This window comes from Pseudomonas sp. NMI760_13, assembly GCF_021283245.1.
GTDB lineage: Bacteria > Pseudomonadota > Gammaproteobacteria > Pseudomonadales > Pseudomonadaceae > Aquipseudomonas > Aquipseudomonas peradeniyensis.
Genome location: NZ_JAJSRC010000006.1, coordinates 224585 through 275542 on the forward strand (window position 1 = coordinate 224585; position 50958 = coordinate 275542).

Annotated in this window: 43 protein-coding genes and 2 pseudogenes (1 of these 45 running past the window's edge); 23 read left to right on the forward strand and 22 right to left on the reverse strand. The window is 65.3% G+C overall.

Annotated elements, in window-relative coordinates; genetic code table 11:
• A protein-coding gene (polA, locus tag LU671_RS09185; protein ID WP_232855472.1) for a DNA polymerase I crosses the window boundary here: on the forward strand, positions 1-1351 show its final stretch. Its footprint begins 1400 nt before the window's first position; only the last 1351 of its 2751 coding nucleotides appear in the window; its start codon lies off the left edge, out of view; the stop codon is at positions 1349-1351.
• Positions 1352-1752: 401 nt separating this feature from the next.
• Here the strand turns inward: polA and yihA are convergent, their stop codons facing one another.
• On the reverse strand, positions 1753-2385 hold the full coding sequence (gene yihA, locus LU671_RS09190; RefSeq protein ID WP_203649117.1) for a ribosome biogenesis GTP-binding protein YihA/YsxC: 633 nt from the start codon (positions 2383-2385) through the stop codon (positions 1753-1755).
• Positions 2386-2593: 208 nt separating this feature from the next.
• Between yihA and LU671_RS09195 the strand changes: the two genes are divergently transcribed.
• The 8 genes from LU671_RS09195 (at position 2594) to LU671_RS09230 (ending at position 10726) form a co-directional block, all read left to right on the forward strand.
• On the forward strand, positions 2594-2896 hold the full coding sequence (locus LU671_RS09195) for a c-type cytochrome (protein ID WP_050703202.1): 303 nt from the start codon (positions 2594-2596) through the stop codon (positions 2894-2896).
• Positions 2897-2927: 31 nt separating this feature from the next.
• Positions 2928-3545 carry a c-type cytochrome gene (locus tag LU671_RS09200; RefSeq protein WP_186712198.1) on the forward strand — a complete coding sequence of 206 codons (618 nt, stop codon included), beginning with the start codon at positions 2928-2930 and terminating at the stop codon, positions 3543-3545.
• A 382-nt stretch (positions 3546-3927) separates the two neighbouring features.
• On the forward strand, positions 3928-4563 hold the full coding sequence (dsbA, locus tag LU671_RS09205; protein WP_023629400.1) for a thiol:disulfide interchange protein DsbA: 636 nt from the start codon (positions 3928-3930) through the stop codon (positions 4561-4563).
• A 12-nt stretch (positions 4564-4575) separates the two neighbouring features.
• Positions 4576-5427, forward strand: a complete 852-nt coding sequence (locus tag LU671_RS09210) for an endonuclease/exonuclease/phosphatase family protein (RefSeq protein WP_232855473.1) — start codon at positions 4576-4578, stop codon at positions 5425-5427.
• Positions 5428-5523: 96 nt separating this feature from the next.
• Positions 5524-7521 carry a GGDEF domain-containing protein gene (locus LU671_RS09215; protein WP_232855474.1) on the forward strand — a complete coding sequence of 666 codons (1998 nt, stop codon included), beginning with the start codon at positions 5524-5526 and terminating at the stop codon, positions 7519-7521.
• 118 nt (positions 7522-7639) lie between these two features.
• Positions 7640-8014: a hypothetical protein gene (locus tag LU671_RS09220; protein ID WP_232855475.1), complete on the forward strand. Its 375-nt coding sequence runs from the start codon at positions 7640-7642 to the stop codon at positions 8012-8014.
• A gap of 84 nt (positions 8015-8098) precedes the next feature.
• Positions 8099-8875 carry an N-acetylmuramoyl-L-alanine amidase gene (locus LU671_RS09225; protein ID WP_232855476.1) on the forward strand — a complete coding sequence of 259 codons (777 nt, stop codon included), beginning with the start codon at positions 8099-8101 and terminating at the stop codon, positions 8873-8875.
• 231 nt (positions 8876-9106) lie between these two features.
• Positions 9107-10726, forward strand: a complete 1620-nt coding sequence (locus tag LU671_RS09230; RefSeq protein WP_232855477.1) for an EAL domain-containing protein — start codon at positions 9107-9109, stop codon at positions 10724-10726.
• Positions 10727-10954: 228 nt separating this feature from the next.
• Here LU671_RS09230 and LU671_RS09235 read toward each other — a convergent pair whose 3' ends face one another.
• The gene (locus tag LU671_RS09235; protein ID WP_232855478.1) at positions 10955-12733 is read right to left on the reverse strand and encodes a KinB sensor domain-containing domain; all 1779 of its coding nucleotides are present in this window, start codon (positions 12731-12733) and stop codon (positions 10955-10957) included.
• Complete coding sequence (algB, locus tag LU671_RS09240) at positions 12730-14076, reverse strand: sigma-54-dependent transcriptional regulator (protein WP_203649096.1); 1347 nt, start codon at positions 14074-14076, stop codon at positions 12730-12732. Before algB ends, LU671_RS09235 begins: the two co-directional genes overlap by 4 nt.
• Positions 14077-14468: 392 nt before the next feature.
• Here algB and LU671_RS09245 point away from each other — a divergent pair, with 392 nt between their 5' ends.
• The 5 genes from LU671_RS09245 to LU671_RS09265 all read left to right on the forward strand — a co-directional run bounded on the left by LU671_RS09245 (position 14469) and on the right by LU671_RS09265 (position 18941).
• Entirely contained in the window at positions 14469-14753 is a 285-nt protein-coding gene (locus LU671_RS09245; protein ID WP_186712192.1) for a hypothetical protein, read from the forward strand.
• 39 nt (positions 14754-14792) lie between these two features.
• Positions 14793-14954, forward strand: a complete 162-nt coding sequence (locus tag LU671_RS09250; RefSeq protein WP_008092060.1) for a DUF1328 domain-containing protein — start codon at positions 14793-14795, stop codon at positions 14952-14954.
• Positions 14955-14959: 5 nt separating this feature from the next.
• Positions 14960-15430, forward strand: coding sequence for an inhibitor of vertebrate lysozyme family protein (locus tag LU671_RS09255; RefSeq protein WP_232855479.1), 471 nt, complete (start codon positions 14960-14962; stop codon positions 15428-15430).
• 738 nt (positions 15431-16168) lie between these two features.
• The gene (gltP, locus tag LU671_RS09260) at positions 16169-17503 is read left to right on the forward strand and encodes a glutamate/aspartate:proton symporter GltP (RefSeq protein WP_050703212.1); all 1335 of its coding nucleotides are present in this window, start codon (positions 16169-16171) and stop codon (positions 17501-17503) included.
• Between the two features lie 208 nt (positions 17504-17711).
• Entirely contained in the window at positions 17712-18941 is a 1230-nt protein-coding gene (locus LU671_RS09265; protein WP_203649090.1) for a nucleoside recognition domain-containing protein, read from the forward strand.
• On the opposite strand, the gene LU671_RS09270 is transcribed toward LU671_RS09265, so the two are convergent.
• From LU671_RS09270 to LU671_RS09310, 9 genes are all read right to left on the reverse strand, one after another.
• A complete protein-coding gene (locus LU671_RS09270; protein WP_203649088.1) occupies positions 18923-19537 on the reverse strand; it encodes an ABC-type transport auxiliary lipoprotein family protein in 615 nt (204 codons plus the stop codon). The genes LU671_RS09265 and LU671_RS09270 overlap by 19 nt on opposite strands.
• Positions 19534-20472, reverse strand: a complete 939-nt coding sequence (locus LU671_RS09275; RefSeq protein WP_232855480.1) for an MlaD family protein — start codon at positions 20470-20472, stop codon at positions 19534-19536. The genes LU671_RS09270 and LU671_RS09275 overlap by 4 nt, the downstream gene beginning before the upstream one ends.
• Positions 20473-20475: 3 nt before the next feature.
• On the reverse strand, positions 20476-21261 hold the full coding sequence (locus LU671_RS09280; protein ID WP_232855481.1) for an ABC transporter ATP-binding protein: 786 nt from the start codon (positions 21259-21261) through the stop codon (positions 20476-20478).
• Entirely contained in the window at positions 21258-22391 is a 1134-nt protein-coding gene (locus tag LU671_RS09285) for an ABC transporter permease (protein WP_232855500.1), read from the reverse strand. The genes LU671_RS09280 and LU671_RS09285 overlap by 4 nt, the downstream gene beginning before the upstream one ends.
• Before the next feature lie 61 nt (positions 22392-22452).
• Entirely contained in the window at positions 22453-23472 is a 1020-nt protein-coding gene (locus LU671_RS09290; RefSeq protein WP_110735988.1) for a DUF5924 family protein, read from the reverse strand.
• A 122-nt stretch (positions 23473-23594) separates the two neighbouring features.
• The gene (locus LU671_RS09295; protein WP_232855482.1) at positions 23595-25001 is read right to left on the reverse strand and encodes a M16 family metallopeptidase; all 1407 of its coding nucleotides are present in this window, start codon (positions 24999-25001) and stop codon (positions 23595-23597) included.
• A gap of 31 nt (positions 25002-25032) precedes the next feature.
• On the reverse strand, positions 25033-26691 hold the full coding sequence (locus tag LU671_RS09300) for a Na/Pi cotransporter family protein (protein ID WP_232855483.1): 1659 nt from the start codon (positions 26689-26691) through the stop codon (positions 25033-25035).
• A 341-nt stretch (positions 26692-27032) separates the two neighbouring features.
• Positions 27033-27803 carry a TerC family protein gene (locus LU671_RS09305; protein WP_186712185.1) on the reverse strand — a complete coding sequence of 257 codons (771 nt, stop codon included), beginning with the start codon at positions 27801-27803 and terminating at the stop codon, positions 27033-27035.
• Between the two features lie 72 nt (positions 27804-27875).
• Positions 27876-29183, reverse strand: a complete 1308-nt coding sequence (locus tag LU671_RS09310) for a CitMHS family transporter (protein WP_203649083.1) — start codon at positions 29181-29183, stop codon at positions 27876-27878.
• A 267-nt stretch (positions 29184-29450) separates the two neighbouring features.
• Here LU671_RS09310 and LU671_RS09315 point away from each other — a divergent pair.
• Positions 29451-29851: pseudogene (locus LU671_RS09315) on the forward strand (GFA family protein).
• A gap of 134 nt (positions 29852-29985) precedes the next feature.
• On the opposite strand, the gene LU671_RS09320 reads toward LU671_RS09315, so the two are convergent.
• The 6 genes from LU671_RS09320 to LU671_RS09345 form a co-directional block, all read right to left on the reverse strand.
• A complete protein-coding gene (locus LU671_RS09320; RefSeq protein ID WP_232855484.1) occupies positions 29986-31944 on the reverse strand; it encodes a DUF7844 domain-containing protein in 1959 nt (652 codons plus the stop codon).
• On the reverse strand, positions 31941-32261 hold the full coding sequence (locus tag LU671_RS09325) for a DUF2388 domain-containing protein (protein WP_011531558.1): 321 nt from the start codon (positions 32259-32261) through the stop codon (positions 31941-31943). Before LU671_RS09325 ends, LU671_RS09320 begins: the two co-directional genes overlap by 4 nt.
• Before the next feature lie 36 nt (positions 32262-32297).
• Positions 32298-32591 (reverse strand): DUF2388 domain-containing protein, encoded by a 294-nt coding sequence (locus LU671_RS09330; protein WP_203649077.1) that lies wholly within the window; start codon positions 32589-32591, stop codon positions 32298-32300.
• An 84-nt stretch (positions 32592-32675) separates the two neighbouring features.
• Entirely contained in the window at positions 32676-32993 is a 318-nt protein-coding gene (locus tag LU671_RS09335; RefSeq protein ID WP_203649074.1) for a DUF2388 domain-containing protein, read from the reverse strand.
• Positions 32994-33289: 296 nt separating this feature from the next.
• Positions 33290-33502, reverse strand: coding sequence for a DUF1127 domain-containing protein (locus LU671_RS09340; protein WP_110735977.1), 213 nt, complete (start codon positions 33500-33502; stop codon positions 33290-33292).
• Between the two features lie 615 nt (positions 33503-34117).
• A complete protein-coding gene (locus tag LU671_RS09345; protein ID WP_232855485.1) occupies positions 34118-35506 on the reverse strand; it encodes a NorM family multidrug efflux MATE transporter in 1389 nt (462 codons plus the stop codon).
• 157 nt (positions 35507-35663) lie between these two features.
• On the opposite strand from LU671_RS09345, the gene LU671_RS09350 reads away from it, so the two are divergent.
• From LU671_RS09350 to LU671_RS29685, 3 genes and pseudogenes are all read left to right on the forward strand, one after another.
• Positions 35664-36593: a LysR substrate-binding domain-containing protein gene (locus LU671_RS09350; RefSeq protein ID WP_232855486.1), complete on the forward strand. Its 930-nt coding sequence runs from the start codon at positions 35664-35666 to the stop codon at positions 36591-36593.
• Positions 36594-36873: 280 nt separating this feature from the next.
• A pseudogene (locus LU671_RS29680) lies at positions 36874-37995 on the forward strand (Cache 3/Cache 2 fusion domain-containing protein); the annotation flags it as partial.
• A gap of 135 nt (positions 37996-38130) precedes the next feature.
• Positions 38131-38862 (forward strand): methyl-accepting chemotaxis protein, encoded by a 732-nt coding sequence (locus LU671_RS29685; protein WP_371918076.1) that lies wholly within the window; start codon positions 38131-38133, stop codon positions 38860-38862.
• 124 nt (positions 38863-38986) lie between these two features.
• On the opposite strand, the gene hglS is transcribed toward LU671_RS29685, so the two are convergent.
• Both hglS and LU671_RS09365 read right to left on the reverse strand, forming a co-directional pair.
• Positions 38987-40372, reverse strand: coding sequence for a 2-oxoadipate dioxygenase/decarboxylase HglS (gene hglS / locus LU671_RS09360; protein WP_232855488.1), 1386 nt, complete (start codon positions 40370-40372; stop codon positions 38987-38989).
• Between the two features lie 225 nt (positions 40373-40597).
• Positions 40598-41488, reverse strand: a complete 891-nt coding sequence (locus tag LU671_RS09365) for a LysR family transcriptional regulator (protein ID WP_050703230.1) — start codon at positions 41486-41488, stop codon at positions 40598-40600.
• A gap of 136 nt (positions 41489-41624) precedes the next feature.
• Between LU671_RS09365 and amaB the strand changes: the two genes are divergently transcribed.
• Both amaB and amaA read left to right on the forward strand, forming a co-directional pair.
• Positions 41625-43115 (forward strand): L-piperidine-6-carboxylate dehydrogenase, encoded by a 1491-nt coding sequence (gene amaB, locus LU671_RS09370; RefSeq protein WP_332880046.1) that lies wholly within the window; start codon positions 41625-41627, stop codon positions 43113-43115.
• A 132-nt stretch (positions 43116-43247) separates the two neighbouring features.
• Complete coding sequence (gene amaA, locus LU671_RS09375; protein ID WP_232855489.1) at positions 43248-44534, forward strand: L-pipecolate oxidase; 1287 nt, start codon at positions 43248-43250, stop codon at positions 44532-44534.
• 95 nt (positions 44535-44629) lie between these two features.
• Here the strand turns inward: amaA and LU671_RS09380 are convergent, their stop codons facing one another.
• Positions 44630-46057 (reverse strand): mechanosensitive ion channel family protein, encoded by a 1428-nt coding sequence (locus tag LU671_RS09380; RefSeq protein WP_232855490.1) that lies wholly within the window; start codon positions 46055-46057, stop codon positions 44630-44632.
• Between the two features lie 315 nt (positions 46058-46372).
• On the opposite strand from LU671_RS09380, the gene ycaC reads away from it, so the two are divergent.
• From ycaC to LU671_RS09395, 3 genes are all read left to right on the forward strand, one after another.
• Positions 46373-47002: an isochorismate family cysteine hydrolase YcaC gene (gene ycaC, locus LU671_RS09385; RefSeq protein WP_110735958.1), complete on the forward strand. Its 630-nt coding sequence runs from the start codon at positions 46373-46375 to the stop codon at positions 47000-47002.
• A 117-nt stretch (positions 47003-47119) separates the two neighbouring features.
• Positions 47120-47686 (forward strand): antibiotic biosynthesis monooxygenase, encoded by a 567-nt coding sequence (locus LU671_RS09390; RefSeq protein ID WP_203649053.1) that lies wholly within the window; start codon positions 47120-47122, stop codon positions 47684-47686.
• 66 nt (positions 47687-47752) lie between these two features.
• Positions 47753-49723 (forward strand): amidohydrolase, encoded by a 1971-nt coding sequence (locus LU671_RS09395; protein ID WP_232855491.1) that lies wholly within the window; start codon positions 47753-47755, stop codon positions 49721-49723.
• A gap of 131 nt (positions 49724-49854) precedes the next feature.
• Here LU671_RS09395 and LU671_RS09400 read toward each other — a convergent pair whose 3' ends face one another.
• A complete protein-coding gene (locus LU671_RS09400; protein WP_232855492.1) occupies positions 49855-50766 on the reverse strand; it encodes a LysR substrate-binding domain-containing protein in 912 nt (303 codons plus the stop codon).
• Positions 50767-50958: the final 192 nt, after the last annotated feature.

Below are 50958 nucleotides of genomic sequence, written 5' to 3' on the forward strand. Positions count from 1 at the left end.
CGCCAAACAGCTGACCTTCAACCAGATTCATCTGGACAAGGCCGGCCCCTATGCCGCCGAGGACGCCGACATCACCCTGCGCCTGCACCACGCGCTGCAGGCGCGCCTGGCCGAGACACCCAGCGTGCAGCCGGTGTTGATGGACATCGAGATGCCGCTGGTACCGGTGCTGGCCCGCATCGAGCGCCAGGGCGCACTGGTGGATGCCGCGCTGCTCAAGGTGCAGAGCGGCGAGCTGGGAACAAAGATGGTCGAGCTGGAACGCGAGGCGTTCGAGCTGGCGGGCGAGACGTTCAACCTGGGTTCGCCCAAGCAGTTGGGGGGGATCCTCTACGACAAGCTGGGCATGCCGGTGCTGAGCAAGACCGCCAAGGGCCAGCCGTCCACCGCCGAGGCGGTGCTCGATGAGCTGGCCGAGCAAGGCTACCCGCTGCCCAAGGTGCTGATGCAGTATCGCAGCCTGAGCAAGCTCAAGAACACCTACACCGACAAGCTGCCCGAGCAGATCAACCCGCGCACCGGACGCATCCACACCTCCTACCAGCAGGCCGTGGCCGCCACCGGGCGCCTGTCGTCCAACGACCCGAACCTGCAGAATATCCCGATCCGTACCGCCGAAGGTCGGCGCATTCGCCAGGCTTTCGTCGCCAGCCCCGGCTACCGCCTGCTGGCGGCGGACTACTCGCAGATCGAGTTGCGCATCATGGCCCACCTGGCCAAGGACGAAGGCCTGCTGCATGCCTTCCGCAATGACCTGGATGTGCACCGCGCCACCGCCGCCGAAGTGTTCGGCGTCGCCCTCGAGTATGTCACCAACGACCAGCGCCGCAGCGCCAAGGCGATCAACTTCGGCCTGATCTACGGCATGAGCGCGTTCGGCCTGGCCAAGCAGATCGGCGTCGACCGCAAGCAGTCCCAGGACTACATCGACCGCTACTTCGCCCGTTACCCCGGCGTGCTGGCCTACATGGAGCGCACCCGCGCCCAGGCCGCCGAGCAGGGCTTCGTCGAAACCCTGTTCGGCCGTCGCCTGTACCTGCCGGACATCAACGCCAAGAACCCGGCCCTGCGCAAAGGCGCCGAGCGCACCGCGATCAACGCCCCGATGCAGGGGACCGCGGCGGACATCATCAAGCGCGCCATGGTGGCGGTGGACAACTGGCTGGCCGACAGCAAGCTGGATGCGCGCGTTATCCTGCAGGTGCACGACGAACTGGTGCTCGAGGTGCGCGAGGACCTGGTCGAGCAGGTGAAAGATGAAATTCGTGGCTACATGAGCGGTGCCGCGGAACTCGACGTGCCGCTGCTGGTGGAAGTAGGCGTTGGCGCGAATTGGGACGAAGCTCACTAAACGCTGCGTGAAAGCTGTGTAGGATCTGCGGCGTAGTGTCGCGGATCCGGTGCTGGCCTCGGGCCTTAGATCGGGAGTTTCATGAAACTATCGCAAATAGTTTCGAGGGGCTCGGAACTAAACCGGTGAACCGCCACTCAGAGGTACTGAATGGCTGGTGAAGCCTTTCGATGCTCCTATGTTGTGTTAAGTGTTGGCAGATATCTGGACCCCGCCCTAGCGGTCCGGACTTGGACCCCGAACTTCCCCCTCCCCATACGAAGTCCGGGGTTTTTTTTGCCCGGAATTCGGCGTTTGGGCTGGATGTAGACCCTGTGGGAGCGGGTTTACCCGCGAATGCGGCGGTGAATCCGGCATCGCATTCGCGGGTAAACCCGCTCCCACAGAAGTTGTACCAGCCTTCAAGCCACCGGCTTGTCTTCCAGCTCCATCCAGTCCGCCAGCACCCCGTAGGCCTCCTCCAGCCCCAGGCGCTTGGGCGCCGAGAACAGCTGGATGGTCGCCGCATCGCCCCAGCCCTTGCGGATTTCCGCCTGCACCTTGAGCAGGGTGTTCTTGCCGGCGCCGTGGGTGAGCTTGTCGGCCTTGGTCAGCAGGATGTGCATGGGCATGCCGCTGGCCTTGGCCCAGTCGAGCATCATCTTGTCGAAGTCGGTCATCGGGTGGCGGGTGTCCATCATCAGGATCACTCCGCGCAGGCACTCGCGGCTGCCCAGGTAGGCTTCCAGGTGTTTCTGCCAGTGCTGCTTGAGCGGGATCGGCACTTTTGCATAACCGTAGCCCGGCAGGTCGACCAAACGCCGTTCATCGTCCAGACTGAAGAAATTCAGCAGCTGGGTGCGCCCGGGGGTCTTCGAGGTGCGCGCCAGGCTGGCGTGGGTCAGGGTGTTGAGGGCGCTGGATTTACCGGCGTTGGAACGGCCGGCGAAAGCCACCTCGTAACCCTGGTCTTCGGGGCATTGTTCGACCTTGGCGGCGCTGAGGGCGAATTTGGCTTTCTGGCAGAGGCCGAGGATGGGGTTCTTGACTTGCATGGGATTTCCGATGTGGGTGTTGCCCAGCGCTGGAGGCGTAGGACCAGGCCTGGCAAGCGGTGTCGTTTCCGTTTGGCTGGCGGAAGTATATAATGCCCCAGTTTTTGTGTGCTCATTCGCCCAGCGAAGGCAATTGAGCATGGGGTGTCGAACAATAGCTCGCGCAACAGAACGCAGCGCGGCCCCCAACCCTGTCAGGTCGTTTCGCATGGCGAAATGGCTGCTTGCTGTCGGTATGTTCCTGCCGTTTTTCAGCGCACAGGCTACACAGGATCCCGAGGCGTTGTACAACCGCACGTGCGCGGCCTGTCACGCCGGACAACTGCCCCAGGCACCCAAAAGCGGTGACCGGGCGGCCTGGGAGCCAAGGCTGGCGCGAGGCATGGAGCAACTGGTGGTGCATGTTACACAGGGTTTCAAGGCTATGCCGCCGCGTGGATTGTGCATGGACTGCAGTGCCGAGGACTACCGTTTGGTCATCCTTTGGATGAGCGGCAGTCCCGATACATAACATTTCACCCTTAGCCGTGTTGGATTAGCTGATGAACAAACTATTCGTGAGTCTGCTGTTGACCATGGGGGTCGCAGGTGCGGCAACTGCTGCGGGGCCCATCAAAGGCGATGCTGCTGCCGGTCAGGCCAAAACAGCTGTCTGTGGGGCTTGCCACAACCCTGACGGCAACAGCCTGGCACCGAACTTCCCGAAACTCGCCGGCCAAGGTGAGCCCTACCTGAACAAGCAGCTGCATGACATCAAGGACGGCAAGCGTACCGTGCTGGAGATGACCGGCATGCTGGCCAACTTCAATGACCAGGACCTGGCCGACATCGCCGCCTACTTCGCCAGCCAGAAAGGCAGCGTTGGCGCCGCCGACCCGAAACTGGTCGAGCGCGGCCGTGCCCTGTTCAATGGCGGCAACCTCGAGAAAGGCATGCCTGCCTGCACCGGTTGCCACTCGCCCAACGGCGCGGGCATCGCCCTGGCGAAATTCCCGCACCTGAGCGGCCAGCACGCCCAGTACGTCGGCAAGCAGCTGACCGACTTCCGCGAAGGCAACCGCACCAACGACGGCGACGCCATGACCATGCGCACCATCGCCGGCAAGCTGAGCAACAAGGACATCGAAGCGCTGTCCAGCTACATCCAGGGCCTGCACTGATCCAGTTGCCTTAGTGAGGGCAACTGCCCTCCAGGGTGTTCGGGATTCACCCTTGCCCTGGTAGGAGCGGTCTTGTGCCGCGAAAGGGCCGCAAAGCGGCCCCGGCGATCGTTGCTCAATGCTGAATATTGGGCTGCTATGCAGCCCTTTCGCGGCACAAGGCCGCTCCTACAGGAATCGCTCAAGGCTTGAGTTTGGTCCGGTCGGGTGGGCGTGAGCCCCGCGTTAACACTCGGTTAATGCATCAGCGCTAAAGATGAAAAGGGCAGCCAAGGCTGCCCTTTTTTCTGTCCATAGCCGTTACACTACAGAACTCGAGCCCTTCCCGGCCTGTCCTACACGGGTCGCGTCGAGGCGACCAAAGACTGCTCAGGAGTAAAGCATGCGTAAACTGATTCTCAGCGCCGCGCTGGTCGCCGCCAGCGTATTCGGTATGGCCGCCGTGCAGGCCGCGGAGCCTGCAACCGCTGGCAAGGAATATATCGAGCTGAGCAACCCCGTTCAGGTGTCGGTGCCTGGCAAGATCGAAGTCGTCGAGCTGTTCTGGTACGGCTGCCCGCACTGTTACCACTTCGAACCGGTCATCAACCCCTGGGCTGAAAAACTGCCGAAGGACGTCAACTTCAAACGCATCCCGGCCATGTTCGGCGGCCCATGGGATGCCCATGGCCAGATGTTCCTGACCCTCGAAGCCATGGGCGTGGAGCACAAGGTTCACGCCGCGGTATTCGACGCCATCCAGAATCAGCGCAAGCGCCTGACCGACCCGAACGACATGGCCGACTTCCTGGCCACCCAGGGCGTGGACAAGGACAAGTTCCTGGCCACCTTCAACTCCTTTGCCATCAAGGGCCAGGTCAACCAGGCCAAGGAGCTGGCCAAGAAGTACGAAATCACCGGCGTGCCGAGCATGGTCGTCAACGGCAAGTACCGCTTCGACCTGGGCACTGCCGGTGGTCCGGAAGGCGTGCTGAACGTCGCCGACCAACTGATCGCCAAGGAGCGCGCCGCTAAGTAAGCGGCGACCGCCATGCGCTTGCGTGCCACGCGAGGCATTGGCCTGCCCCAGCCGCAGGTCAACGAGCATCACCTGCGGGCCACCGGCCTGCCGGAAGATGGTCGCCTGCGGCTGCTCAGTTTCAATATCCAGGTCGGCATCAGCACCGAGCGTTACCGGCACTATGTCACCCGCAGCTGGCAGCACCTGCTGCCGCACAACGGGCGCGCCGGCAACCTGCAGAAGATCGGCGAACTGCTTGGCGACTTCGACCTGGTGGCCCTGCAGGAAGCCGACGGCGGCAGCCTGCGTTCCGGCTTCGTCAATCAGGTCGAGCACCTGGCCCATCTGGGCGCCTTCCCCTACTGGTACCAGCAGCTCAACCGCAACCTCGGGCGTTTCGCCCAGCACAGCAACGGCGTGCTCAGTCGCCTCAAGCCCCAGCACCTGGAAGACCACCCCCTGCCCGGCCCGTCCGGCCGAGGGGCGATCCTGGTGCGCTTCGGCGAAGGCGCGGACGCGCTGATCGTGGTGATGATGCACCTGGCCCTTGGCGCCAAGACTCGCGCCCGCCAGCTGGCCTACATCCGCGAGCTGATCGGTGGCTATCGCCACCAGATCCTCATGGGTGACATGAACACCCACGCCAACGACCTGATCGAGCACTCGCCACTGCGTGACCTGGGCCTGATCGCGCCCCAGGTCGAGGCCACCTTCCCCAGTTGGCGCCCCCAGCGTTGCCTGGACCATATCCTGCTCAGCCCGAGCCTGACACTCGAGCGAGTCGAGGTGTTGGCGCAGCCCATTTCCGACCACCTCCCGGTTGCCGTCGAGATCCGATTGCCTGATGCCCTGACTGTGGATACGCTGCCGGTCCTGAGTTAGTCCTGCCTGGGCGAATCCAGCACTCAAGTGTTGGGCTTTTCCGCCGAAATCCAGTGATTGCAGGACTAGATGCCACTACCCGTTGCGGATCCAGGCATGACCGAAGAAGCCGAGCGCTGGAAAGAAAAATACCTCAAGAGCATCGAGCAGCAGGAAAAGCTCGAGCGGCGCTGGGAAGCCCGTCTCGACCTGCTGCGCCGTGGCCTGGTGCGCAGCACCCTGGCGGCTGAAGGTAGCGACAAGACCGTTGACCAGTGCATGAAGGAAATGCGCGAGGTCATCCGCAGCGACAACATGGATGCCGGCCTCGCCGGGCTGATTCCACGCCTGGAAAAAGCCGTGCTCGACTCCGAGCAGCGCCGTGAGACCCGCATGAACCAGGTCAGCGAGGCGCTGACCGCGCTGGTTACCCAGCTGCAGACCCTGCCGCTGCCGGGCGAGGTGTCGCGGCCGCTGAAAAAACTGGCGAAGAAGCTCGACGGTGGGGTCAGCCAGTCCCGCGAACTGCCGCCCTTGCTGGGTGAGCTCAGCGGCTTGCAGGGGCGCGCCCTGAGCGCGGTGCAAAAGCCCGAGGACGAAGCCCGCCCGGGTTTCCTGCAACGCCTGTTCGGTGGCCGTGACGAGGCCCCGGGCGAGCTGGTGCCTGCGCCTGTGGCCGTCGAAATACCTGTGCCTGCGGCGCAGGAGGCTCCCGTCATCGCGCCTGAGGCGCAGGCCAGGGATGCCGATGAACTGCATGCTCTGGCACCAGTGCCACCTGTCACGCCTGAGCCTGAGCAGGAGCACACCGCGCCTGCCGAATTGCCCGAACCGGAACCCGAGCCGGAAATTGAACTGCCCGGTCCAGCGTTGGTTGAAACCACGCCAGTGCCCGTTGTCGAATCGAAAGCCGAACCTCAAGCCGAGGTGGAGCCCGTTGACGTAGCGGTTGCTGAGCCCGTGGCGCTTGTCGAGGACGTGCAACCCGTATCGGATGAGCTGGAACCTGCGGCAGATGAGGTTATCGGCGAAGACGGCCCTTATGCTCTCCCCGACGCGGTCGAGCCACCGTACAGCCAGGTCGCCGCCCATATCGAGCAGACCCTGATCGGCCTGCTCGATGACCTCAGCCTGCCGGAGCGCCACAAGGCCCAGGCCCTGGAGATGCGCGAGCGGGTTTCACGGGGGCTGAACTGGTACGAGCTGATTCCGGTCCTGGATGACCTGGCCGTGCTCATGCTGGCGATCACCGACAGTGGCCAGCATGAGTTCGAAGCCTACCTGCAACAGCTCAACGAGCGCCTGGAGACCTTCCAGAGCCATCTGCACGAAGCCAGCGCTGGCCATGCCGACAACAGCTCCGCCGCCCGCGAGCTGGACAGCCAGTTGCGCGAGCAGGTCGATGGCCTGCAAAGCAGCGTGCAGGGCGCCGTCGATGTCGACAGCCTCAAGCACATCCTGGAGAACCGTCTCGAGGGCCTGCTGGTGACCATGGACGATCACCAGCATGAGCGCGACCGCCGCGAGCACGAGCTGGCCAGCCGCCTGCAAGGCCTGGCCGAACGCGTGGCGAGCATGGAGCAGGAGGCCCTCGGTTACCGCGAGCACCTGGAGGAGCAGCGCCAGAAAGCCATGATTGATCCGCTTACCGGCCTGCCCAACCGTGCAGCCTGGAGTGAACAGGTCGAACGCGAGGTACTCGACTGGCAGGAGAACGGCGGTCACCTGGCCATGGCCATCCTCGACCTCGACCATTTCAAGCGCATCAACGACGGCTATGGTCACCTGGCGGGCGACAAGGTGCTGAAGATCGTTGCCGAGCAGTTGCGCAAGCGCCTGCGCGGGCGCGACTTCATCGCCCGCTTCGGCGGCGAGGAGTTCGTCCTGCTGTTGCCGCAGACTTCACCGCCGGCAGCGGCGCAGGTGGCCGAAGCACTGCGTGCGGCCATCGAAGCCTGCCCGTTCCACTTCAAGGGCGAGCGGGTAGTCATCACCACTTCAATTGGCATCAGCGCCTTCCGCTCCGGCGAGCGCAGCGACCAGGTGCTCAAGCGCGCTGACGAGGCGTTGTATCGGGCCAAGGACAATGGCCGCAATCGGGTTGAGCAGGCATAAACAAGTACCGCTTCTCTGACTCCCGGACCGTTGAGACTACGGGTGAGCGCTGACTGTTCAGCGCCTCGCCAACAGACCGACGACTGGAGTTTGAAGAATGAAAATGACCCGATTGATCATGCCGCTGCTGCTGGGCCTGGTTTTCCAGACAAGTGCAATGGCCAAGGATCAGTTCTTTACCGCACGCGTGGGTGCCGATGGCACGGTGCTGCGTCAGTGGCCCCAATGGATCAGTGAGGTCGAGCGCCGGGCGCAGCCCAATTACTTCACCCAGTACACGCTCAAGTTCAATCCACGCATCATTCAGCAAGACCCAGGCTACTGCTCGGTGTCGCCAATCGATGCCGGCAGCCATGATCGGCAGATGCATGGTCAGGCCAAGGTTATTGGCAACCCGCAGGTCACGCATGCCACGGTGATGACGCAGTTGGTGGACATGAAAGGCGCCAGCGGCGACAACTCTCTGGAGTTTCTGGTCATGTGCATTCGCTGAGCGGATGCAACGCACTCTGACGCCAAGCGGTCAGCACGTTATACTATAGCGCTGTTGCCGCTTACCTGATGACGTATTCCCGCAATGAAAAGACTCTTCACTGCCCTGCTCCTGCTGGCCCTGACAGGTTGTTCCAGTGGCCTGCGCATCGACCGCAGCCATCCCTCGGCCAACCAGGACAGCCGTATTCAGTTCGTCGTGCTGCATTACACCAATGCCTCGCTGGAGCGTTCCCTTGCCCTGCTGACCCATGGCGAAGTCAGCAGCCACTACCTGATCGGTGACGGCCCGGCCACGGTGTATCAGCTGGTGGACGAGAACCGCCGCGCCTGGCACGCCGGGGACAGCCAGTGGCAGGGTCGCACCTGGCTCAATTCCAGCTCCATTGGCATCGAGATCGTCAACGAGGGGTATACCGACACGCCGACCGGGCGGGTCTGGCATCCGTACAGCGAAGCGCAGGTGCAGGCGCTGATCGCGCTGCTCAAGGATATCGTCAAGCGCAACAACATCGATCCGCGCCACATCATCGGCCACAGCGACATCGCGCCGTTGCGCAAGCTCGACCCGGGCCCGCTGTTCCCCTGGAAGCGCCTGGCCGACGCCGGACTGGGCATCTGGCCGGATGCCGCCTCGGTGGCACGGCAACAGGCCTATTTCGAGGTCAATCCGCCAAGTGTCACCTGGTACCAGCAGCAGCTGGCGCGCTTTGGCTACGCCATCGACCAGACTGGCGAGCTGGATGTTTCCACCCGGCATGTGATCGCCGCCTTCCAGATGCGTTTCCGCCCGCAGCGCTTTGACGGTGTGCCGGATGCGCAGACTGCGGCGATGTTGCAGGTGCTCAACCGCAAGCGGTGAGACTGAGTAGCTTGACCCTGTAGGAGCGGCCTTGTGCCGCGAAAAGGGCCGCAGCGCGGCCCCAGGATCTTGAACTTGACTCAAGATTGCCGGGGCTGCTGCGCAGCCCTTTCGCGGCGCAAGGCCGCTCCTACACAGGGGATGGATCAATCCTGATAATCCATATGCCCAGCGGCCGCGCCAAGCTCCGATTCAGTTGCTATACCTTTGGTATTCAACTGGATGCCACGCATGTTTGACCTCCTCGCTTCGGTGCGTCAATTTTTCCACCGACCCTGGCTGTTGGCCGCGCTCGCGGCGTTGGCCAGTGCCGTGCTGTTGCTGGCGATCAGCGTCAACGTCGCCTTGCAGCAGATGAAGCAGAGTGAAAGCGCGCAGATGAACGCCCAGGGTGAGCGTTTCCTGGAGCGCCTGGAGCAGGTGTTCGGTCAGTTGCGCGAGGGCGTGGACCAGCTTCAGGCGCAACCCCTGCGTGGCTGTGACCCGCAGATGCTGGCGCAACTGCAGCAGGTGGCGCTGAAGTCGCGGTTCATCTACGAGGCGTCCTATGTGGAAGGCTCGCTGGCCTGTTCGAACCGCGGCGGCCAGCGGACTATCGAACCTTTGCGCAGCCCTGATATCCAGGGCCCGACCTACAGCTACTGGCTCAACACCACCACCGAGCCCAACGAGAACCTCGCGGCGCTGATGCTGGGCCGGGGCCGCTTCGTGGTGTCGACCTCCCGTGGCCATCTCACCGACGTGGTCGACCTACCCCCGGGCGGCAGCCTGCTGGTGGTGCTGGACCGGGGCACGCGGGCCATTCCGGTGCTGGGGCCGGCGCAACCCTGGCCACCGATCGCCGATTGGCCGCCGCCGCAGGGCAAGTCGCTGATCGAACTGCCCGACCGCCTGGTCTATCGCATGTCCACCAAGTCGCCGGACTACCAGCTGGTGCTGATCGCCCCTCGTGCCAGCCTGCCCCTGAAGCTCAACGGCCTGCTCTGGTTGCTGTTCCCCGGCAGCCTGGTGCTGGCGGCGTGCATCGGCTGGCTGGTGCTGCAACTGATCCTGCAGCGCCGCTCGATGAGCTCGGAGCTGCAGCAGGCCTTGCGCCGGGGCGAACTGCAGGTGCTGTACCAGCCGATCTTCGAGCTGGACAGCCGCCGCTGCGTCGGGGCCGAGGCGCTGGTGCGCTGGCGCCGCCCGGACGGCAGCCTGACCAGCCCGGAGCTGTTCATTCCCCTGGCGGAGAACACCGGGCAGATTCGCCAGATAACCGATTTCGTCCTGCAGCGGGTGCTCGAGCAACTGGGGCAGTTGTTGCGGGCCAACCGCCAGCTGTACATCTCGGTTAACCTGGCGGCCTGCGATGTCATGGCGCCGCGTATCGGCCGGGTGGCGGCGCGGCTGTTGGCCCATCATCGGGTGGCGCCCCGGCAGATTGCCTTCGAGGTGACCGAACGCGGGCTGATCGACGTGGTGGTGGCGCGGGATAACCTGCAGGCCCTGCGCGACGTGGGGCACCAGGTGTTGATCGATGACTTCGGCACCGGTTATTGCAGCCTGGCGTACTTGCAGACATTGCCCGTGGACTGCCTGAAGATCGACAAGTCGTTCATCGACGCCCTCGGCCATGACGCCGCCAGCAGCGGCGTGGCGCCGCACATCATCCGCATGGCCCACGACCTGCACCTGCGGGTGATCGCCGAGGGCATCGAGTCCGAGGACCAGGCGGTGCTGCTCAACAGCGAGGGGGTCAACTATGGCCAGGGCTGGTTGTTCGCCCATCCGCTGAACGCGCGCCAGTTTGCCGAGCTGATTACCCGGGGGCGGCGGGTGGCGGGGCGGCGGATCGATGATGAGCCTTGAGGCTGGACTGCCTGCGCCAGCCTCATCGCTGCGCAAGCCCAACACACAGCTCAGTGATTTAGCTTGCCCCTGTGGGAGCAACTGTCTTGCTCAACTTTTAGAATCTGGCGCGATACCTGTGGGAGCGGGTTTACCCGCGAAGAATCCAGCGCGGTGCCTGGCACCGGCTTCGCCGGTGTTCGCGGCGGTGCGGCGGTCCGATAAACCCGCTCCCACCGAAAATGTCTGTCAGACCGGTAAGGCCATATAGAACTGCGTGCCCTGCCCTGGCCGTGAGAACACCCCCATCCGCCCGCCATGCAGCTGGACGATCTCCTTGCACAGCGCCAGGCCCAGGCCGGCCCCGCCCTTTTTGCGCCCGACCTGCACGAACGGCTCGAAGATCCGCCCTTGCTGGCCGTAGGCGATACCTTCGCCATTGTCCTCGACGCTGATGATCACCCGCTCTGCGTGGCGCCGCGCGTGCAGGCGGATGCGCCCGCCGCTGCCGGTGTGGCGGATGGCGTTGTGCAGCAGGTTGTCGAGCACCCGGTCGAGTTGCGCGACGTCGGCCTGGATACGCGGCAGCGGCGGTTCCAGCTCGCGTACCAGCTCGATCTGCTTGCCCGAGGCCTGTTCGGCAAAGCGTGCCTGGGCGCGCTCGAACAGTTCGTCGAGGGCACAGGGGGCCAGCTCCAGCTTCTGCAGGCCGCTTTGATAGCGGGAGAAGTTGAGCAGGTCGTTGATCAGTTGGGTGAGGCGCTGCATCTCCTCGGCGATGGTCTCGAGCAGGTCGTTTTCCCGCGCCTCGGGCGGGAAACTGACCCGCTCGCGCAGCAGGCCGAACGCCATGTGCATGCCGGTGACCGGCGTGCGCAGTTCGTGGGAGGCGCGCAGCACGAACTCGCTGCGTACCCGCTCGAAGGCACGCTGTTCGGTGACATCGTGCAGCACCATCACCGCGCCGAGGATCGGTCCCTCGGGGTGGCTGACCGGGGTCAGGCTGTAGGTCAGCAGGCGGGTTTCCTCATCCACCTCCAGGCTCAGGTCGTCCGGCGGGCGGTCCAGGCTGCCGCCGCGCAGCACCTGGCGTAGCTGCTTCTCCAGCTCCGGGCGCTGCAGGGCCTCGGCCAGGCTTGCGCCGAGCCGGCTCGGGTCCCAGCCGAGCTGGCGCTGGGCCACCGGGTTGAGGTGTTCCAGGCGGCCCTGGCGATCGATGATCAGCAGGCCGTCGTCGATGCTGTCGAGCACTGCCTGCAGGCGCTGCTGGCCGGCCTGCAGTTCGTCGATGTTGGTGGCCTGGTGCTTGCGCAGGGCATCGGCCATCAGGCCGAAGCGGCGGGTCAGCTGGTTGAGCTCGGTGGCCTGGGTCACCGGCAGGGTGACGTCGAAATTGCCCTGGCCGACCTGGTCGGCGGCCTTGGCCAGCGCCTCGATCGGCTGGCCGAAGCGGCGGGCGATGTTGTGCGCGGTAATGAAACCGAGCACCAGCACGGTGAGGCCCATCAGCCCCAGCAAGCCGCTGATCAGCAGGGCGCGGTCGCGTGATTTCTCCTCGCTGCGGGCGATGTGCTCCAGGGCCTGGCGGTGAGAGTCCAGCAGGTCGGTACGGACCTGGTTGAAGGCGGCGCCGAGGGGTTGGTCCACGCCCATGCTGCGGGCGGGTGCGGGGCTCTGCCGGTAGGCCTGGACGAACGCCTGGTAGTTGCTGGCGGCCTTGCTGAAGCCGGTGCGCTCGCCGCCTTGCTCCAGCCCTTGCTTGAGCAGCGTCTGGAACTGCTCCTGCAAGTTCACCAGGCTGGTCGGAACGGTGTCCTCGTCGAGGATCAGGTTCAGTTGCTCACCCAGGTTCTGGCGCAGCTTCAGGCCCAGCTCCAGGGTGTGGGTGGTGTCCTGCACCACGCGCTGCTGCAGGGCTGCCATCTGCAGCACGCTGAACAGCCCCAGCATCAGCCCCAGCAGGGCTACCGTGACCAGCGCCGAAATGCTGAGGAACAGCCGCGTGCGCAGCTTCATCGGCCATTTCATAGGTTGTACTGCTTGCGCTTGCGGTACAGGGTGGAGGCGTCGATGCCGAGGGTCTTGGCCGCCTGGTCGAGGGTGTCGCTGGTGGCCAGCACCGCGCCGATATGGGCGCGTTCCAGTTCATCCAGGCTCAGCGCCGCGCCGACCCTGGGTGCGTTGCTGACGGACTGCTCGGCCATGCCCAGGTGGCTGATCTCCACCCATTCCTGTGGGCAGATGATGCTGGCCCGTTCGATCACGTTGCGCAGTTCGCGAATATTGCCCGGCCAGCGGTAGTTGAGCAGCGCGGCCCGGGCTTCGTCGCTGAAGCCGCGGGCCGGGCGCGAGTATTCCTTGACGAAGCGGGCCAGGAAACGGTCGGCCAGGGTCAGGATGTCCTCGCTGCGCTCGCGCAGCGGCGGCAGGTGCAGGGTGATGACGTTCAACCGGTACAGCAGGTCTTCACGGAAGCGGTTCTCGCGGACCATCTCGTCGAGATTGAGGTTGGTGGCCGCCAGAATCCGCACGTCCGCCCGACGGGTGACCGGATCGCCGACCCGCTCGTATTCCTTGTCCTGGATGAAACGCAGCAGTTTCGGTTGCAGCGTGAGGGGAAAATCGCCGATTTCGTCGAGAAACAGCGTGCCACCATCGGCCTGGCTGACCCGCCCCAGGGTGCTCTCGCTGGCACCAGTGAAGGCACCACGGGTGTGGCCGAACAGCTCGCTCTCCATCAGCTCGGCATTCAGCGAGGGGCAGTTGATGGTCACGCAGGCCTTGCGCGCCCGCTTGCTCCAGCCATGGATGGCACGGGCCAGCTCGCCCTTGCCGGTGCCCGACTCGCCGAGGATGAGGATGTTGGCGTCGGTGGTCGCCACCTGGCGCGCGGTTTCCAGCACCGCCATCATCGCCGGGCTATGGGAGTCCAGGCCGTCCTTGGGTTTGCGTACCTCGCCTTCCAGGGCTTCCAGGCGCGCCGACAGCTGCCGCACCTCCAGCTGCTTGGCGGTGGCCAGGCGCAGCTGGTCGGGGCTGCAGGGCTTGACCAGGTAGTCGGCGGCGCCGGCCTGGATGGCATCCACCGCGGTGTCGATGGCCGAGTGGGCGGTGACGATCACCACCCGCATCCACGGTGCCTGGATGCGCATTTGCGCCAGCACGTCCAGGCCATTGTCCTCGCCCAGGCGCAGGTCAAGGAAGCACAGGTCGAACACCTGGCGCTGCAACAGGGTCTCGGCCTGGGAGGCGCTGTTGGCGGTCGCCACGCTGTAGCCCTCGTCCTCGAGGCAATAGCGGAAGGTACGCAGGATGGCGGACTCGTCGTCCACCAGCAGAATGCGGCCTTGGTTGTCCTGGGCTGATTCCATTTCCTGCGCTCCTTTGGGATTGATCTCAATTAGTGTCGGAAAAATCGGGCAAGTTGCATGGTCGATTCTGATTGATTCCCATCCATGCATGCTAGCTGCATGCCTTCATGATGGCTAAATGGCTGATAAATATGAAGTTAATCATGGGAAGTTGGCCTGGTACCCCGATCCGCGGGTCTTGAGTCGAGGCATCGCTATGAACTGGCCGAAGGCCGAGTCGTGCAAAACGCACGGCCCGATTGCGGTGCATCGTGCAGGATACGTCCCTCATCAACTTGGGTGAATTTCATATCTTCCTGATTTAAAAGGATTTTTTGTTGTGCGTTAAGGCTGGCATGCAGGCTGCAATGACCTTTGCAGAATGGATAACAAGCACAGCAGGAGGAGCCGGCATGAATCGCCCCCAAGACAATCGTACGCAGAGCGCTGTAGTCCCCCTGCACCAGCTGTTGTTCCTCGGCATGGCCCTGCTGCTCACCTTGGCGGCAGGCCTGTTCTACCACAGCTGGCAGACCGCCCGGCTGGCCGAGCAGGTGGCGGTGCAGACCGCGCTGTTGACGCAAATGCGGGCAACCCATGCCACCACCCTGGTCAAGGCCGCCGAGCCGCTGCCCAGTGCCGACACCGCGCCTGCCGTGCTCGAGCGCGTCCAGCCCGAGGAGCGTTGGGTGTTCTGACGCCATCGACCGATTTCGCACAAGAAAAGGAGAAACATCATGCTTAGTTGGGCAATCACCTTCCTGATCATCGCCATCATCGCCGCGGTCCTGGGCTTTGGTGGTATCGCTGGCGCCGCGACCGGTATCGCGAAGATCCTGTTCATTGTCTTCCTGGTGCTGTTCGTCGCCTCTTTCTTCTTCGGCCGCGGCAGAGGTTGATGACCATGAGCAGGATGCTCCCCAAGGCCATGGTTGTCGCGCTGCTGCTGGGCAGCGGCGCGACGGCGCTGGCGGCCAATGACGGCCAGGTCCGGGCCAACCAGTTGCTCGGCTCGGACCCCGAATACCAAAAAACCTGGCAGAAGACCCTCAAGAACGAGGAGCGCCTGCCCGAGTGGGTGATCAACCTGAGCGGCAGTTCGGCGCAGCAGATGTCGGCGGTGACCGAGGACGGCGACCAGTACCTGGTCGGGCCGTTGTGCGAGTCCGAAGGCAACTGCACCTACAAGCGCCTGATCGTGGCCTTCAGCTGGGACAAGGAAGAAGCCTACGGCATGCTCGTGGAAGTGCCCGAAGGCCTGCCCGCCGACAAGTCGCCCACCCGCCATGCCGACTACCGCTGGCTGGGCAAGCCGGACGAGGGCATGAAGGCCTTGCTGCAGGAGCAGCTCAAGCGTGACCCGAACTGGTACTGACCAGCGGTCGCGCACTGTAAATAGTGTCACTAGATAGAAGCTGAACCTTTTTATCTTTCAGGCTTCTATGATGCGCCGCCCCGAGGAGGGGTGGCGCATGACCAAGGGGCCGGGCCGCTCTGACTGTTTCAGGGTCGCAGTGGCCTAGGGGTACAGGGAGTGCCTCCGTCATGGGCCGGGTCAGGAGAGGGTGGCATCGGAAGTTGCAGGTCGGTTGGGTCCGAACAGGACGATGTGACCGATCTGGCTTCCGAAGCGCCTGTAGGACTTCTTCCTTTAATACGAGCGACTTTTTACTTCAGACACATTTTGTCGCTACCGTATATCGAAATATTTTCAGTTGTCCGACAGGTCAGCTCGTGTGGCATTTCAGCCATTCGGATTGTCGAACACGCCACTTCACACCTTTCTGTCCTACTGCCAAATCGGCCTAAAAATGGCGCTTTGGTCTTGTTCGGAAATCCGAACGTTGAAAATCAAGGGCTTGGCGATGCCCGATTTTGGCTTCCGGTCTCATGCCGATTCGGCATAGGGTAGTCGTTTCCGGCATTAGACTGCCCCTCCCCACGTCGCAATAGTTGCCGCCTTTTTCCTCGGCCCGAGCGCCAGCAATGTTCGCTCGCGGTGTCCTTACAGTGGGACGCCGGACCGACCCGGCGCAACCGGAATGGCTTTTAGCCGCTCTGGCATGCGCCTTTTCGGCCGGTGCCCGTGACCACTACAACAAAGGGTAATGACATGAAGAAGGCAAAACTGAGCCTCGCCTGGCAGATCGTGATTGGTCTGTTGCTGGGCGTTGCAGTCGGCGCGCTACTGAATCATTTCAGTGCAGAAAAGGCATGGTGGATCAGCAACGTCCTCCAGCCGGCCGGCGACATCTTCATTCGCCTGATCAAGATGATCGTCGTCCCGATCGTGATTTCGTCGCTGATCGTGGGCATCGCCGGGGTTGGCGACGCGAAGAAACTGGGCAGCATCGGCCTGAAGACCATCATCTACTTCGAGGTGGTGACCACCATCGCCATCGTCGTCGGCCTGGTCCTGGCCAACGTGTTCCACCCGGGCGCCGGCATCGACATGAGCACCCTGGGCACCGTCGACATCTCCAAGTACCAGGCCACCGCGGCCGAGGTGCAGCATGAGCACGCGTTCATCGAGACCCTGCTCAACCTGATCCCGTCGAACATCTTCGCGGCGCTGATGCGTGGCGAGATGCTGCCGATCATCTTCTTCTCGGTGATGTTCGGCATGGGCCTGTCGAGCCTCAACGCCGACCTGCGCGAGCCGCTGGTGCGTACCTTCCAGGGCGTGTCGGAGACCATGTTCAAGGTCACCCACATGATCATGAACTACGCCCCGATCGGCGTGTTCGCCCTGATCGCAGCCACCGTCGCCAACTTCGGCTTTGCCTCCCTGCTGCCACTGGCCAAGCTGGTGCTGCTGGTGTACTTCGCCATCGCCTTCTTCGCCTTCATGGTGCTGGGCCTGGTGGCGCGCGTGTTCGGCTTCTCGATCATCAAGATCATGCGCATCATGAAGGACGAGCTGATCCTCGCCTACTCCACCTCCAGCTCCGAGACCGTGCTGCCGCGCGTGATCGAGAAGATGGAGAAGTACGGCGCGCCGAAGTCGATCTGCTCGTTCGTGGTACCGACCGGCTACTCGTTCAACCTCGACGGCTCGACCCTGTACCAGAGCATTGCGGCGATCTTCATCGCCCAGCTGTACGGCATCGACCTGTCCTGGAGCCAGCAGCTGCTGCTGGTGCTGACCCTGATGGTCACCTCCAAGGGTATCGCCGGCGTGCCGGGCGTGTCCTTCGTGGTACTGCTGGCCACCCTGGGCAGCGTGGGTATTCCGCTGGAAGGCCTGGCCTTCATCGCCGGTGTCGACCGCATCATGGACATGGCCCGTACCGCGCTGAACGTGGTGGGCAACGCCCTGGCCGCGGTGGTCATCGCCAAGTGGCAGGGCATGTACGACGCCGAGAAAGGCGCGGCGTACTACCAGTCGCTGGTGCTGGAAAAAGGCAAGAAAGAGGCTGTGGTGGCGGGCAAGACCGTCAACCAGTAAGCCACTGAGCTGAGCGAAGAGCCCCGACTTGTCGGGGCTTTTTGCATTCTTTTGTGGCGCATCGGGTCCTGTGGGAGCGGGTTTACCCGCGAAGCAGACAACTCGGTGGCTGGCACCGGCTTTGCCGGTGTTCGCGGGTAAACCCGCTCCCACAGAGGGCGCGGCGATTGCGCTATCATTCGGGCATTTTTCACGGGGGAACACACGGATGCTCAACGGCCTCTGGCTCGGTTTTTTCCTGGTGGCGGCCATCTCCGCCCTGGCCCAATGGCTGGTGGGCGGCAACGCTGGCATCTTCGCCGCGATGGTCGAGAGCATCTTTGCCATGGCCAAGCTGTCGGTGGAGGTCATGGTCCTGCTGTTCGGCACCCTGACCCTGTGGCTGGGCTTCCTCAAGATCGCCGAGAAGGCCGGCATCGTCGAATGGCTGGCCAAGGTCCTCGGCCCGCTGTTCGCCCGGTTGATGCCGGAAGTGCCGCCCGGCCACCCTGCCCTGGGCCTGATCACCATGAACTTCGCCGCCAACGGCCTGGGCCTGGACAACGCCGCCACGCCCATCGGCCTGAAGGCCATGCGTTCGCTGCAGGAGCTCAATCCCAGCAGCACCACGGCAAGCAATGCGCAGATCCTGTTCCTGGTGCTCAACGCCTCGTCGCTGACCCTGCTGCCGGTGACCATCTTCATGTACCGCGCCCAGCAAGGCGCGCCCGATCCGACCATGGTGTTCCTGCCGATCCTGCTGGCTACCAGCTGCTCGACCCTGGTCGGCCTGCTGTCGGTGGCGGTGATGCAGCGCCTGCGCCTGTGGGACCCGGTTGTGCTCGCCTACCTGATTCCCGGCGCCCTGTTGCTGGGTGGTTTCATGGCCTTCCTCGGCACGCTGTCGGCAGCCGCGTTGGCCAGCCTGTCGTCGATCCTCGGCAACCTGACGTTGTTCGGTGTGATCATGCTGTTCCTGGTGATCGGCGCATTAAGGCGGGTTCAGGTGTACGAGGCCTTTGTCGAGGGCGCCAAGGAGGGCTTCGACGTGGCCAAGAGCCTGTTGCCCTACCTGGTGGCGATGCTGGTGGCGGTCGGCGTGCTGCGTGCCTCGGGCGCCCTGGAGCTGGCCCTGGACGGCATCCGTCACGCGGTGACCTGGATGGGCCTGGACACCCGCTTCGTCGAGGGCCTGCCCACCGCGCTGGTCAAGCCGTTCTCCGGCAGCGCGGCGCGGGCCATGCTGATCGAGACCATGCAGACCCAGGGCGTGGACAGCTTCCCGGCGCTGGTGGCGGCGACCGTCCAGGGCAGCACCGAGACCACCTTCTACGTGCTGGCGGTGTACTTCGGCGCGGTCGGCATCCAGCGCGTGCGCCACGCCGTCGGCTGCGCCCTGCTGGCCGAGCTGGCCGGGGTGATCGCGGCGATCTTCGTCTGCTACTGGTTCTTCGCCTGAGCCTGGCTGACGGTCCAGTCGATCACCTGGCGCGCCAGTTGGTCGCTGGCCGCGCCGAAGCCGGCGACCACCGCTGGCACCTGCTGTTCACCCAGCGCCTGGCGCACCTCGAAGCGTTTACTCGCGAGGATGCGCTGGCTGCGGCCCTGCACCAGCCGCGCGTCGTAGCGGATCACCACCTCCACCGCACCGCCCGGGCGGTATTCGCTCTGGAAGGCCTGTAGCTCGCCGCCCAGCTCGTAGTCGGCCTGCAGGTTGCTGTCATCGGCGCTCAGGCGCTGCACCCGGCCATCGCGCTGGAAACCGTCGAGCAGGCGGTTGCGCACCAGCATCGGTGTCGGGTCGCTCCAGCGTGCGCCCTTGTAGCTGCTGATCACATCGCCCTGGGGGATCACCGCGATACGCGGCCCGGCCAGGGCTTCGCTGGCCAGCGGTTTGTTCAGGCGCAGCGACCAATCCAGCGGCGCTGCGGCGCGGGCCGACTGGTTCACCGGCAGGCGATAGATATCCACAGGCTCGCTCTGTGGCAGGATCGAGCAGGCCGATACCAGGCTCAGCGTGGCGGCGGCGAAGGCCAGGCGCAGCGACGGGATCATGGCTGGAACTCCTTGTTGTTGTCGCGGCCCAGCAGGTAGCCGCTGGGGTCGGCTTCCAGGCGCCGGGAGATGCCCTTGAGCGAATTGAGGGTCTCACGCAGTTCGCGGATCGCCGGGGCGATCTGGTTCAGGCCCTGGGCACCGTCGTCCAGGGACTGGCGGTTGTCCTGCAGCAGGCTGTTGATGGTGGCGGTGCTTTCGGCCAGCGACTGCATGGCCTGCTCGGCGTTGCCGATGGCCTGCTTGCCCTGGGTGCCGAGCAGGCCGTTGGCGTTGCGCATCAGCGCCTGGGTCTCGGCCAGGGTGGCGTTGGCCTGCTTGCCGACCTGGGCCAGTTGCTCGATGGCGTCGGCGATGCCGCCCTTCTGGCTGGCGAAGGCGCCGGTGGTCTGCTCGAGATTGGCCAGGGTGTTGCTCAGGCGTTCGATGTTGCTTTCGGAGAACATCAGGTTGGCGTTGTGCAGCAGCAGGTTGATGTTGGTCACCAGGTCGCTGCTGTCGTTGAGCAGGCGCGAGATCGGCGAGGGCGAGGCGACGATCACCGGCAGCTTGCCGTCCCTGCCCTTGAGTTCGGGGCTCTGCGGGGTGCCGCCGCTGAGCTGGATGAATGAGTTGCCGGTCACCCCGGCCAGGGTCAGCTTGGCCTGGGTGTCCTCCTTGACCGGCGTATCGCCGCTCAGGCGTACTCGGGCCAGCACCCGGCGCGGGTCCTTCGGGTCCAGGCGCAGGCTGCTGACGTCGCCGACCTTGATGCCGTTGTATTGCACCGGGCTGCCGCGGGACAGGCCGGAGACCGCCTCGTTGAACACCACTTCGTAGTCCTTGAAGGCGTCGTCGACGCTGGACTTGGTCAGCCACAGGCCGAACAGCATGGCGCCGGCCACCACCAGCACGGTGACCAGGCCGATCAGGACATGATGAGCTCGGGTTTCCATCGTTCAGCGCTCCTGGCGGGCGCGCAGGGCGGCGTCTTCGGCCGCCCGGCCACGCGGGCCGTGAAAGTATTCGTGAATCCAGGGGTCGTTGGTCTGCTCGACCTCGGCCAGGGGCCCTGCCACCAGCACCTTCTTCTGCGACAGCACCGCCACCCGGTCGGTGATGGTGTAGAGGGTGTCCAGGTCGTGGGTAATGAGGAACACCGACAGCCCCAGGGCGTCGCGCAAGGTGAGGATCAACTGGTCGAAGGCGGCGGCGCCGATCGGGTCGAGGCCGGCGGTGGGCTCGTCAAGGAACAGGATATCCGGGTCCAGGGCCAGGGCGCGGGCCAGGGCGGCGCGCTTGATCATGCCGCCGGACAGCGATGCCGGGTACTTGTCGGCGGCGCTGATCGGCAGCCCGGCCAGGGCCAGCTTGACCCCGGCCAGGTGCTCGGCGTCGGCCCGCGACAGCCCGGCATGCTCGATCAGCGGCAGGGCGACGTTCTCGGTGACGGTCAGCGAGGAGAACAGCGCGCCCTTCTGGAACAGCACGCCGAAGCGGCGTTCGACCAACGAACGCTGGCTTTCGTCGAGGGTGGCCAGGTCCTGGCCGAACACCTTGACCGTGCCTTCGTTGGGCCGGCGCAGGCCGACGATGCTGCGCAACAGCACCGACTTGCCGCTGCCCGAGCCACCGACCACGGCGAGGATCTCGCCGCGGTACAGGTCCAGGTCGAGGTTCTCGTGCACGCTCTGGCTGCCGAAGCGGTTGCACAGGCCCCGGGCTTCGATCACGGCTTCAGTCACCAGCCCATCTCCATGAAGAAAAGCGCGGCCACCGCATCCAGCACGATCACCACGAAGATCGATTGCACCACGGCAGACGTGGTGTGGGCGCCCACCGACTCGGCGCTGCCGCTGACCTTGAAGCCTTCCAGGCAGCCGATGGCGGCGATCAGGAAGGCAAAGAACGGCGCCTTGGCCAGGCCGACCAGGAAGTGCTGCACGCCGATGTCGCTCTGCAGCAGCGAGAGGAACATGGCCGGTGAGATGTCCAGGGTCAGGGCGCAGACCACCGCGCCGCCGATCATGCCGCAGAGCATGGCGACGAAGGTCAGCAGCGGCAGCGCGATCAGCAGCGCCAGCACCCTTGGCACCACCAGCAGTTCGATGGGGTTCAGGCCCAGGGTGCGGATGGCGTCGATCTCTTCGTTGGCCTTCATCGAGCCGATCTGCGCGGTGAACGCGCTGGCGGTGCGACCGGCCATGAGGATGGCGGTGAGCAGCACGGCGAATTCCCGCAGGAAGGAGAACGCCACCAGGTCGACGGTGAAGATGGTCGCGCCGAAGTCGGCCAGCACCGTGGCGCCGAGGAAGGCCACCACCGCGCCCACCAGGAAGGTCAGCAAGGCGACGATCGGCGCGGCGTCCAGGCCGGTCTGCTCGAGGTGCGCGACCACCGGCGTGACACGCCAGCGGTGCGGCTGGAACAGGCGCAGGAACAGGGTCTGCAAGATCAGGCCGATAAAGCCCAGCACCTGGTTGGTGTCCTGCCACAGCTGGTCGACGGCGCGGCCGATGCGCGCCAGCAGCAGGAGCAGCACCGGTTGCTCAGGCTCCTTGACCGGGATGCAGTAGTCCTGCACCGAGCAGTAGACGTTCTTCAGCAGCGCGCGGCTGGCGTCGGGGAGTTCGTCGGTGCAGCGCGACAGGCGCTCGGAGCCCAGCAGCTCGGCCAGCAGCGAGGCGCCGGCGGTGTCCAGGCGGCCCAGCTGGCTGAGGTCGACCTGGGTGTCATCGCCGTACTGGCTGCCCAGGCTCTCGCACTCGCGCTTGAGGCTGGCGTAGTGGGCCAGGGTCCAGTCGCCGACGATGCGCAGGTGCGAGGGCTGCTCGGTAGTGTCCAGGGTAGCGCTCGGGACGGTCATAGGCTCCATGCGTCTGACTGAGGGCATAGAGGCTGATCATAGCGCAGCGGGCCGCTCCTACAGGGTTTTTTCAGCGGGCGGTGTCGTCCACAACCTTGAACCGCAACACCCCGATCACCTGCCCGTCCTCGGTCAGCACCCTCACCTGCCACTTGCCCACCGGATTGGCCGGGAAGTTCTGCTTGTGGGTCCAGGCCCGGTAGCCTTCCTTGCGCCCACCGTGAATATCCAGGGCGATGCGGTCGACCTCTTTGCCGTCCAGCTGCCACACATGGTAGATGCGTTCGTTCAGGCCACGGGGCGCGTTGATGGCGGTATAGGCGTACAGTCCGCCACTGCGGATGCGACTGGCAGCCACTTCGTCCAGCGAGGCGCCCGGCTGGCGGTTGAGCACTTCTGTGCTGATCGCCACATCGGTCATCCACAGCGTGGCCGGTGGCACCCAGGAACGCAGCAGCCAGCCGCCGCCGCCGACCGCCAGGGTCACCAGCACCAGGGCCACGCCGCGGCGCCAGTTGTTGATCGGGAAACTGCTGGCCAGGCTCGGGAACGACAGCACCATGGCGGCGATCAGCGCCAGCTTGAAGCTCTGCGCGGTGGTCAGGTGGAGGATGATCGGCAGCGCCGTGAGCATCGCGGCGAACAGTGTCAGGGTGTGCAGCGCCAGGAACAGCCAGCGCCGCGGCGCCAGCCATTTGTGGTACAGCGGGTCGACGATCGAGATCAGCCCGGCGGCGCCGAGCAGGCCGGTGAAGATCAGCTGGCCGCTGTTCCAGGTGGTGGTGATGAAGAAGAACGGCAGGACGAAGAACAGGCTTTCCTGGTGGATCATCTGCGTCGCGAAGCGCAGCAGCGGCTGCGGGATCTCGCGCTTGAAGGTGCGGGCGAACAGCTCGGTGAGGGTGTTCTCCAGCATCAGCCAGATCCAGCTGACCAGCATGACGATGGCGATCCAGCTGGCCAGCCCGGCCTGGCGGTCGACCAGGATGAAGCTGCCGATCCCGGAGAGGAAACCGTAGAGCGCGATGATGCCAGGATAGCGTTTGAGCAGCTCGATGATGCGCAGGATGAAGCTGGGGATCGGGGGCATGGGTTTACAACAGGAAAAGGCGTGTTCGAGGCGTCGTGGGAGCGGGCTTGCCCCGCGATGAGATCATCGCGGGGCAAGCCCGCTCCCACGCAGACGCTGTTGGCCGACAGGATACCGCCGAATCACGGCTCCCGTGTAGCACCACTCGGGCGATTGGCCACCACGCGGCGCCGGCGGATCAGCCCCGCGGCCAGGATCAGCCCCAGCACCAGCGCCGCCAGACCATACAGTTCGTCATACCCCAGCAACGGCTTCTCGATGCGCAGGTACCCCGGCTCCTTGAGCAGTTCGCGCAGCGCCGCGTCGGCCTGCTTGAGGCTGACCTGGCGCAGTTGCCGCACCGGATCGGTGAAACGCCCGTCCTCGTAGGCGTTGAGCGCCCCCCAGTAATAGTCGGCGAGCGCCGCGTTGCCCTGGGTGGTCCAGCTTTCCCGGGCAATCGCCGCTTCCTTGATCCGGGTGAAGGTGTCCGGGTCCAGGCCGTGCTTGCGCAAGTGGTCGAACAGCTCCCCGAGCACCTTCAGCGCCTCGTCGAGGTCCTGGCGCTCGAGGTCGGCATTGAGGCTGAGCATCCCGCTGTCGCCGAAGCTCTCGCGTTGCACCGACGGGCCATAGGACAGGCCGTGACGCAGGCGCAGCTGGTCGTACAGCGCCCAGTCGAGGTAGCGCGAGAGCAGCTCGAGGGTCTGGTCGTGGCCCTCCTCCAGCGTTGGCTCGATGAACAGCCAGTGCAGCTTGACGTTGTCGCCCAACCAGCCGCGGGTCAGGTCGCGGCGCTGCTCGGCCTGCTGGCTGATACTTTCCAGGTTGCGGCGCTCCTCGGGCTCGGTGGCCGGCAATTCGCCGAAGGTGCGTTCCAGGTAGGCCGGCAGCAGGCGGTCGAGGCCGCCGACGACGATCAGCGACATGTTGTTGGCCGCGTACCAGTGTTCGCGCAGTTGCCGGACCTGCTCCAGGGTCATGTCGTCGAGGTTGGAGCGCTCGGGGCACTTCAGGCCCAGCTCGGTGGCCAGCTGGTCGCTGGCCGGGTGGCCGATGTCCTGGCGGTCGAGCCAGCGCTGCAGACGGCCGTAGTGGCCGCCGTCCTCGCGTTCGATGATCTTCTTCGCGGTGGCCAGCGCCTTTTCGTCGATGCGGGTGTCGCGCAGGATTGCCAGCAGCAGGTCGAGCACTTTGCGCTGGTTGCGCGCCGGGGCCTCGATGACGAAGGTGGTGTCGGCGCTGCTGGTGAAGGCGTTCCACTCCCCGCCCAGGGCCTGCATGCGCTCCTCCAGGCCGCCCTCGCCCGTCTCGTCGATACCGCTGAACAGCAGGTGCTCGAGCAGGTGCGGCAGCTCGCGCTGGTCGCAGTCGAAGTCGTCCAGGCCCACGCCGACCACCAGGCGGATCGACACATGGTCGCGCTCGTAGCCGGACTTGAGGATCACTTGCAGGCCGTTGGGCAGCAGGTAACCCTCGACCCGTGAGCGATCGAGGGCGAGCGTGGGCAGGCTGAGGGTCAGCAGGCAGGCGAACAACAGGCAACGCATAGGCGAGCTTCGGTCTCCGGGGTGTCTGGGCTCAAGGCTGGCGGGCTTCGTCCGGCACGCTGTCGAGCATCAGCCCGCCGGTGTCGGTGCCGCCCAGTACCACATAGGCACTGCTGCAGAACAAAGAGTTCAAACGCTTCATGTCGGCAATCAGCTCCAAGTGTAGCGAACTGGTCTCGATACTCTGCACCACTTTACGTTGCAGGCGGCTGACATGGGCGTGGGCCAGGCGCCTTTCCTGGGCGCGGAAGCGGCGTTTCTCGCGCAGCAACTGGTGCGCGCTCTGCGGGTCGGCGCTGAGGAACACCGTCAGGCCCAGGCGCAGGTTGGCCAGCAGCTGCTCCTGCAGGCCGGTCAGTTCCTCCAGGCCGACCTGGGAAAACTCCCGGCGCTGCGAGGTCTTCTGCTGCTGGACCTTGCGCAGCATGCGCTCGATCAGGTCGCTGGCCAGCTTGAGGTTGATCGCCAGCTCGATGATTTCCGCCCAGCGCCGATTGTCCTGCTCGCCAAGATCCTCGCGGGGCATCTGCGCCAGGTACAGCTTGATGGCGTTGTACAGGGCCTCGGCGTCCTCGCCCAGGGCCCGCACCTGCTGCGGCATCGCGGTCTGGGTGCCGCGCAGGGCGCCGAGCATGGCCTCGAGCAGGCTGTCGACGATATCGCCCAGGCGCAGGGTTTCGCGCACGGCGTTGGCCAGTGCCAGGCTGGGGGTGTTCAGCGCGGTCGGGTCCAGGTGGCGCGGCTGGTGATGGCCGTTGCCGTTGTCACGTTCGGGCAACAGGTAGCTGCACACACGGCCCATGGGTTTGACCGTCGGCAGCATCAGCAGGCAGCGCAAGGTGTTGTAGAGCAGGTGGAAGCCGATCACCAGCTCTTGCGGGCTGAAGCTCAGGCTGTCCATCCACTCCACCAGAGGGTGCAGCACCGGGATGATCAGCAGCAGGCCGACGATCTTGTACAGCAGGCTGCCCAGCGCCCCCCGGCGTCCGGCGCTGTTCTGCAGGCTGGTGGTGAGGAAGGCGAGCAGGCCGCTGCCGATGTTGGCGCCGATCACCAGGCCGATGGCGACCGGCAGGCTGATCACCTCGGCGCCGGCCAGGGTGGCGGTGAGCAGCACGGCGGCCAGGCTGGAGTAGGAAATCATGGCGAACAGCGCGCCGATCAGGGCGTCGAGCAGGATGTCGCCGGTCAGCGAGGCGAACAGCACCTTGACCCCCTGGGCGTGGGTGATCGGCGCGGCGGCGTGGACGATCAACTGCAGCGCCAGGATGATCAGGCCCAGGCCGATGCCCACCCGGCCCAGTTGGCCGGCGCGGGTCTGCTTGCGCGAGAGGAAGAAGATCACCCCGAGGAAGATCAGCAGCGGCGACAGCCAGGACAGGTCGAAGGTCAGCACCCGCGCCATCAGCGCAGTGCCCACGTCGGCACCGAGCATGATCGCCAGGGCCGGGGTCATGGCCATCAGGCCCTGGCCGACGAACGAGGTGACCAGCATGGCGGTGGCGTTGCTGCTCTGCACCATGGCGGTGACCAGGATCCCGGCGATGAACGCCAGCGGGCGCTTGTTCATGTTCTGGCCGAGCACCCGACGCAGGTTCGAGCCGTACACCCGCAGGATGCCGGTACGCACGATATGGGTGCCCCACACCAGCAGCGCCACGGCGGAGAGCAGGTTGAGCAGGGTCAGCATGGTCGGGCCCCCTTTTCTTCTATGCCCCTGGGCGGGGCCAATGGGTGCGGCGGTGAGCCTGGCCCGGGGGTGGGCTGGTTTTTTCAGTGCTCACTGAAGCTTTAGTTGTTTTGCCTGGCTGGCGCCAGCTTGGCATGGCTGAAATATATTTGAAACACGAGTGGCCTGTAGGAGCGGCCTTGTGTCGCGAAAGGGGCGCGCAGCGGCCCCAGGATCTTGGCATCATGCAAGATTGTCGGGACCGCTCTGCGGTCCTTTCGCGACACAAGGCCGCTCCTACAGGGGGCGTGGATGCGAAAAAGGGCCCCGAAGGGCCCTTTGTCTTTCTGCGCTTCCAGGTCTTACTGACCCGGAATGTCCTTGCGCAGTTTCACCGGATCGTGCTCCTTGCCCTTCTTGCGCGCCAGCGCCGTGCGCATGCGGATGTTGATCGCTTCAACCGCCAGCGAGAAGGCCATGGCGAAGTAGACATAGCCCTTCGGCACGTGAACATCGAAAGATTCGGCGATCAGCACGGTACCGACGACGATCAGGAACGAAAGCGCGAGCATCTTCAGCGATGGGTGCTTGTCGATGAAGTCGCTGATAGTGCCGGCGCAGAGCATCATCACCAGCACCGCGACGATGATCGCGGCGATCATCACCGGCACGTGGGAGACCATGCCCACCGCAGTGATCACCGAGTCCAGGGAGAACACGATGTCGATGATGGCGATCTGGATGATGGTGTAGAAGAACTTGCCGCCCGCGCCTTTCGGCTCGTCCGCGCTCTCGTCCTCGCCTTCCAGGCCGTGGTAGATCTCCTGGGAGCTTTTCCACAGCAGGAACAGGCCGCCGAAGAACAGGATCAGGTCGCGCCCGGAGATGCCCTGGCCGAGCACATGGAACAGGTCGTCGGTCAGGCGCATGACCCAGGTGATCGACAGCAGCAGCATGATCCGCGTGACCATGGCCAGGGCCAGGCCGAAGATCCGCGTGCGCGGCTGCATGTGCTTGGGCATGCGGCTGACCAGGATCGAGATCATGATGATGTTGTCGATCCCGAGCACGATCTCAAGGGCCGTGAGGGTTAAAAAGGCAACCCAGATTTCCGGGCTGGTCAGCCATTCCATGTGTATTCCTTCGAGCAGTAAAGGCAAAGCGCCCAAATGGTGGGCGCTTTGCGGTTGGATGATGCGCTTGTGTTACAGACTGCTGAACAGCGGGAAAGTCCCCAGGGCCAGCGCGCCGAACATTATGCACAGGCACACCAGCACTGCCCACTTGAGGGTGAAGCGCTGGTGATCGCCGAACTCGATGCCGGCCAGGGCCACCAGCAGGTAGGTGGAGGGTACCAGCGGGCTGAGCAGGTGTACCGGCTGTCCGACGATCGACGCGCGGGCCATCTCAACCGGGGTGACGCCGTAGTGGCTGGCGAATTCCGACAGTACCGGCAGCACGCCGTAGTAGAAGGCGTCGTTGGACATGAAGAAGGTGAACGGCATGCTGACGATCGCGGTGATCACCGCCATGTACGGGCCGAACGCTTCCGGAATCACCGCCAGCAGGCTCTTGGACATCGCGTCGACCATGCCGGTGCCCGACAGGATGCCGGTGAAGATGCCTGCGGCGAAGATCAGCCCGCTCACGGCCAGCACGCTGGAGGCGTGGGCGGCGATACGGTCCTTCTGCTGCTGCAGGCACGGGTAGTTGACGATCATGGCGATACTGAAGGCGATCATGAACAGCACCGGCAGCGGCAGCAGGCCGGCAATCAGCGCGACCATCAGTGCCGCGGTCAGGGCGCCGTTGAACCAGATCAGTTTCGGCCGACGTGCTTCGGGGAACTGCGACACGCTGATCTCGCTGTGGTCGATGTCGTCAGTCGGCAGATGCAGCTCGCCCAGGCGGGCACGCTCGCGCTTGCCGTACCAGTAGGCGATGGCCAGGATCGCCGCCACGCCGAAGGCCATGGCCGGGATCATCGGCACGAATATGTCCGACGGGTCCACGTGCAGGGCGCTGGCGGCACGGGCGGTGGGGCCGCCCCACGGGGTCATGTTCATCACCCCGCCGGCGAGGATGATCAGGCCGGCCATGATTCGCGGGCTCATCCCCAGACGGCTGTACAGTGGCAGCATGGCGGCGCAGCAGATCATGTAGGTGGTGGCGCCGTCACCGTCGAGGGACACCACCAGGGCCAGCACCGCGGTGCCGACCGAGACTTTCAGCGGGTCGCCCTTGACCAGCTTGAGGATCTTGCGCACGGCCGGGTCGAACAGGCCGGAGTCGATCATCAGGGCGAAGTAGAGAATGGCGAACATCAGCATCACGCCGGTGGGCGCGAGCTTGCTGATGCCTTCGAGCATCATCGGGCCGATCTTGGCGGAAAAACCACCGAACAGGGCGAACAGGATCGGTACCAGGATCAGCGCGATCAAGGCCGACAGGCGCTTGGTCATGATCAGGTACATGAAGGTGATGACCATGGCGAAGCCGAGGAAGGTCAGCATGGCGGTACTCCAGGCGTGGCGCGGCGAAAGGAAGGACGATTCGGGCGGATCAGCGCGTCAGGCGCTGCGCGGGGAGCAGGCGGAGGGGTACTGCGAAAAGGCGGGCACAGGAAAACATCAGAATCACCATTGTTGTTGTTGATTGGGCCGGGCGCGGAAGTTTCCGGGTGCCCTGGCTGACCGGTCTGCTGCCGGTGGTGGCGCTATCCTATGTGGGCAAGCTTTCAGCCAGCTTTCGCCTGCAGTCAGGCGACGGGAGGTCGTTCGATGGTGGATGTCGTGGACGGCGGGTGTCATTGCGGGGCGTTGCGCTACCGGCTGCAGGCCGATCTGGCGATGTCGCCCATTGCCATTGCTCGATCTGCCGGCGAGTCAGCGGCGGCACGCTGGTGACCTGGGTCACCCTGCCCCTCGCGGGTTTCCAGTGGCTGGCGGGCTCGCCCCAGCGCTACATGGCGCCGCAGAGCTGCAGCCGGTATTTCTGTGGCAACTGTGGGGCGCATGTGGCGCTGGTGACCGCGCATAGCCCTGAAACGATCGATGTGACGGTGGCGACGCTGGATCATCCCGAGCGGGTGCCGGCCAATCGGCATATCTGGGTGGGGAGTCGGCTGCCGTGGTTGCAGGTGGATCAAGGGTTGCCGGAGGAGGACGAGGAAAGGCTCTAGGCCTTTATCGCGGGGCAAGCCCGCTCCCACGAAGAAACCATGAGCCATCGCCGGGAAGGCCCTCTCCCACAAAGGCCATCATGAATTGTCGTGGGAGCGGGCTTGCCCCGCGATGGCGGCTGACTTGCCATGCGCTAGGGCAGCTGCAACCCCCCAGCCGCCTTGTGCAACGCCCGCAGATGCTCGCCCACCTGCTTGATATTGGCCTCCACGGCCTTGATCTCCCTGCCCCGCTCCGGCCCCAGCAGCGCCCTCACCTGCTGGTCCAGGTCGGTGCTCAGGCGCAACAGCTGCGCCTGGCGCTCGCTGCTCACCTGTTCCAGTTGCTTGCGCTCCGCGGGCTGCGGCAGGCCGTAGCCCCCTGCCCCCAGCAACTCCGCCGGGCGACTTAAGAAGCCGCTGTTGGCCAGCATCGCCTGCAAGGTTTCGTTGGCCTTGTCGAAGCTGCCGTCCTTGAGCGCCCGGCCGTTCAGGTAACGCTGCTTGACCTCGTCCTGGGCCAGCAGCAGCTGGCGGCGCAGGCCGGCCTGCTCAAGCAGTAGCAAGGCCGCGCTGGTACGCAGGTCGGCGCGGTCGAACCATTGGCGGCGCTGCTCGGCGTCCAACGCCAGCCAGTCTTCCACGCTCGTCTGCTTGATCGGCAACTGCTTGCGCAGCACCTCGAACATCGCCTGGTAGCGGTCGCGATAAGAGTCGAAGCGATAACCCAGGCGCAGGGCCTCGCGGGGGTCGTCGAGCACGTGGGTATCGGCCAGTCCCCTACCCTTCAGCACCTCCAGCAAGCCGTTGGGCATGATGCTGTCGAGGTCGTTCAGGCGCGGGTTGCCGGTACCGCTGCGCAGCAGCTTGAGCGACTCCACCGCGCAGTTGTTGGACAGGAAGTAGTAGTTGCCGTCGTAGCTCCAGTGCATCTCGGCGGCCTGGCGCACCAGGTTCTCGATCTCGCCACGGCTGAGCTTGAGCGGCACCGAGGCCAGGCTGCGCAGCTCGGTCTTGGTGTATTCGTCGATCACCTGCCCCAGCGGTAGCACGAACAGCCGCGAGGGATAGGCGCCGGTCAGGCCGTCCCAGCTGGACAGCTGCACGTCGTTGACGAAGGCGCGGTACGACAGCACCAGGCTCTGGTCCAGGTCCAGGCGGCAGGCCGGCCCGCGCGGGCGGCCCGGGGCGCAGATCACCAGGCGCAGCATGCTGTGGCCCCAGCGGCTGACCCAGTTCTGGTTGGCCTCGGCCAGCAGGTAGTCCACCTCGTAGACCCGCTCCGGGTCGATCTCGCCCAATGGCTGGCGGGCGAAGTCGTTGCCAGCGTTGAGGAACGGCAGGCCCTTGGCGCAGGCATCCTGTTGCGGCGCCCAGCCGAAGTGGTCGCGCAGGTACTGGTTGAGCGCCGGGCGACGGCAGCCGTAGCTCGGGTCGAGGAGGAAGTACTCCATGTTGACCGCGATGAACTCCTTCGGGCTGCTCAGCTCGTAGGGATCCGGGCTGCGCACCAGCTGGCCGTTGTGCTGTTCGCGCTCGCCGCGCCGGCCGACGTACTGCGGCCAGCCGGCCAGGTCCAGCAGGCGCGGGTCGTCGCTCAGGGTAAAGCGGCGTTCGGCCTGGCCACGGCAGTCCTGCGGCAGCCCGACTTTGCCCAGGGCGCCCTGCTGGCGCTTGCAGCGGCTGATCAGCTGGCGCTCGGCGTCTGGCCACAGACGCGCGCGGTCATAGATATGGGTGAGTTCGTGGAGCACGGTGGCCAGCAGCTCTTCGCGGACCGTGCCGTGGGGACGGTTGGTCTTCTCGCGGGCGGCGCTGCCGTCGACCAGGCCCGGCAGCAGGCGCCGGTTGAGGTCCAGGCTGGCCACCGGGGAGGCCTGGCCGTAGGCGTCCTCGGGCATGCGCTCGGTCCAGCCGACCAGGATCTGCCGGTCCAGTTGTTGCTTGAAGCGCGGTGGCAGCTTGGCCATGGCTTCGTCGAGCAACGTCTGGGTCGCCTGCTGTTGCGCAGGGTCGAGGCCGTCGCGCTGCAGCACCAGCTGCAGGTCGGCCAGGGCGGGCGTGCCGAGCAGCGTCAGGGCGCAGCCCAGCAGCCAGGCACGCACGCGTTTCACAGGGCGAGGATGGCTTCGGCCAGCACCTGGTCGCTGGCGTCACGGGCCTCGGGAACACGGGCACGCAGGGTGTCGAAGGCGGCTTCGAGCTGGGCGCCGCGGATGTCGCCGTTGCTGGCGACGAAGCTGGCGGCGTCGTCGTGGGCTTCACGCACCACTTTCGAGTCGCGGATCGAGGTGGTGGTATCGGAGGTGAAATCGATCGAACGGCCGAAGGCGCGGACGATGATGTTGCTGGTGGCCACCAGGGTGTGGGCCTGGGCCAGGTCGGCGAGCAGCAGCATGCCGAGGGTGGCGGCGATCAGCGGTTTACGCATGGAGCATCTCCGGAAATACAGGGGAGTCGAATGTAGTTATTGGACGAGAATCGCTTCGGCCAGTTCACGGTCGCCGACAGAGTGCCGGGCGACGTTCTGGTGCAGCATGTCCAGCGCCGCCTGCAGGCGCGCGCCACGGATCCGGCCGTCGCTGGCGACGAACGCGGCGGCGTCGTCACGGGCGGCGGCGACCAGCTTGCGGTCGAACGGCGCGGCGCTGACCTGGCTGGTGACGTAGCCGCTGATGACCAGGCTCTGGGTAGTGGTATCCATGGCTTGGGCGCTGCTGATGCAGGCCAGGGCGAACAGTGAAGGCAACAGGTAACGCATGGGCGGTCTGGCGGCGATGGTCTCGGGCTGCGAAGGCTACCCCGGATCCACTGGCCGGGCCAGTGAATCCGGGCAGTGCGGGGCTCAGATGGCGAGGATGGCGCGGGCCAGCTGCGCGTCGCTGGCCTGCAGCTCCGGCAGTTGCTGGCGAATGTGCACGAACGCGCTCTCCAGCTTGGCGCCGCGGATGGCACCGTCGCTGCCGACGAAGCTGGCGGCATCGTCACGGGCGGCCTTGACGATCTTGTCGTCGCGGAACGAGGAGGAGATGTCGGAGGTGGCGTCGGTGGAGGCGGCTACCGCGCCCACCACGGCGTCGGTGGTGACGACGAAGCTGGTGGCATTGGCTGCGCCGGCGAGCGACAGCAGCAAGGCGGCGCCAAACAGGTGATAACGGGACATGGTCGGGGACTCCTGCACTGGGTCTGGATAGTTCTGCTTATCGGACGCTCGCTTGGCTCGTCACGGTACTTTTCTCTGCCAGGCGTGTAGGACAAGCGTAACACGCGCTGGTTCGGGCGTTTGGTTCGAGAAAAGATCACAAATCGTAACTGTACCTGTCCATTTGTCATTTATTAAAACTGTGTTGTTCTGTTGTGCGGCCGCTCTAGCCCGGGCTTAAAACAAAAAACCCGTCGCAGTTTCCTGCAACGGGTTCTTGTGAATTCGCGGTGCCGGCCTGGGCCGGCGGCCGGCGCTTAGCGCCAGAAAGGCTTGCTCAGCTCTTCGTAGCGCTGCGACTCGCTGATGCCGGCGTCGGCCAACAGGCGGGAGTCCAGGCGCGCCAGCTGGCGGCGGCTGGCCATGCGGCGCTGCCACAGTACCAGGGTGGACAGGACGCGCAGCGGCAGGGCGGCGTTGGAAGCTTGGGCGTTTTCGAAAACCAGACCGGAACTGAGGGTACGTTCCATGATGTGTCATCCTTCCGCTTGTGGCGGCATTAGGGAGTGATTTAACTGGTGCCCATCTTCCTCTTCTCTCGTCCAGAACAGTAGGTACAGTTCAGGTGTATTGTGAGGGGGCAGTTAACTGTTGGAAGGGACTGTTGCACTGGTTATTGAGGGAACTGTACTGGTGCGCACTGGTTTGGTGCGATTTTGTGGTGTTGGTGGGGAAATGGTAAGCAGGGAGTGATGTTTTTGGCGGTACAGTAGTACAGTTTTAGATATGTTTTGGCTTGAAAGTGTTCGACGACAGAGTTGCAGCGCCTATGAAATCGAGCGCCGCCCGCGCGGCGCATCGCGGCACAAGGCCGCTCCTACATCTGTTTCGGGCCAGTCAATCCTGTGCCATTACCTGGTCCGCCTTGTTTTTACGACGCAATTTCAATGTGGACACCACTGCCGCTTCACCTGCCTCAAGACATGCACCAAGGCGGGCAACCATGGCCTGACAGGTTAGGCACGTTGCAATAAATGTAGGAGCGGGCTTGTCCCGCGATGCGCCGCGCGGGCGGCGCTCGGTCTCAAGGGCGCTGCAAGACCATCGCCAGGCACCTGTCCGCCATTACGCGATCCCCAAACCCCTCACGCCGACACCGCCGCCCCCCGCGCCCGCTCGGCCTTGCCCAGCAACCGCTTCATCCGCCACTCAAAGCCAAACGTCAGCGCCACCGCCGCGCAGGCCAGGCCCAGTGCCAGCCCCCACCAGATACCCTGCGCGCCGCCGCCGAGGTTGAAAGCAAACAGCCACGCGCTCGGCGCGCCCACCAGCCAGTAGCACACCAGGCCGATCAGGAACGTGGTCTTGGCGTCCTTCAAGCCACGGATAGAACCCATGGCGATGGTCTGCACGCCGTCGAACAGCTCGAACCACGCCGCCACCATCACCAACTGTACCGCCAGCATGAAGATCGCCGCGAAGGCCGGGTCGTTACGGTCGATGAACAGCCCGACCAGGGCGTCCGGCAGCAACCAGAACAGTGCGGCGAAGGCGAACATCAGCGAGGCGCCGAAACTGATCCCCACGCGCCCGGCGCTGCGCGCCGCCAACAGGTTGCCGGCACCATAGTAGAGACCGACGCGCATGGTCACCGCATAAGAAAGGCCGGTCGGTACCATGAACGCGGTCGAGACGATCTGCAGGGCGATCTGGTGCGCCGCCAGTTCCGTGCTGCCCAGCACGCCCATGCACAGGGCGGCGAAGGCGAACAGGCCCACTTCGACCATATAGGTGCCGCCGATCGGCAGCCCCAGTCGCCACAACTCGCGCAGCGCCGGCAGGGAAGGGCGCGACAGGCCCTTGCGCAGCGGGTAGGCGGCATAGGCCTTGTGCCAGCGAATATAAAGCGCGAGGGCGATGGCCATGCCCAGGGTCACCACCGCGGTGACCAGGCCGATACCCATCAGCCCGAGCTTGGGCAGGCCGAACATGCCCTCGATCAGCGCATGGTTGAGCAGGTAGTTGGCCACCGTGCCCACCAGGCTGATGACCATCACCGGGGTCGAGTGGCCCAGGGCGCTGGTGAAGCCGCGCAGGGCCATGAAGGTCATGTAGCCGGGGAGGGCGAGCGGCAGCAGGGTGAGCAGCTGCATCGCAGAATCGACGTTCTCCGGCTTCTGGCCGAACAGCAGCAGCACCGGCTTGAGGTTCCACATCACCAGCGCCGAGACCAGCGCCAGGCCCCAGGCCAGCCACAGGCCGCTCTGGGCCAAACGGGTGACGCCCTCGGTGTCGTTGGCGCCCTTGCGGATCGCCACCAGCGTGCCGACCGCGGCGATCACGCCCAGGCAGAAGATCGACACGAACGAGTAGCTCGCCGCGCCCAGGCCGCCACCGGCCAGGGCCTGGGGACTGATGCGGGCCATCATCAGGGTGTCGGTGAGCACCATCAGCATGTGCGCCAACTGCGAGGCGATCAGCGGCCCGGCCAGGCGCAGCAAAGCCTTGAGTTCAGTGGTGGGCGCAACATGCATGGGGGCGGTCCTTCTGGATGATTCGGGGAAGCGAGCCGTCGATTCTGAGGCCTCGGTCAGCTTTGCACAAAAGGATAAATGCGATCACTGACATGAGTATGACTCATGCATGTATGATCCTGTGCATCCGACCTACGCCCCGCCTGACAGGTGCGCCATGACCCGCCAACTGCCTCCGCTCTATGCGCTGCGCGCATTCGAAGCCGCCGCCCGGCTGAGCTCTTTTACCCGTGCCGGGGAAGAACTGTCGATCACCCAGAGCGCGGTCAGCCGGCATATCCGCACCCTCGAGGAGCATTTCGCCTGCCGCCTGTTCGTGCGCAGCGGGCGCAGCCTGCAACTGACCGAGGCCGCACGCATGCTGCTGCCGGGAGTGCGCGACGGCTTCGCCTCGTTGGAGCGGGCCTGCGACGCCTTGCGCGGCGAGGACGACATCCTGCGCATGAAGGCGCCCTCGACCCTGACCATGCGCTGGCTGCTGGCGCGCCTGAGCCGTTTTCGCCACCTGCAGCCGGGCAACGAGGTGCAGCTGACCAGCGCCTGGATGGATGTCGATCATGTCGACTTCAACCAGGAGCCATTCGACTGCGCGGTGCTGCTCAGCGATGGCAGCTTCCCGGCGGACTGGGAGGTGCGCCGGTTGTTCTCCGAGTTGCTGATCCCGGTGGGCGCGCCGGACCTGCTCGACGACGCGCCTTGGGACGAGCGGCGCCTGGCGGGCATCGAACTGCTGCACCCCACGCCGGACAAGCGCGACTGGCGTGCCTGGCTGGCGCGCATGGGGCTGACCGACAAAGTCTCGCTCAAGGGCGGGCAGGTGTTCGACACCCTGGAGTTGGGCATGATCGCCGCGGCACGGGGCTATGGGATCTCCATGGGCGACCTGCTGATGGTGGCCGAGGACGTGGCCCAGCGCCGGCTGAGCCTGCCCTGGCCGACCGCGGTGGCCAGTGGCATGGACTACTACCTGGTGTGGCCGCGGACCCGGCCGGGCGGGGAGCGGTTGCGCAGGTTGAGTGTATTCCTGCAGGAGGAGGCGGCGGCGATGGACCTGCCGGCGGTGCAGGTGCTGTCGGCGCAAGGCTGAGGACCATCGCGGGGCAAGCCCGCTCCCACGCTGATGATGCCTGCAACTCTGTTCCCCGGGCGACAGTGCAACCCAAAGCGCTGGGTAATCACCTAAGCAGAGCGACAGGGCCCTGTCGCAAGAAAACGTTTGCGAATATCCCGGTCCGGCACTCAAGTATTTCCTACAGACGCCGATCAACTTGCACCAGCGTCCCGGAAGAGGACGCGATTCCCCGTCGATATGCAGCGGGCGGTCAGCGTGATCAGGACGATCCCGGCCTCTTGCCAGGAGCCTTGCCATGTCTCAACCGCGTGCCCGAATCGCCTCGCAGCTCGGGATTGCCCTCGCCATCGTGCTGGCGCTGGTGATCACCGGCAGTACCCTGTTCGCCCTGCGTTCGCTGGACGACGCCAACCTCACCACCCGCCAGGCGCACCTGGCCAGCGAGGCGCGCCTGCTGGCCGACCAGCTCGACACCTTCCACGGCTCGCTCAAGGACAACACCCAGCGCCTGAGCGGCCTGTTCGAGCGCCGATTCGCCTCGGGGCTGGCGTTGCGCGCCGGTGAGACGGTCAACGTCGCCGGTGCCGCGACACCGGCGCTGTACCTGGGCGACCACCTGCTGAACAACGATTTCCGCCAGGTCGACGAGTTCCAGCAGATGACCGCCGGGGTGGCGACCCTGTTCGTGCGCAGCGGCGACGACTTCGTGCGCATCAGCACCAGCCTGACCAAGCAGGACGGCAGCCGCGCCATCGGCACCCAGCTCGATCGCCAGCATCCGGCCTACGCCAAGCTGATGGCCGGGCAGACCTACGTCGGCCGCGCCGTGCTGTTCGAGCGCAACTACATGACCCGCTATGTGCCGGTGCGTGACGGCGGTGGCAGGGTGATCGCGGTGCTGTTCGTCGGTTTCGACTACACCGACGCGCAGAACGCCCAGTTCGCCAACCTCAAGCGCTTCCGCATCGGCCAGACCGGTTCGCTGGCGTTGCTGGACGAGCAGGGCAAGTGGCTGGTGCCGCCGGCCGAGGTGCGTGATGGCGAGGCGGCGGCCCAGGCGGTCAAGGCGATCAAGCCGATCAAGCCGGGAGTAGGGCAGTTCTGGGCTGGTGCCGGCGAGCCGTTGTTCAGCGTCACCGAGCCGTTCGCCGAAGGCCCGTGGACCGTGGTGGCAAGCATGCCCGAGGGCGAGATCCGCGAAGTGACCTGGAGCGTCGGCCTGCGCCTGGCCATCGGCAGCGTGCTGGCGATGCTGCTGGCCGTGGCCGCCACCCTCTGGCTGCTGCGGCGCAAGCTGCGCCCGCTGGGCGACCTGGTGCGCCAGGCCGAAGCCCTCGGCGCCGGCGACCTGAATGCCCGGCTGAGCGTCACCAGCCAGGATGAAATCGGCCAGCTGGCCCGCAGTTTCAACCAGATGGGCGAGGCGCTGGCGACCATGGTCGAGCATATCCGCACCGCCTCAGACCAGGTCAGTGGCCGCGCCCGTTCGCTGTCGGGCCTGTCGTCCGGCGCCTGCGAGGGCATGGACCAGCAGTCCGGCGAGATCACCAGCATGGCCGGCGCGGTGGAAGAGTTCAGCGCCACCTCGATGAACATCGCCGACAACATGGCCGGCACCGAGCGCATGGCCCGCGACAATGCCCAGCAGACCCGTATCGGCCGCAGTGCCATGGACGAAGCCTCGGTTTCCCTGCGGCAGATCGCCGAGGCCTTGGGCGGAACCGCCAGTGTAATGGACACCCTGGGCGCCCGCTCGCAGGAGATCGGCGGGATTGTCGGGGTGATCACCTCGATCGCCGAGCAGACCAACCTGCTGGCGCTGAACGCTGCCATCGAGGCGGCGCGTGCCGGCGAGCAGGGCCGTGGATTCGCCGTGGTTGCCGACGAGGTCCGTGGCCTGGCCGCGCGTACCCGCCAGGCCACCGACGAGATCTCGGGCATGATCGCCAGCATCCAGCAGCAGACCGGCCATGCCATCAGCACCCTGGAGCAGGGCAACCAGCTGATGCAGGAAGGCCTGGCGCGCAATGACAAAGTGGCCGAGGCCCTGGCCCGGATCGACGAGCAGAGCAGGGTGGCGGGCGAGCAGTTCGCCGTGATCAGCACCGCGACCCAGGAGCAGAGCAGCACCGCGACGGTGCTCAGCCGCAACCTGCAGAGCATCGCCCAGGCCAATAGCGAGCAGCGTGATGTGGCCAATGAACTGGCCATGACGGCCCGCGAGCTGGAAGGGCTGGCGGGGCAGTTGCGCCAGGAAGTGGATCGGTTCCGTACCCACCGGTAGTGCACTGGGGCTGCCTTGCAGCCCGTTCGCGGCACAAGGCCGCTCCTAAAGGCGAGCACGTTCCCATGTAGGAGCGGCCTTGTGCCGCGAAAGGGCCGCGAAGCGGCCCCAGCAGTTTCAAACCCTACAGAGTCCCCAGACCCAACGCCTGCGCACACGCCTGCAACGACCTGCGCTCGCTCTGCGCATACAGCGCCAGCTCATCCTGCACCTGCAACCCCAGCGCCTGCTCGAAGGCCTCGCGGTTGGCGTTGCTGCCATAGTCGGCCTGCCCATCATCCCCCAGGTTGGACTGGAAGATCCCCGCCGCGCTCACCGGCAGGAAATCCTCGTACACCAGCGCCTCGAAATGCACGTGCCCGGCGTCGATCAACCCCTGCAGGGTGGTCGGGCGATCCTGTTGCCCACGCTCGGCCAGGCCTTTCTCGGTGGCGAAGTAGCGGAAGTACGCCAGCCCCTGCTCGCGCATCTGCGCCAGGTCATCCGGAAACGCGGCGAAGTGCTCCGCAAGCAGCGCCCTGTATCGCTCGGCATTGGCCTCCGCCGGCGCGCCGCCCAGGGCTGCGCGGGTCGCATCCAGAAGACGGTCGTACAGCTGGCGCCCCTTGGGCGTCAGCGCCGCGCCGCGCTGTTCGATCTCGCCGAAGCGCGCCGTGTGGCTGCCCTGGGCATCGCTGAAGGCGACCTTTTCCTGCAGGGCCTTGAAGCTGGTCTGGCGCAGCAGGATCGGCTGGCGCCGGGTGGGCGGCCCTTCGATCACGGCTTTGGGCGGGATGCCCTTGGCCGGCATGCCGAGCTGGATCGCGTCGATGTCCAGGGTGCGCGGGGTCAGGTGGTTGATATGCGGGCCTTTGAATGCCACTACGTCGGCAATCAGCCGGTGCTGGTCGTGCAACTGTTGGTACTGCTCGGCGCTGACCGTGGCGTCCTGGTGCCAGCGGAAGGTGTGCAGCGCCTCCTGGACGAAGGTCTCGGCATCGCTCGCGCCCAGGCCGCCGTCGCGTTCGCATTGGGCGATCAGTTCGAGTACGCGGGGGGTGAAGATCTGCCGTTTCTCCAGGATGCCCTGGGCCAGTGCGCGCAGTTGCGGGTTGTCGATCAGCTCCAGGCGCAGCAGCGAGGTGAACACGCGGAACGGGCTGATGTGCAGCGACTGTTCGTGCACGGCGCGAAATGCGGTGGAGTGCACCGGTACGCCAGCCGAGCTCAGGTCGTAGTAGCCGACCGGCTGCATGCCCATCACCGCGAACAGGCGGGCGATGGTGGCCAGTTCCTCGGCGGTGCCCACGCGGATGGCGCCGTGGCGCTCCTGGTCGAGGCGTTCGATCTCGCCGGTCCAGCGCAAGGCCTCGGCCACCTTGGGCTGTGCGGCCATGACCTGCTGGTTGGTCTCACTCACCAGCTCGAGCAGCGTGCCGTACAGGGGGACTTCCTGCTTGTACATGAGCGACATGGCGGCAGAGAACTGCGCGCGGATGCTGTCGGGGCTGACGAAATCATGGGCGGGCATCGCAAGCTTCCTGGGTGAGTGGAGGACACTTACATGAAAACTGGGAATGGAGCCGGCGTACAAGCGAAAAAAAGTGCGGGTTTCATTCCTTTTTTGATCGACCTTGAGGGCCATGGGGCTGCTTTGCAGCCCTTTCGCGGCACAAGGCCGCTCCTACAGGCGAGCGCGTTCCCATGTAGGAGCGGCCTTGTGCCGCGAAAGGGCCGCAAAGCGGCCCCGGCGATCTCAAGCCTGCAGTTGTTCCCGAACCCACTCCACCAACGCCCGCACCTTCGGCACCTCCGCCGCATGCTCGGCATACGCCAGGTAATGCGCGCCATTGCTCTTCATTGCATGGTCCCAGGCCAGCACCAGGCTGCCCTCGGCCAGCTCCCGGGCCACCAGGTAACGCGGCACCAGCGCCACCCCGCACCCAGCCTGCGCCGCGCTCAAGGCCATGTAGAAGGTGTCGAAGCGCGGCCCGTGGTAGCTGTTGTCGGTGTGCAGCCCTTGCTCCAGGAACCACGCGTGCCAGGCCTCCGGGCGCGAGGTGCTCTGCAGCAATACCAGCTCCGCCACCGCACCCGCGTCAGGCAGTGTGCGCCCTTGCAACAGCTCCGGCGCGCACACCGGCACCACCTCTTCGCCGAACAGCTCGACGCAGGTCGCCCCGGGCCAGGTACCCTGGCCATAGAAGAACACCACGTCGGCCGACCCCTGCAGCAGGGCGAACGGCTCCATTTCGTTGCGGATATCCAGGTGGATGTTCGGGTGGCGCTTGCCGAAGCCTTTTAGGTGCGGAATCAGCCAGCGCACGCCGAAACTCGGTTGAGTGGCTACCTTCAATACTTCGGTCTGCGAGCCATAGCTCAGGACATAGCGGCTGGACATGTCCACCTGGGTGAGGATCTTGTTCACCTCGGCCAGGTACAGGCTGCCGGCGGGGGTCAGTTGCAGGCGTCGGCGGATGCGCAGGAACAGGTGGTGGCGCAGCATCTCCTCGAGCTGCGCCACCTGCTTGCTCACCGCGCTCTGGGTCAGGTGCAGCTCCTCGGCGGCACGGGTGAAGCTCAGGTGGCGGGCTGCGGCCTCGAAGCACTGCAGGGCGGTCATGGACGGAACCAGGCGTTTGGACATAAGCGGTCTCGGCGGCTGAAATCATTACCTGGCGGAATGATATGCGGAATAAAGGTCGTTTGTTGCACCTGTGTAATCGGATTAATACTGACCCACATCCTTTTCCACCCCTTCACCCGATGAAAGGAGAAGCACAATGGTTGCTGCATTGCTCGAGCGTCTTGGCGTTGCCGCCGCGGCTCACACCCAGGGTGACTACCCTGTTCACACCCCGATCGACGGCAGCCGCATCGCCTCGGTGAAACTGCTCGGCAAGGCCGACACCATTGCCCGCATCGACCAGGCGCAACAGGCCTTCGAAACCTGGCGCAGCGTGCCGGCCCCGCGTCGTGGCGAGCTGGTGCGCCTGTTTGGCGAGGTGCTTCGCGAGCACAAGGCCGACCTCGGCGAGCTGGTCTCCATCGAAGCCGGCAAGATCACCCAGGAAGGCCTGGGCGAAGTGCAGGAAATGATCGACATCTGCGACTTCGCCGTCGGCCTGTCGCGCCAGCTGTACGGCCTGACCATCGCCTCCGAGCGCCCGGGCCACCACATGCGTGAAACCTGGCACCCGCTGGGTGTAGTGGGGGTGATCAGCGCCTTCAACTTCCCGGTGGCGGTATGGGCGTGGAACACCGCGCTGGCGCTGGTGGCCGGTAACGCCGTGGTGTGGAAACCGTCCGAGAAGACTCCGCTGACCGCCCTGGCCTGCCAGGCACTGTTCGACAAGGCCGTGAAAGCCTTCGGCGATGCGCCGGCTGGCCTGGCGCAACTGGTGATCGGTGGCCGCGAAGCAGGCGAAGCACTGGTCGACGACTCACGCGTGCCGCTGGTCAGCGCCACCGGCAGCACCCGCATGGGCCGTGAAGTCGGCCCGCGTGTCGCCGCGCGATTCGGGCGCAGCATTCTCGAGCTGGGCGGCAACAACGCCATGATCCTGGCCCCGAGTGCCGACCTCGACCTGGCCGTGCGCGGCATCCTGTTCTCGGCGGTCGGCACCGCCGGCCAGCGCTGCACCACCCTGCGCCGCCTGATCGTCCACCGTTCAATCAAGGACGAAGTGGTCGCCCGGGTCAAAGCCGCCTACGGCAAGGTGCGCATCGGCGACCCGCGCAAGGACAACCTGGTCGGCCCGCTGATCGACAAGCAGTCGTTCGATGCCATGCAGGGCGCGCTGGCCAAGGCCCGCGACGAGGGCGGCCAGGTGTTCGGTGGCGAGCGCCAGCTGGCCGAGCAGTATCCGAACGCCTACTACGTGTCGCCGGCCATTGCCGAGATGCCGGCCCAGAGCGACGTGGTTCGCCACGAGACCTTCGCACCGATCCTCTACGTGCTGGCCTACGACGACTTCGAAGAGGCCCTGCGCCTGAACAACGAGGTGCCGCAAGGCCTGTCGTCGTGCATCTTCACCACCGACATTCGCGAGGCCGAGCGCTTCCAGAGCGCTTCGGGCAGCGATTGCGGCATCGCCAACGTCAACATTGGCACCAGCGGGGCGGAGATCGGCGGGGCGTTCGGGGGTGAGAAAGAGACCGGGGGCGGGCGTGAGTCCGGGTCGGATGCCTGGAAGGGTTACATGCGCCGGCAGACCAATACCGTGAACTATTCGCGTGAGTTGCCGCTGGCGCAGGGCATCGTCTTCGATTGAACCTCGTGGGAGCGGGCTTGCCCCGCGATAGCGTACGATCAGACGACGCCATCGCGGGGCAAGCCCGCTCCCACGAAGGCCGCTTCACGCTGCTTTCAACTGCAACAAGAATAATATCGCTGGAGCCGGGCCATGTCCGAACTGCGTCAAGAATGCCTGTGGGAACACGTCACCCAGCCGACCGTCGCCGCTCATGCCCTGGCCGGCGAGCACAAGGCCGATGTCTGTGTGATCGGCGGCGGCATCACCGGCCTGTCTGCGGCGATCCACCTGCTGGAGCAGGGCAAGTCGGTGATCCTGCTGGAGGCCTGGAAGATCGGCCACGGCGGCTCGGGGCGCAACGTCGGCCTGGTCAACGCCGGCACCTGGATCCGCCCCGACGACGTCGAGGCCACCCTCGGCCACAAGCAGGGCAGCCGCCTGAACAAGGTGCTCGGCGAGGCCCCGGGTGAAGTGTTCGCCATGATCGAGCGGTTGGGGATCGACTGCCAGGCCCGGCACCAGGGCACCCTGCACATGGCGCACAACGCCACCGGCATCGCCGACCTCGAGGCCCGCCACCAGCAATGGACCCGGCGCGGCGCCGACGTCGAGCTGCTGACCGGCGCGCAATGCCAGGAATACTGCGGTACCGACAAGATTTCCGCCGCGCTGCTCGACCGCCGCGCTGGCACCATCAACCCCATGGGCTATACACAAGGCCTGGCCGCCGCCGTGAACCGGCTGGGCGGCAAGCTGTTCCAGCAGTCCTCGGTCGAAGGGCTGGAGCGCGACGGCGATGCCTGGCGAGTGAAGACTGCGCGCGGCGCGGTGCGCGCCGACAAGGTGGTGATTTCCACTGGCGCCTACACCGAAGGCGACTGGAGCAACCTGCAGAAGCACTTCTTCCGCGGCTATTACTACCAGGTCGCCTCCAAGCCCCTGCACGGCGCCGCCGCCGACAAGGTCCTGCCCCATGGCCAGGGCTCGTGGGACACCCGCACCGTGCTCAGCAGCATCCGCCGCGACGACCAGGGCCGCCTGCTGCTCGGCAGCCTCGGCCGGGTCGACAACAAGCCGGCGTGGTTCGTGCGCAGCTGGGCCGACCGTATCCAGAGCCACTACTACCCGGCGCTGGGCAAGGTCGAGTGGGAGATGCACTGGACCGGTTGCATCGACTTCACCCCGGACCACCTGATGCGCCTGTTCGAACCGGCGCCGGGGCTGGTGGCGGTGACCGGCTACAACGGGCGCGGCAACACCACCGGCACGGTGATCGGCCGGGCGTTTGCCGAGTTTCTGCTCAAGGATGATCCGGACAGCCTGCCGATTCCGTTCTCGCCGATGAGGCCGGTGAGCGCGCCGTCGCTGCGCACGGCGTTCTACGAGTCGGGGTTCTCGCTGTATCACGCGGGGCAGTGTCTGCGGGTGGTGTTGTAATCGCTATCGCGGGGCAAGCCCGCTCCCACGCTGTACAGGCTGGATAACCCTTGGGGCAGCCAGGAACGTGGGAGCGGGCTTGCCCCGCGATAGGCTCATTTATGCAACCAACTCAGGAACCCACCTTTCTTCACCACCGCCGGCTTCTGCAGCAGCAGTGACTCGCGCTTCTGTCGGCGGAACCGCTGCAGCTTGGTCAGCGCCGACTTCACATCCCCGCTCTCGGTCAGGCAACCGCGTACCTGTTCCTTGTCGATGCGATAGAGCATGCAGCTGCTCAGGGCGCGGAACTCGACCGGAGACGCCTCGTCGTCCACCAGCCCCTCCAGCCCCAGCACCTCCCCAGGTCCCATGCGCCCGCCTTCGATCAACCGCTCGCCGTCGCGCACCGAGGCCAGCACCACGCCACGGCTGATCAGCAGCACATGCTCCGAGCGCTCGCCGATGCCGAGGATGACCTGGTCGGCCAGGTACTCCACCGTGGTCATGCGCTGGCTCAGGGCATCGCGCTCTTCGTTGCTCAGTGAGCGGAACACCCGCACCTCCTCCAGCAGCTCGCGCTGGCGGCTGCGCACGGGGGCGCCGAGCTCGGTATTCCAGGTCACGCCGCTGGCTTCCAGGTGGCGGTGGGCCAGGTCGAACAGCTGGTTGCGCACCTCGGTCTTGCGTGACATCTCGGCGATGAAACCACTGGCTTCGTACTCCACTGACTCCAGGCTCGAAGCCTTCACCGTGACCTTGGGCGCCGGCTTGTCGAGCAGGATGCTGGTGCCCTGCAGGGTCTTTTCCAGCGCATCGAACACCCGCTGCGGACGCACCTTGGCTGGCACCACCACGCTGATCGACACCCCATGCACTTCGGCCGGGCGGCTGAAATTGAGGATCTTGGCCTTGGCCGCCACCGAGTTGGGGATCACCGCCAGGCTGCTGTTGCCGGTGATCAGGCGGGTGGCGCGCCAGTCGATGTCGACCACCTTGCCCTCGGTGCCGTCGATCGAGATCGCGTCGCCGATCTGGTAGGGCCGCGTGGTGTTCAGCACGATGCCGGAGAACACGTCGGCCAGGGTGCTCTGCAACGCCAGGCCGATGACGATGGCCATCACCCCGGAGGTCGCCAGCAGGCCCTTGACCGGCAATTGCATCACATAGGCCGCCGCCGCCACCGCCGCGACCAGGAAGATCAGCGCCCCGACCACATCCTGCAGCAGGCGCCCGCCGTGGCTGCCGCGTGCCACCAGCAACAGGCCGAACACCACCGTCACCGTGCGTGCGCCGAACAGCCACCAGCCGATCGCCAGCACCGTGGCCATCAGGTTGCGCGGCACATCGTCGGCCCAGGGCGGCGGTTGCAGCGGGCTCATGCCCGCCGTCATTAGCACCGTGCTGAACACCAGGAAGCACACCAGCCGCGTGGCGATGCGCCAGGCCCGGTGGTGCAGCGGAATCAGCTGCCACAGCAGCAGGTCGAGCAGGATCAGCAAGGTGCCGAGCAACAGCGGGTATGACTGGATGAACGCCAGCATGGTGGTCTCGGTGCGGGGGAGGGCTGTGGGTAGTAATAGAGCAGGTTGGGGTGGCAGGCAATGGGGTGGCGATAGTGCTGATGGCCTCTTCGCGGGTAAACCCGCTCCCACAGGTTCTTCGCCGCCTTCAAGGCCTGTGCGATCCCTGTGGGAGCGGGTTTACCCGCGAAGAAGCCAGCACGCCCAATCGTTCATGAAATAGAACGCTACAGCCAAATTTCACTATCTACCGCCACAAAGGTCCTGGTTTTAATCTTCTCCCATCAACGCGAAACACCCACCCCACTGAAGATCGAAACCCAAGGAGCACCGGCAATGAACAACTTCAAATACAACCGCCTGAACAAAGACGACGCCGCCGTACTGCTGGTCGACCACCAGGCCGGCCTGCTGTCCCTGGTCCGCGACATCGAGCCGGACCGCTTCAAGAACAACGTGCTGGCCCTGGCGGACCTGGCCAAGTACTTCAACCTGCCGACCATCCTCACCACCAGCTTCGAGCAAGGCCCCAACGGCCCGCTGGTGCCGGAACTCAAGGAACTGTTCCCGGATGCCCCGTACATCGCTCGCCCCGGCCAGATCAACGCCTGGGACAACGAAGACTTCGTCAAGGCGGTGAAGGCCACCGGCAAGAAGCAGCTGATCATCGCCGGCGTGGTGACCGAAGTGTGCGTGGCCTTCCCGGCGCTGGCGGCCCTGGAAGAAGAGTTCGAGGTGTTCGTGGTCACCGATGCTTCCGGCACCTTCAACGAAATGACCCGCGATGCTGCCCACGACCGCATGAGCCAGGCCGGCGCGCAACTGATGACCTGGTTCGGCGTCGCCTGTGAGCTGCACCGCGACTGGCGCAACGACGTCGAAGGGCTGGCCGCGCTGTTCTCCAACCACATCCCGGACTACCGCAACCTGATCACCAGCTACAACGCCCTGACCGCCGGCAAGTAAGCCGCCGCCAGCCTGGCACCGCGAGGTGCCAGGCAAGGCAGCACACCCATCCAATCCAGCGCTCGTCTGCTGTTGCACAGTGGATGCAGGCCAGCTCATCTCCAGGGAATGTCAGCGATGAACACCGCAACCGAAGGCAACCGCAGCGTCGTCACGCTGGTGATCCAGCACAAGGTCCGTGCCCAGGCGCTGGTGCACTACGAAACCTGGCTCAAGCGCGCCGTGACTACCGCTCGCCAGCAGCCCGGTCATCTGGACGTCAATGTCATCCGCCCGGACGACGGCGGTCGCCACTTCACCACCGTGGTGCGCTTCGCCGACGCCGGCCTGCTGCAGGCCTGGGTCAACTCTGCCGAGCGTCAGGCGCTGATCAGTGAAGTGCTGCCACTGCTGGAAGACGGCGACCAGACCCAGGTGCACGATGACCCGGAGTTCTGGTTCACCCCGCCCAGCGTCGGCGCCGCGCAACCGCCGCGCTGGAAACAGGCCCTGCTGACCTACCTGGTGATCTGCCCGATGACCCTGGTCATTCCCCAGCTGCTGGCGCCGCTGTTTGCCCGCTATCCGCTGCTGGGTGGCCAGATCACCGGCAACTTGATCACCAACCTGTTCGTCATCTTGCCCGTGGTGTTCTACATCATGCCCTGGGTGACCCGCCGCTGCGCCGGCTGGTTGCGCCGCTGAGCGCCCGCCGTGATCCATTGCTAGCCTTCAACCGCCTGCCGATCACCCACCCGGACGGAGAGCACCATGAGCCAGGACCCTACCGACCAGAGCCGCCGCAAGTTTCTCGCCACCAGCACCGTGCTCGGTGCCGCCGGCGCGCTGTGGAGCGCATTGCCGTTCACCGATTCCGCCCATGCCGCCCTTTCAGGAGATCCCATGACCGCCGACCTCATCTTGTTCAATGGCAAGTTGCACACCGTTGACCGCGAGAAGCCCACCGCCAGCGCCGTCGCCATCAAGGACGGCAAGTTCCTCGCCGTGGGCAGCGACGCCGAAGCCATGGCCCACAAGGGGACCGCCACGCAGATCATCGATCTCAAGCAGCGCACGGTGATCCCCGGCCTTAACGACTCGCACCTGCACCTGATCCGCGGCGGCCTGAACTACAACCTCGAACTGCGCTGGGAAGGCGTGCCGTCGCTGGCCGACGCCCTGCGCATGCTCAAGGACCAGGCCGAGCGCACGCCGACCCCGCAGTGGGTGCGCGTGGTCGGTGGCTGGAACGAGTTCCAGTTCGCCGAGAAACGCATGCCCACGCTGGAAGAGATCAACCAGGCCGCGCCGGACACCCCGGTGTTCCTGCTGCACCTCTACGACCGCGCGCTGCTCAACCGCGCCGCGCTCAGGGCGGTGGGCTACAGCAAGGACACGCCCAATCCCCCGGGTGGCGAGATCCAGCGCGACAAGTTCGGCAATCCCACCGGCATGCTCATCGCCAGGCCCAACGCCACCATTCTCTACGCCACCCTGGCCAAGGGGCCGAAGCTGCCGCTGGAGTACCAGGTCAACTCCACCCGCCAGTTCATGCGCGAGCTCAACCGCCTGGGTCTGACCAGCGCCATCGATGCCGGCGGCGGCTACCAGAACTACCCGGACGACTACCAGGTGATCCAGGAGCTGGCCAACAACGACCAGCTGACCGTGCGCATCGCCTACAACCTGTTTACCCAGAAGCCCAAGGAAGAACTGGCCGACTTCAAGAACTGGACGCAGAAGGTCAAGCCGGGCGACGGCAACGACTTCTTGCGCCACAACGGCGCCGGCGAGATGCTGGTGTTCTCCGCCGCCGACTTCGAGGACTTCCTCGAGCCGCGTCCGGACCTGCCGCAGACCATGGAGCAGGAGCTGGAGCCGGTGGTGCGTCACCTGGTCGAGCAGCGCTGGCCGTTCCGCCTGCACGCCACCTACGACGAGTCGATCTCGCGCATGCTCGACGTGTTCGAGAAGGTCAACCGCGACATCCCGTTCAATGGCCTGCCGTGGTTCTTCGACCATGCCGAAACCATCACCCCGCAGAACATCGAGCGGGTCCGGGCACTGGGCGGTGGCATCGCCATCCAGGACCGCATGGCCTTCCAGGGTGAGTATTTCGTTGACCGTTATGGCGCCAAGGCCGCCGAGCACACCCCGCCGATCAAGCGCATGCTCGACATGGGCGTGCCGGTGGGGGCGGGTACCGACGCTACCCGGGTGTCCAGCTACAACCCGTGGACTTCGCTGTACTGGATGGTCAGCGGCAAGACCGTCGGCGGGCTGGAACTGTATCCGGAGGGCCTTAGCCGCGAGACCGCGCTGCAGCTGTTCACCCATGGCAGCGCCTGGTTCTCCAGCGAGCAGGGCAAGAAGGGGCAGATCAAGGTCGGTCAGCTGGCGGACCTGGCGGCGCTGTCGCTGGACTTCTTCAGCGTTGATGAAGAGGCGATCAAGGGCATCGAGTCGGTGCTGACCATCGTCGACGGCAAGGTGGTGTACGGCGCCGCCGAGTTCGACAAGCTGGGCCCTGCGCAGGTGCCGGTGTTGCCGGAGTGGTCGCCGGTGGCCAAGGTGCCGGGGCACTGGCGCGCCGGTGCGCCGATGGCGGCGGCGCTGCACCAGTGTGTCGGGCCGTGCGGGGTGCATGCCCACAGCCATGAGAAGGCGCGGCATTCCAGTGTTCCGGTGAGTGATTACCAGGGCTTCTGGGGTGCGTTGGGTTGTTCCTGCTTCGCCTTCTGAGTGGGCCAGGGGCCGCTTTGCGGCCCTTTCGCGGCACAAGGCCGCTCCTACAGGCGAGCGCATTCCCATGTAGGAGCGGCCTTGCCGAGGCGTCGGACCGGCCGGAAAGGGCTGCAACGCAGCCCCAGTATCTAAGCCATGTCGCTGATGGCGAATTCCTCCGCCAGATGATCGATCAACGACCGCACCGACGGCAGCAACCCGCGCCGCGACGGGAAGATCGCATGCACGATGCCGCAACGCGGATGCCAGTCCGGCAGCATCTCTACCAACCGCCCCGCCGCCAGGTCCTCGCGCACCGCCACCCTGGGCAGGTGCGCGATCCCCACGCCCGCCACCACGAAATGCCGCAGCGCGAACAGGTCGTCGGTGACCATCCGCGGCGTGTGCGGGATCACCAGGCTGCGGCTCATGTCCTCACCCTGGAACAGCTCCCACTGGTATTCACGCTGGGCGCCACCCCAATGCACGCTGGGCAGCTCACTGAGTTGCAGCGGGTCAAAGCCTTTCGCTAGCTGTTCGAGAAACGACGGGTGGCCGACCAGGCACTGGGTGCTGTTGCTCAGCACCTTCATCACCATATCGGTGTTCTCCAGCGGCGGAAAACGCACCCGCAGCGCCACGTCGAAGCCCTCATGCAGCAGATCGACGCGGCGGTTGGTGCTCTCGATGAACAGCTCCACCTGCGGATACTTGAGCATGTAGCGGGTCAGCATCGGTCCGACCCAGGAGTTGAGCAGAGTGGTCGGGCAGCTGATGCGCACCAGCCCGCGTGGTTCGCTGCGGTTGCGCTCGATGATCTCGGCGGCACCCTCGGCTTCCACGCGCATGGCCAGGCAACGGTTGTAGTAGGCCTGGCCGATCTCGGTCAGCGAGCAGTGCCGGCTGGTGCGGTGCAGCAGGCGCACACCGAGGCGCTCCTCCAGGTCGGCGATGCGCCGGCTGAGCTTGGACTTGGGCATGTCCAGCGCCCGTCCGGCCGGGGCAAAGCCACCGTGCTCGACCACCTGGGTGAAGTAGTAGAGGGAGTTGAGGTCTTCCAAGAGCGGTCTCCGCGACGGGGCAGGGGGTGGTTCGCAGTCTACCGGGTGGTGGGGCTGGCGTGCAGGGCGATAGAGTTGTAGCGCCTATGAGATCGAGCGCCGCCCGCGCGGCGCATCGCGACGCAAGGCCGCTCCTACATTTGTTGCAACGTGCCGAACCTGTCAGGCCATGGTTGCCCGCCTTGGCGCATG

What these genes read in the sequence shown, in the direction of transcription:
- yihA (WP_203649117.1), bottom strand. Translation starts at nt 2,385, where the DNA reads ATGCAAGTCAAGAACCCCATCCTCGGCCTCTGCCAGAAAGCCAAATTC.
- LU671_RS09195 (WP_050703202.1), top strand. Translation starts at nt 2,594, where the DNA reads ATGGCGAAATGGCTGCTTGCTGTCGGTATGTTCCTGCCGTTTTTCAGC.
- LU671_RS09200 (WP_186712198.1), top strand. Translation starts at nt 2,928, where the DNA reads ATGAACAAACTATTCGTGAGTCTGCTGTTGACCATGGGGGTCGCAGGT.
- dsbA (WP_023629400.1), top strand. Translation starts at nt 3,928, where the DNA reads ATGCGTAAACTGATTCTCAGCGCCGCGCTGGTCGCCGCCAGCGTATTC.
- LU671_RS09210 (WP_232855473.1), top strand. Translation starts at nt 4,576, where the DNA reads ATGCGCTTGCGTGCCACGCGAGGCATTGGCCTGCCCCAGCCGCAGGTC.
- LU671_RS09215 (WP_232855474.1), top strand. Translation starts at nt 5,524, where the DNA reads ATGACCGAAGAAGCCGAGCGCTGGAAAGAAAAATACCTCAAGAGCATC.
- LU671_RS09220 (WP_232855475.1), top strand. Translation starts at nt 7,640, where the DNA reads ATGCCGCTGCTGCTGGGCCTGGTTTTCCAGACAAGTGCAATGGCCAAG.
- LU671_RS09225 (WP_232855476.1), top strand. Translation starts at nt 8,099, where the DNA reads ATGAAAAGACTCTTCACTGCCCTGCTCCTGCTGGCCCTGACAGGTTGT.
- LU671_RS09230 (WP_232855477.1), top strand. Translation starts at nt 9,107, where the DNA reads ATGTTTGACCTCCTCGCTTCGGTGCGTCAATTTTTCCACCGACCCTGG.
- LU671_RS09235 (WP_232855478.1), bottom strand. Translation starts at nt 12,733, where the DNA reads ATGAAATGGCCGATGAAGCTGCGCACGCGGCTGTTCCTCAGCATTTCG.
- algB (WP_203649096.1), bottom strand. Translation starts at nt 14,076, where the DNA reads ATGGAATCAGCCCAGGACAACCAAGGCCGCATTCTGCTGGTGGACGAC.
- LU671_RS09245 (WP_186712192.1), top strand. Translation starts at nt 14,469, where the DNA reads ATGAATCGCCCCCAAGACAATCGTACGCAGAGCGCTGTAGTCCCCCTG.
- LU671_RS09250 (WP_008092060.1), top strand. Translation starts at nt 14,793, where the DNA reads ATGCTTAGTTGGGCAATCACCTTCCTGATCATCGCCATCATCGCCGCG.
- LU671_RS09255 (WP_232855479.1), top strand. Translation starts at nt 14,960, where the DNA reads ATGAGCAGGATGCTCCCCAAGGCCATGGTTGTCGCGCTGCTGCTGGGC.
- gltP (WP_050703212.1), top strand. Translation starts at nt 16,169, where the DNA reads ATGAAGAAGGCAAAACTGAGCCTCGCCTGGCAGATCGTGATTGGTCTG.
- LU671_RS09265 (WP_203649090.1), top strand. Translation starts at nt 17,712, where the DNA reads ATGCTCAACGGCCTCTGGCTCGGTTTTTTCCTGGTGGCGGCCATCTCC.
- LU671_RS09270 (WP_203649088.1), bottom strand. Translation starts at nt 19,537, where the DNA reads ATGATCCCGTCGCTGCGCCTGGCCTTCGCCGCCGCCACGCTGAGCCTG.
- LU671_RS09275 (WP_232855480.1), bottom strand. Translation starts at nt 20,472, where the DNA reads ATGGAAACCCGAGCTCATCATGTCCTGATCGGCCTGGTCACCGTGCTG.
- LU671_RS09285 (WP_232855500.1), bottom strand. Translation starts at nt 22,391, where the DNA reads ATGGAGCCTATGACCGTCCCGAGCGCTACCCTGGACACTACCGAGCAG.
- LU671_RS09290 (WP_110735988.1), bottom strand. Translation starts at nt 23,472, where the DNA reads ATGCCCCCGATCCCCAGCTTCATCCTGCGCATCATCGAGCTGCTCAAA.
- LU671_RS09295 (WP_232855482.1), bottom strand. Translation starts at nt 25,001, where the DNA reads ATGCGTTGCCTGTTGTTCGCCTGCCTGCTGACCCTCAGCCTGCCCACG.
- LU671_RS09300 (WP_232855483.1), bottom strand. Translation starts at nt 26,691, where the DNA reads ATGCTGACCCTGCTCAACCTGCTCTCCGCCGTGGCGCTGCTGGTGTGG.
- LU671_RS09305 (WP_186712185.1), bottom strand. Translation starts at nt 27,803, where the DNA reads ATGGAATGGCTGACCAGCCCGGAAATCTGGGTTGCCTTTTTAACCCTC.
- LU671_RS09310 (WP_203649083.1), bottom strand. Translation starts at nt 29,183, where the DNA reads ATGCTGACCTTCCTCGGCTTCGCCATGGTCATCACCTTCATGTACCTG.
- LU671_RS09325 (WP_011531558.1), bottom strand. Translation starts at nt 32,261, where the DNA reads ATGCGTAAACCGCTGATCGCCGCCACCCTCGGCATGCTGCTGCTCGCC.
- LU671_RS09330 (WP_203649077.1), bottom strand. Translation starts at nt 32,591, where the DNA reads ATGCGTTACCTGTTGCCTTCACTGTTCGCCCTGGCCTGCATCAGCAGC.
- LU671_RS09335 (WP_203649074.1), bottom strand. Translation starts at nt 32,993, where the DNA reads ATGTCCCGTTATCACCTGTTTGGCGCCGCCTTGCTGCTGTCGCTCGCC.
- LU671_RS09340 (WP_110735977.1), bottom strand. Translation starts at nt 33,502, where the DNA reads ATGGAACGTACCCTCAGTTCCGGTCTGGTTTTCGAAAACGCCCAAGCT.
- LU671_RS09345 (WP_232855485.1), bottom strand. Translation starts at nt 35,506, where the DNA reads ATGCATGTTGCGCCCACCACTGAACTCAAGGCTTTGCTGCGCCTGGCC.
- LU671_RS09350 (WP_232855486.1), top strand. Translation starts at nt 35,664, where the DNA reads ATGACCCGCCAACTGCCTCCGCTCTATGCGCTGCGCGCATTCGAAGCC.
- LU671_RS29685 (WP_371918076.1), top strand. Translation starts at nt 38,131, where the DNA reads ATGGCCGGCGCGGTGGAAGAGTTCAGCGCCACCTCGATGAACATCGCC.
- hglS (WP_232855488.1), bottom strand. Translation starts at nt 40,372, where the DNA reads ATGCCCGCCCATGATTTCGTCAGCCCCGACAGCATCCGCGCGCAGTTC.
- LU671_RS09365 (WP_050703230.1), bottom strand. Translation starts at nt 41,488, where the DNA reads ATGTCCAAACGCCTGGTTCCGTCCATGACCGCCCTGCAGTGCTTCGAG.
- amaB (WP_332880046.1), top strand. Translation starts at nt 41,625, where the DNA reads ATGGTTGCTGCATTGCTCGAGCGTCTTGGCGTTGCCGCCGCGGCTCAC.
- amaA (WP_232855489.1), top strand. Translation starts at nt 43,248, where the DNA reads ATGTCCGAACTGCGTCAAGAATGCCTGTGGGAACACGTCACCCAGCCG.
- LU671_RS09380 (WP_232855490.1), bottom strand. Translation starts at nt 46,057, where the DNA reads ATGCTGGCGTTCATCCAGTCATACCCGCTGTTGCTCGGCACCTTGCTG.
- ycaC (WP_110735958.1), top strand. Translation starts at nt 46,373, where the DNA reads ATGAACAACTTCAAATACAACCGCCTGAACAAAGACGACGCCGCCGTA.
- LU671_RS09390 (WP_203649053.1), top strand. Translation starts at nt 47,120, where the DNA reads ATGAACACCGCAACCGAAGGCAACCGCAGCGTCGTCACGCTGGTGATC.
- LU671_RS09395 (WP_232855491.1), top strand. Translation starts at nt 47,753, where the DNA reads ATGAGCCAGGACCCTACCGACCAGAGCCGCCGCAAGTTTCTCGCCACC.